The 56,795-nt window shown below is 64.3% G+C and carries 55 protein-coding genes (2 of these 55 cut by a window edge); 41 read left to right on the top strand and 14 right to left on the bottom strand.

The features are described from left to right. The 19 genes from Q4543_RS06400 to phnE (Q4543_RS06310) all read left to right on the top strand — a co-directional run. Window positions 1-755: the 3' portion of a LysR family transcriptional regulator gene (locus tag Q4543_RS06400; RefSeq protein ID WP_303436964.1), read on the top strand. 139 nt of this gene lie to the left of the window's left edge; the window shows 755 of its 894 coding nt (coding positions 140-894); the start codon falls outside the window, past its left edge; it ends in the stop codon at window positions 753-755. 104 nt (window positions 756-859) lie between these two features. Continuing rightward, a complete protein-coding gene (locus Q4543_RS06395; protein WP_303436963.1) occupies window positions 860-2,521 on the top strand; it encodes a Mu transposase C-terminal domain-containing protein in 1,662 nt (553 codons plus the stop codon). Between the two features lie 5 nt (window positions 2,522-2,526). Beyond that, a complete protein-coding gene (locus Q4543_RS06390; RefSeq protein WP_303436962.1) occupies window positions 2,527-3,423 on the top strand; it encodes a TniB family NTP-binding protein in 897 nt (298 codons plus the stop codon). Continuing rightward, window positions 3,420-3,767 carry a hypothetical protein gene (locus Q4543_RS06385; protein ID WP_303436959.1) on the top strand — a complete coding sequence of 116 codons (348 nt, stop codon included), beginning with the start codon at window positions 3,420-3,422 and terminating at the stop codon, window positions 3,765-3,767. Before Q4543_RS06390 ends, Q4543_RS06385 begins: the two co-directional genes overlap by 4 nt. 119 nt (window positions 3,768-3,886) lie before the next feature. Beyond that, window positions 3,887-4,459, top strand: a complete 573-nt coding sequence (locus tag Q4543_RS06380) for a recombinase family protein (protein ID WP_303436958.1) — start codon at window positions 3,887-3,889, stop codon at window positions 4,457-4,459. Between the two features lie 314 nt (window positions 4,460-4,773). Further along, complete coding sequence (locus Q4543_RS06375; protein ID WP_303436957.1) at window positions 4,774-5,439, top strand: GntR family transcriptional regulator; 666 nt, start codon at window positions 4,774-4,776, stop codon at window positions 5,437-5,439. 189 nt (window positions 5,440-5,628) lie between these two features. Then, on the top strand, window positions 5,629-6,339 hold the full coding sequence (locus Q4543_RS06370; RefSeq protein ID WP_303436956.1) for an HAD family hydrolase: 711 nt from the start codon (window positions 5,629-5,631) through the stop codon (window positions 6,337-6,339). 25 nt (window positions 6,340-6,364) lie between these two features. Continuing rightward, window positions 6,365-7,237, top strand: coding sequence for an amino acid ABC transporter substrate-binding protein (locus tag Q4543_RS06365; protein ID WP_303436955.1), 873 nt, complete (start codon window positions 6,365-6,367; stop codon window positions 7,235-7,237). A 22-nt stretch (window positions 7,238-7,259) separates the two neighbouring features. Beyond that, window positions 7,260-7,976 (top strand): amino acid ABC transporter permease, encoded by a 717-nt coding sequence (locus Q4543_RS06360; protein WP_303436954.1) that lies wholly within the window; start codon window positions 7,260-7,262, stop codon window positions 7,974-7,976. Window positions 7,977-7,978: 2 nt separating this feature from the next. Next, window positions 7,979-8,638, top strand: coding sequence for an amino acid ABC transporter permease (locus tag Q4543_RS06355; protein WP_303436953.1), 660 nt, complete (start codon window positions 7,979-7,981; stop codon window positions 8,636-8,638). 62 nt (window positions 8,639-8,700) lie between these two features. After that, the gene (locus Q4543_RS06350) at window positions 8,701-9,429 is read left to right on the top strand and encodes an amino acid ABC transporter ATP-binding protein (protein ID WP_303436970.1); all 729 of its coding nucleotides are present in this window, start codon (window positions 8,701-8,703) and stop codon (window positions 9,427-9,429) included. A gap of 7 nt (window positions 9,430-9,436) precedes the next feature. Continuing rightward, window positions 9,437-10,453 (top strand): threonine/serine dehydratase, encoded by a 1,017-nt coding sequence (locus tag Q4543_RS06345; RefSeq protein WP_303436952.1) that lies wholly within the window; start codon window positions 9,437-9,439, stop codon window positions 10,451-10,453. A 7-nt stretch (window positions 10,454-10,460) separates the two neighbouring features. Then, window positions 10,461-11,672, top strand: a complete 1,212-nt coding sequence (locus Q4543_RS06340; protein ID WP_303436951.1) for a pyridoxal phosphate-dependent aminotransferase — start codon at window positions 10,461-10,463, stop codon at window positions 11,670-11,672. Beyond that, window positions 11,662-12,102, top strand: a complete 441-nt coding sequence (locus tag Q4543_RS06335; protein ID WP_303436949.1) for a RidA family protein — start codon at window positions 11,662-11,664, stop codon at window positions 12,100-12,102. Before Q4543_RS06340 ends, Q4543_RS06335 begins: the two co-directional genes overlap by 11 nt. Further along, on the top strand, window positions 12,099-12,449 hold the full coding sequence (locus Q4543_RS06330) for a LysE family translocator (RefSeq protein ID WP_368502153.1): 351 nt from the start codon (window positions 12,099-12,101) through the stop codon (window positions 12,447-12,449). The genes Q4543_RS06335 and Q4543_RS06330 overlap by 4 nt, the downstream gene beginning before the upstream one ends. 890 nt (window positions 12,450-13,339) lie before the next feature. After that, window positions 13,340-14,248 (top strand): phosphate/phosphite/phosphonate ABC transporter substrate-binding protein, encoded by a 909-nt coding sequence (gene phnD / locus Q4543_RS06325; RefSeq protein WP_252737545.1) that lies wholly within the window; start codon window positions 13,340-13,342, stop codon window positions 14,246-14,248. Between the two features lie 65 nt (window positions 14,249-14,313). After that, the gene (gene phnC / locus Q4543_RS06320) at window positions 14,314-15,135 is read left to right on the top strand and encodes a phosphonate ABC transporter ATP-binding protein (RefSeq protein WP_303436948.1); all 822 of its coding nucleotides are present in this window, start codon (window positions 14,314-14,316) and stop codon (window positions 15,133-15,135) included. Continuing rightward, window positions 15,132-15,938, top strand: a complete 807-nt coding sequence (phnE, locus tag Q4543_RS06315) for a phosphonate ABC transporter, permease protein PhnE (protein ID WP_303436947.1) — start codon at window positions 15,132-15,134, stop codon at window positions 15,936-15,938. The genes phnC and phnE (Q4543_RS06315) overlap by 4 nt, the downstream gene beginning before the upstream one ends. Further along, window positions 15,935-16,747, top strand: a complete 813-nt coding sequence (phnE, locus tag Q4543_RS06310; RefSeq protein ID WP_303436946.1) for a phosphonate ABC transporter, permease protein PhnE — start codon at window positions 15,935-15,937, stop codon at window positions 16,745-16,747. The genes phnE (Q4543_RS06315) and phnE (Q4543_RS06310) overlap by 4 nt, the downstream gene beginning before the upstream one ends. Before the next feature lie 31 nt (window positions 16,748-16,778). On the opposite strand, the gene Q4543_RS06305 is transcribed toward phnE (Q4543_RS06310), so the two are convergent. Next, window positions 16,779-17,660 carry a LysR substrate-binding domain-containing protein gene (locus Q4543_RS06305; protein ID WP_303436945.1) on the bottom strand — a complete coding sequence of 294 codons (882 nt, stop codon included), beginning with the start codon at window positions 17,658-17,660 and terminating at the stop codon, window positions 16,779-16,781. 144 nt (window positions 17,661-17,804) lie between these two features. Between Q4543_RS06305 and Q4543_RS06300 the strand changes: the two genes are divergently transcribed. From Q4543_RS06300 to Q4543_RS06290, 3 genes are read left to right on the top strand one after another with little or no spacing between them, the layout of a single operon-like run. Next, a complete protein-coding gene (locus Q4543_RS06300; protein WP_303436944.1) occupies window positions 17,805-19,427 on the top strand; it encodes a GMC family oxidoreductase in 1,623 nt (540 codons plus the stop codon). A gap of 24 nt (window positions 19,428-19,451) precedes the next feature. Then, entirely contained in the window at window positions 19,452-20,660 is a 1,209-nt protein-coding gene (locus Q4543_RS06295; RefSeq protein ID WP_303436942.1) for a mandelate racemase/muconate lactonizing enzyme family protein, read from the top strand. A 12-nt stretch (window positions 20,661-20,672) separates the two neighbouring features. Beyond that, a complete protein-coding gene (locus Q4543_RS06290) occupies window positions 20,673-22,115 on the top strand; it encodes an aldehyde dehydrogenase family protein (RefSeq protein WP_303436941.1) in 1,443 nt (480 codons plus the stop codon). A 91-nt stretch (window positions 22,116-22,206) separates the two neighbouring features. Here Q4543_RS06290 and Q4543_RS06285 read toward each other — a convergent pair whose 3' ends face one another. From Q4543_RS06285 to Q4543_RS06260, 6 genes are all read right to left on the bottom strand, one after another. Further along, window positions 22,207-23,199 (bottom strand): NAD(P)-dependent oxidoreductase, encoded by a 993-nt coding sequence (locus Q4543_RS06285; RefSeq protein ID WP_303436940.1) that lies wholly within the window; start codon window positions 23,197-23,199, stop codon window positions 22,207-22,209. A 192-nt stretch (window positions 23,200-23,391) separates the two neighbouring features. After that, window positions 23,392-25,023 carry an ABC transporter ATP-binding protein gene (locus Q4543_RS06280; RefSeq protein ID WP_303436939.1) on the bottom strand — a complete coding sequence of 544 codons (1,632 nt, stop codon included), beginning with the start codon at window positions 25,021-25,023 and terminating at the stop codon, window positions 23,392-23,394. Beyond that, window positions 25,016-25,834 (bottom strand): ABC transporter permease, encoded by an 819-nt coding sequence (locus tag Q4543_RS06275; protein WP_216003780.1) that lies wholly within the window; start codon window positions 25,832-25,834, stop codon window positions 25,016-25,018. Before Q4543_RS06275 ends, Q4543_RS06280 begins: the two co-directional genes overlap by 8 nt. Further along, window positions 25,831-26,790, bottom strand: a complete 960-nt coding sequence (locus tag Q4543_RS06270; protein ID WP_303436967.1) for an ABC transporter permease — start codon at window positions 26,788-26,790, stop codon at window positions 25,831-25,833. The genes Q4543_RS06275 and Q4543_RS06270 overlap by 4 nt, the downstream gene beginning before the upstream one ends. Window positions 26,791-26,794: 4 nt before the next feature. Next, entirely contained in the window at window positions 26,795-28,384 is a 1,590-nt protein-coding gene (locus Q4543_RS06265; RefSeq protein ID WP_303436937.1) for an ABC transporter substrate-binding protein, read from the bottom strand. Between the two features lie 728 nt (window positions 28,385-29,112). Continuing rightward, window positions 29,113-30,003, bottom strand: a complete 891-nt coding sequence (locus tag Q4543_RS06260) for a LysR substrate-binding domain-containing protein (protein WP_303436936.1) — start codon at window positions 30,001-30,003, stop codon at window positions 29,113-29,115. A gap of 132 nt (window positions 30,004-30,135) precedes the next feature. On the opposite strand from Q4543_RS06260, the gene Q4543_RS06255 reads away from it, so the two are divergent. Beyond that, window positions 30,136-31,284: a TauD/TfdA family dioxygenase gene (locus tag Q4543_RS06255; protein ID WP_303436934.1), complete on the top strand. Its 1,149-nt coding sequence runs from the start codon at window positions 30,136-30,138 to the stop codon at window positions 31,282-31,284. Continuing rightward, the gene (locus Q4543_RS06250) at window positions 31,281-32,006 is read left to right on the top strand and encodes a class II aldolase/adducin family protein (RefSeq protein ID WP_303436932.1); all 726 of its coding nucleotides are present in this window, start codon (window positions 31,281-31,283) and stop codon (window positions 32,004-32,006) included. Before Q4543_RS06255 ends, Q4543_RS06250 begins: the two co-directional genes overlap by 4 nt. 40 nt (window positions 32,007-32,046) lie before the next feature. Here the strand turns inward: Q4543_RS06250 and Q4543_RS06245 are convergent, their stop codons facing one another. Both Q4543_RS06245 and Q4543_RS06240 read right to left on the bottom strand, forming a co-directional pair. Further along, entirely contained in the window at window positions 32,047-32,742 is a 696-nt protein-coding gene (locus tag Q4543_RS06245; protein ID WP_303436931.1) for a FadR/GntR family transcriptional regulator, read from the bottom strand. Window positions 32,743-32,764: 22 nt separating this feature from the next. Then, window positions 32,765-33,766, bottom strand: a complete 1,002-nt coding sequence (locus tag Q4543_RS06240; RefSeq protein ID WP_303436930.1) for a Gfo/Idh/MocA family protein — start codon at window positions 33,764-33,766, stop codon at window positions 32,765-32,767. 248 nt (window positions 33,767-34,014) lie between these two features. Between Q4543_RS06240 and Q4543_RS06235 the strand changes: the two genes are divergently transcribed. The 6 genes from Q4543_RS06235 to Q4543_RS06210 all read left to right on the top strand — a co-directional run bounded on the left by Q4543_RS06235 (window position 34,015) and on the right by Q4543_RS06210 (window position 40,287). Then, window positions 34,015-35,019, top strand: coding sequence for a tripartite tricarboxylate transporter substrate binding protein (locus Q4543_RS06235; protein ID WP_303436928.1), 1,005 nt, complete (start codon window positions 34,015-34,017; stop codon window positions 35,017-35,019). Between the two features lie 71 nt (window positions 35,020-35,090). After that, window positions 35,091-35,573, top strand: coding sequence for a tripartite tricarboxylate transporter TctB family protein (locus Q4543_RS06230; RefSeq protein ID WP_303436927.1), 483 nt, complete (start codon window positions 35,091-35,093; stop codon window positions 35,571-35,573). Beyond that, window positions 35,574-37,100, top strand: coding sequence for a tripartite tricarboxylate transporter permease (locus Q4543_RS06225; protein WP_303436925.1), 1,527 nt, complete (start codon window positions 35,574-35,576; stop codon window positions 37,098-37,100). It begins immediately after the preceding gene. 40 nt (window positions 37,101-37,140) lie between these two features. Further along, a complete protein-coding gene (locus tag Q4543_RS06220; protein ID WP_216003769.1) occupies window positions 37,141-37,875 on the top strand; it encodes a ribonuclease activity regulator RraA in 735 nt (244 codons plus the stop codon). Between the two features lie 2 nt (window positions 37,876-37,877). After that, on the top strand, window positions 37,878-39,392 hold the full coding sequence (locus Q4543_RS06215) for an aldehyde dehydrogenase (NADP(+)) (RefSeq protein ID WP_303436923.1): 1,515 nt from the start codon (window positions 37,878-37,880) through the stop codon (window positions 39,390-39,392). A gap of 178 nt (window positions 39,393-39,570) precedes the next feature. Next, window positions 39,571-40,287 (top strand): GntR family transcriptional regulator, encoded by a 717-nt coding sequence (locus Q4543_RS06210; protein ID WP_216003767.1) that lies wholly within the window; start codon window positions 39,571-39,573, stop codon window positions 40,285-40,287. Window positions 40,288-40,484: 197 nt separating this feature from the next. Here the strand turns inward: Q4543_RS06210 and Q4543_RS06205 are convergent, their stop codons facing one another. The 3 genes from Q4543_RS06205 to Q4543_RS06195 form a co-directional block, all read right to left on the bottom strand. Further along, window positions 40,485-40,808 (bottom strand): hypothetical protein, encoded by a 324-nt coding sequence (locus Q4543_RS06205; RefSeq protein ID WP_303436921.1) that lies wholly within the window; start codon window positions 40,806-40,808, stop codon window positions 40,485-40,487. 140 nt (window positions 40,809-40,948) lie between these two features. After that, a complete protein-coding gene (locus Q4543_RS06200; protein ID WP_303436920.1) occupies window positions 40,949-42,166 on the bottom strand; it encodes an AGE family epimerase/isomerase in 1,218 nt (405 codons plus the stop codon). Beyond that, on the bottom strand, window positions 42,163-42,870 hold the full coding sequence (locus tag Q4543_RS06195) for a GntR family transcriptional regulator (protein WP_303436919.1): 708 nt from the start codon (window positions 42,868-42,870) through the stop codon (window positions 42,163-42,165). The genes Q4543_RS06200 and Q4543_RS06195 overlap by 4 nt, the downstream gene beginning before the upstream one ends. Before the next feature lie 112 nt (window positions 42,871-42,982). On the opposite strand from Q4543_RS06195, the gene uxuA reads away from it, so the two are divergent. The 5 genes from uxuA (at window position 42,983) to Q4543_RS06170 (ending at window position 48,726) form a co-directional block, all read left to right on the top strand. Beyond that, on the top strand, window positions 42,983-44,200 hold the full coding sequence (gene uxuA, locus Q4543_RS06190) for a mannonate dehydratase (protein ID WP_303436918.1): 1,218 nt from the start codon (window positions 42,983-42,985) through the stop codon (window positions 44,198-44,200). After that, window positions 44,197-45,687 carry a mannitol dehydrogenase family protein gene (locus Q4543_RS06185; RefSeq protein WP_303436917.1) on the top strand — a complete coding sequence of 497 codons (1,491 nt, stop codon included), beginning with the start codon at window positions 44,197-44,199 and terminating at the stop codon, window positions 45,685-45,687. The genes uxuA and Q4543_RS06185 overlap by 4 nt, the downstream gene beginning before the upstream one ends. Window positions 45,688-45,843: 156 nt before the next feature. Continuing rightward, the gene (locus tag Q4543_RS06180) at window positions 45,844-46,839 is read left to right on the top strand and encodes a TRAP transporter substrate-binding protein (protein WP_303436916.1); all 996 of its coding nucleotides are present in this window, start codon (window positions 45,844-45,846) and stop codon (window positions 46,837-46,839) included. Window positions 46,840-46,927: 88 nt separating this feature from the next. Further along, complete coding sequence (locus tag Q4543_RS06175; protein ID WP_303436915.1) at window positions 46,928-47,422, top strand: TRAP transporter small permease; 495 nt, start codon at window positions 46,928-46,930, stop codon at window positions 47,420-47,422. Further along, complete coding sequence (locus tag Q4543_RS06170) at window positions 47,419-48,726, top strand: TRAP transporter large permease (protein WP_303436914.1); 1,308 nt, start codon at window positions 47,419-47,421, stop codon at window positions 48,724-48,726. The genes Q4543_RS06175 and Q4543_RS06170 overlap by 4 nt, the downstream gene beginning before the upstream one ends. A gap of 111 nt (window positions 48,727-48,837) precedes the next feature. Here Q4543_RS06170 and Q4543_RS06165 read toward each other — a convergent pair whose 3' ends face one another. Continuing rightward, window positions 48,838-49,161, bottom strand: a complete 324-nt coding sequence (locus Q4543_RS06165) for a PRC-barrel domain-containing protein (RefSeq protein ID WP_216003759.1) — start codon at window positions 49,159-49,161, stop codon at window positions 48,838-48,840. A 185-nt stretch (window positions 49,162-49,346) separates the two neighbouring features. On the opposite strand from Q4543_RS06165, the gene Q4543_RS06160 reads away from it, so the two are divergent. The 6 genes from Q4543_RS06160 to Q4543_RS06135 are packed head-to-tail and all read left to right on the top strand — an operon-like array spanning window position 49,347 to window position 55,783. Beyond that, window positions 49,347-50,417, top strand: a complete 1,071-nt coding sequence (locus Q4543_RS06160) for an ABC transporter ATP-binding protein (RefSeq protein WP_303436912.1) — start codon at window positions 49,347-49,349, stop codon at window positions 50,415-50,417. A gap of 30 nt (window positions 50,418-50,447) precedes the next feature. Continuing rightward, on the top strand, window positions 50,448-51,413 hold the full coding sequence (locus Q4543_RS06155; protein WP_303436911.1) for an ABC transporter substrate-binding protein: 966 nt from the start codon (window positions 50,448-50,450) through the stop codon (window positions 51,411-51,413). Window positions 51,414-51,417: 4 nt separating this feature from the next. Next, window positions 51,418-53,154 (top strand): iron ABC transporter permease, encoded by a 1,737-nt coding sequence (locus Q4543_RS06150; RefSeq protein ID WP_303436909.1) that lies wholly within the window; start codon window positions 51,418-51,420, stop codon window positions 53,152-53,154. Then, a complete protein-coding gene (locus Q4543_RS06145) occupies window positions 53,142-54,209 on the top strand; it encodes an MBL fold metallo-hydrolase (RefSeq protein WP_303436907.1) in 1,068 nt (355 codons plus the stop codon). The genes Q4543_RS06150 and Q4543_RS06145 overlap by 13 nt, the downstream gene beginning before the upstream one ends. Window positions 54,210-54,212: 3 nt before the next feature. Continuing rightward, complete coding sequence (locus Q4543_RS06140) at window positions 54,213-54,785, top strand: protein phosphatase (RefSeq protein ID WP_303436906.1); 573 nt, start codon at window positions 54,213-54,215, stop codon at window positions 54,783-54,785. Next, window positions 54,782-55,783, top strand: coding sequence for a LacI family DNA-binding transcriptional regulator (locus Q4543_RS06135; protein WP_303436905.1), 1,002 nt, complete (start codon window positions 54,782-54,784; stop codon window positions 55,781-55,783). The genes Q4543_RS06140 and Q4543_RS06135 overlap by 4 nt, the downstream gene beginning before the upstream one ends. Before the next feature lie 7 nt (window positions 55,784-55,790). On the opposite strand, the gene Q4543_RS06130 is transcribed toward Q4543_RS06135, so the two are convergent. Beyond that, window positions 55,791-56,795 carry the 3' portion of a formimidoylglutamate deiminase gene (locus Q4543_RS06130; RefSeq protein WP_303436904.1) on the bottom strand. Its footprint extends 312 nt past the window's final position, so only the last 1,005 of its 1,317 coding nucleotides appear in the window; its start codon lies beyond the right edge, outside the window; its stop codon occupies window positions 55,791-55,793.

Raw genomic sequence — 56,795 nt, 5'->3', positions numbered from 1 at the left:
TGCGCCGCCTCGAAGAGCGGCTGGATCTGCGGCTGGTCGAACGGGGCAGCGGGCAGAACTTCGTGATCACCCGCTCGGGCGAATTCGTCTACCGCGAGGCGCTGGAGATCTACGGCGGCGTCGTGCGGCTGAACGATCTGACCGCCAACGAGGGCCAGTCGTTGTCGGGCAACGTGGTGATCTATCGCTCCTCGCATCTCGAGATGGATTCCATCACCCCCGCCCTCGAGGAGTTTCGCCAGCAGCACCCAAGGGTCACCCTGTCGATCCGCTCCGCCTCTTGCCGCGAGGTGTCGCAGGCGCTGCAACAGCGGGTGGCCTCGGTGGGTTTTTGCACGCAGATCGACCCGACCATCCTGCGGTTGCGGGCACAAGCCTTGCAGGCGCAGGAATTCGGCGTCTATTGCGGGCCGCGCCACCCCTTGTACCGGCGATCGCCGGTCGATCCGGAGATCCTCGCCGCCTCTGATGTGGTCGGCTACGAAGAAGACCGCATGGCCGGCGCCCTCTCGGCGCTGGCGCTGTGGCGGGTGCGTCACGGGGTCGGCGAGCGGGTCATCGCTGCGGCAACCGGGATCGACGATCTGTCAGAGCTGGTGGAAAGCGGCACCGCCATCGGCTGCATGGCGCGGGGCCACGCGCTGCGCTACGGCGCGCGGTTGTGGCAGATACCCGTGCCGGCGCAGGCGCCGCTGATCGATGTCTTCTTGTCATTTTTCACAAATAAGTTCAGCGCGGGTTGTTGTTTTCATTGACACGCGCCTGTCACAAAAAACTTCAATACTGATCGCCAAGCAGTTCATTGCGCTGCGCGACCGTCAGCGAACGATTCAGCGCGTTGCAGGAGGCAGGATCGGTCATGGACTTGGAATCCGTTCCGAAAGACGTATGGCAGCAGGCCGAAGAACGGGCGGCTTTTCTTCGGCCGCTTGCCGCCCTCGATGCGGCACCAGCGCATCTCGTCCGCGTTGCTGCCGTTGATCTGCGAATTTCTGAACGTTGGGCTTATGGGCTGATCCGCCGGCTGCGTGAAGAGGGCGGTGCAGTCACCGCGCTTTTGCCGCGCGACGGCCGTGGTGCTCCGCGCAAATCCCGGATTGCGGGGAATCGCGAAGCGATCGTCAGTCAGGTCATCGAGGGCCGCTATCTCAAACCACAGAAGGCGCGACCGTCGGAAATCATAAAGACGGTTCGGGCTGAGTGCCGGAAGGCGGGCGTTTCACCTCCGAGCGAAGCCACGATCAGGCGACGGATCAACCGGATCGACAAGGGTGTCGCATCTCGGCTGCGCGAGGAAGATCCGGAGACGAAGCCTGTCTTCGGCGCGACCCCAATTCCGAAATATCCGCTCGACATTGTGCAGATCGACCACACGCCGGTCGACGTGATCCTGGTCGATCCGTTTGAGCGACTGCCAATCGGGCGGCCATATCTGACGGTTGCAATCGACGTGATGAGCCGGACAATAGCGGGTTTCCATCTTAGTCTCGACCCGCCTTCCGCCGCGAGCGTCGGCCTGTGCCTCGTCCATGTCGCCGCCAATAAGAAGTCGTGGATGACTGCGCGCGGCATCACTGATGTGGACTGGCCGATTGCGGGAAAGCCAAAGCAGATCGGTGTCGACAATGCCGGTGAGTTCCACTCGCAGGCTTTCGGGCGCGGTTGTGCGCAACATGGCATCGAGATCGACTGGCGGCCGCCGGGGCAACCTCAGTTCGGTGGTATCGTGGAGCGTGTGATCGGAACCCTTATGCAGCGCATCCACAAGTTGCCTGGGACGACCTTTTCAAACACAGTGCAGCGAGGCGCATACGACAGCGAAGGGCAGGCCTGCCTGACCCTTGAAGAGCTGGAGCGCTGGCTGACTGTTGCGATCTGCAAGGATTATCACCGATCCGGGCATCGCGGTCTGGACGGAACCGCGCCGCTTGCGCGGCTGGAAGAGGGTCTTGTGGCCCTCGCCCGATCCGGCGGCAGCATTGCCATCCCGCGTGACATGCGCAGCTATCTGATCGACTTCCTTCCGGTCCTGCGCCGCACGTTGCAGCGTGACGGGTTTACCGTCGATCATATCCGCTATTTCTCGAACGCCCTGAAGCCGTGGATCGTGTCGCGCGACGTCCGGACAGAGGGGCCTCTGATCCTGCGCCGCGATCCACGAGACATCTCGCGTATTTATGTTCTCGACCCTTTCGACGGCTCCTGGCTCGAAGTGCCGTATCGCACGCTCTCCCGACCGTCGATGACACTCTGGGAACATCGGGCGGCGCGGCGACGGGCGCAGGAACGCAATGCGGCTACCGTGGACGAGGACGCCATTTTCGCCGCCTTTGAGGAAATGCAACAGATCGAGCGCAACGCAGTCCGGCTCTCCAGGAGTGCCCGCCGCCGTCGGTCACGGCCGGAACTGGACCGGCAGATACCATCGGCAGCCGGATCGCGGGCGGCGGTGCAGACCGGGCTTTCGCAAGACGAACCCGATGGTCCGCCGCGACCATTTACAGACATAGAAGAGTGGTAGCGACGATGGACCACCTTCGACCCGAAGCCCGACGCATCGCGGAAATGTCAGCTGTCGAGCGGCTTGATTTTCTCGCGACCGACCGCTGGATCGGCTATTCTCGGGCACAGGACGCCCTGAAACGCATGGGCATGCTGTTGGCGACGCAACCCGGCCGTGTCCGGCCACAGAACATGCTGATCGTAGGGCCGAGCAATAACGGCAAATCGACCATTGCCGAGAAATTCCTGCGCCAACACCCCCGACGAAGTTCGGAAGAAAGGGACCGGCACATTTTTCCGGTCCTCTCGGTTCAGATGATACCTGACGTCACAGCACCCCGGTTCTATGCACAGTTGCTCGATGCATTGGGATCACCTTTCGGGAAGATGCGGCAGACGGATCGGCGGAACGCTGTGACGCTGAACCTTATGCAGGCCTGCGGTGTCCGACTGCTTCTCATAGATGAGTTGCACAACCTGCTCTGCGGCCCGTCATCACGGCAACGCGAAATTCTGGGGCTTATCCGGTATCTGGGCAATGAACTGCGTATTCCGATCGTCGCGCTTGGGACCAGGGATGCTTGGTTGGCCCTACGGTTGGACGACCAGCTCGAAAACCGCTTTCAGCCATTCCTGCTGTCGAGATGGGATGATGGTTCCGAGACCGGGCGGCTGCTGGCCAGCTTCGAGACGGTGATCCCTCTGCGCGAGACCTCCGGTCTGGGCCTGCCCGCATTGCGCGCGGTGATCGTTGAGCGGTCGGAGGGCCTGATCGGGGAAATGCACCAGCTTCTTTCGAGCGCGACTGCACATGCGCTCATGGAGGGGCGGGAACGTATCGTGGAAGACGATCTGGTTAACTGCATTTTTCAGGCACCCTCCTTCCGGCGGCAGATGATGGAACGGGAGCTTCGGGCATGAAGCCGGAACCGACCTGGCCGCTGCACCCGCCACCGGGGGATGTCGATACGCTGCGTCATTACGTCCAAAGCCTTGCCCGCCATTATGGTGTTCCGTTCAAGATTTTCTGTTTTTACGCCCTGAACATTGCGCATGACGACGAAGAGGCGCGTTCATTCATTCAGCCGCCAGAGGCCGTGCTGGAGCGCCTGTCCGGCGGCCTCGGACTGGCGATGAAAGATTTGCGCATGTTCGAAGAACGCCGTCGAAGAAATCTCGCGCGGCTATCGGCGGAGTTCGAGGAATGGATATCTACGCCGGAAGGTCGGCAGAGGTATGAGTGGGCCATTCCACAACGACCGTAACATTTGGGCACACCCGGAGGTGACAGGTCATTGTGACAGGCTGAAATGTCACAAATGAGTGGCGCAAAAGCATTTGTGACAGTATCAGGGTATCAGCCACCCTAACGTGACAGATTGCCATGCCCCGGATCGGATACGCCCGCGTCAGCACATCGAGCCAGGATCTCGATATCCAGAAGGCCAAGCTGAAGGAGGCAGGCTGCGAAATCATCCGTGCTGAGACCGGCTCCGGGGCATCCCGCGACAACCGGGCCGAGCTGGCCACAGTTCTGGAGTTTCTGCGCGCAGGCGACGAATTGGTAGTGCATCGCCTCGACCGTTTGGGCCGGTCAACGCGCGACGTGCTGAATCTGGTGCATGAACTGGACGCGAAGGGGGCCGCGTTGCGCGTTCTGGAACCCGAAGTGACCACGGCAGGTGACATGGGGCGCATGCTCATCACCGTCCTCGGCATGGTGGCCGACATGGAACTGAAGTTCATCCGTGATCGCCAACGCGCGGGCATTGAGGCGGCGAAGGGCACGGGCGTCTACAAGGGGCGCCAGAAGCGGGTGGACGACCTGAAGATCCGCAGGTTGGCATCGCATGGCATAGCCAAGGCGCAGATCGCCCGCGATCTCGGCGTATCCCGCATGACTGTTTATCGTGCGCTGGAGGCCAGAGACACCGAAGCGGACTTAGAAACGGAATAAGGCCACCGGCAGCTGTGCGGGACGTTCCTGACGATTTCCGCGCTTGCTCGATCTCGTGCTGCGTCTGCAAGAGGCGACCGGTCGTCGTCAGGAAGCTGAAGTTTAGCAGTCAGGTCGAACCTTTCGGATAATGCTCCAGAACGTGGTATAGCATTCGATGGCCATCAGTATTCTCGGTAGAGCCGGGTTGCTGAGCAAGAGGGGGCATAAACTATCGAAGAGTTTTTGCGTTGCTGACGACAAAGTTAGCGTTTATCGCTAGACTGAACGTGGAGCCGCCGGGGCACCGCTAGCACAAATCGGACGGCACAGGAATGGTAGACAAACAATCGGCGGCGGGCATTGTTTCAGACGCACTGCGGACGGCAATCATCAATAATGAGCTGCCCGCAGGCGAACGATTGCGTCAAGATGCGATTGCCACGCGCTTCGGAGTCAGCCAAATGATTGTCCGCGAAGCCTTCAAGCAACTCGTCGTCGAAGGGCTCTTGCGGAATGAGCCCAGGCGCGGCGTGAGCGTCTCGAGGCTTAACGCGGACGAAGCTTGGGAGATTTCGCAGTTGCGCGCACTGATCGAAGCGCAGGCTCTGCAATGGGCAATTCCCAACATGACGCAGCGCGATTTTGACGCCTATCAAAAGATCCTTGCAGATCTTGACGTGGCGCCCACCGTCGACGACAAGATTGTCTTGAACGCTCGTTTCCACGAGGCACTCTATACGCCGTCCGAGAAGCCCCGGACTCTTGAGATGATCGAGAACCTGCGCAAGAACTTCGAGCGCTATTTACGCTTTACCTGGGAAGAGACGCACCATTTGAAGCAGTCACAGGCTGAGCACTGGGCCATTCTGGAACGTTGCAAAAAACAAGATTGCGAAGGAGCGTGCTCATTGCTTCGGCAACACATCCTGTCAACAGGCGAGCTTCTAGTCGCCAGCCTAAACAATATCGAAGCGCAGTCCATCCAGATACGCACCTGATCCTAGGAAGGTGGATCAGCCGTCTTCAATTTCGTGGCGATCTCCTCCTCCCTTGTAATCATTGCACTTCATGCGACCGCCGCAGGCCCGCTACGCGTGCGGCCATGCACTTCTCCATCTAAATGCTGTTGACATATTTCGTATTAGCGATTATCGCTAATCGCTAGAGAAGCAATTTGGGATGAAACAATGCTACGCCTTTCCGACTTCGACGCCGTCACCTTTGACGTCTATGGAACCCTGATCGACTGGGAACCGTCGCTTATCCGCTTCCTCAAAGACTGGGCCGGGACCCACGGCATCAAGGCCGATGGCGAAGAACTGCTAATGGCGTTCGATCAGGCTCGGGCCGAGATCCAGAAGGAGCGGCCTGCGCATCTTTACCCCGAGATCCTACGCCGCTGCTTTGGCCGGATCTGTGCATCCTATGATGTCCCCGTCGATGCCAAAACTTGCGAGGCATTTGCGGCAACGCCTCACGACTGGCCCGCTTATGCGGACAGCCATGCCGGACTCACGGTTTTGCAATCGTCGGCCAAGGTAGGAGCGCTCAGCAACATCGACGATGCGTCTCTGAAAAGCTCCTGCACCAAGCTGGATTTCAGCTTCGATGTGGTTGTGACCGCCCAGAAGGTCGGGGCCTACAAACCCGACTGGCCTCATTTCGATACGGCCATCGCCGAACTCGAAGCCGCGGGTATTGCGCGAAACCGCATTCTTCATGTCGGCCAGAGCCTGCGCGCGGACGTCACGCCAGCCAACACGCTCGGCCTGAAATGCGCCTGGGTTAACCGTCCTGGCCGACTGCTTGGCCTTTACGGCGAAGGCGCCGCCGAAGCCCGCCCGGATATCACAGTCTCCAGCTTGGAGGAACTCGTCAAGGCCATCACCGAAAATTAATGCGCACAACAAGGGAGAACGCACTATGAGAAAGAAAATTACTTTTACTTCAGCCCTGCTCGGGCTCGCGTGTTTGGTCGCGACTGGCGCCCAAGCCGAGATGACCGATCCGGTCATCGACAGGATCAAGGCGAACAACGTCCTGTCGATTGGCTATCGTGAAACCTCCATTCCCTTTTCCTATCTCGATGCCGATCAAAAGCCGGTCGGATATTCGACCGACATCTGCCTCGAGCTGGCCGAAACGGTAAGGAGGCAGCTTGACCTACCGGATCTGGACATCAATTGGGTGCCTGTAAACCTCCAGAACAGGATACCGCTTGTCGCCAATGGCACTGTCGACATTTCATGCGAATCCGCCGTCAACACGATCGGGCGGCAGTCCCAGGTTGATTTCTCAAACCCGTTCTTCGTTTCGCATACCCGGCTGTTAGTCAAAAGCGACTCGGGGGTGACGGAACTTGAGGACCTCGTGGGTGAGCGGATCGCGCTGCCGATGAACTCCACCCCGGAAAAGCTGATCAAGTCCATCATCGAAAGAGACCAGCTCGATATCGATATCGTCAGCGTCAAGGATAACGCCGAGGGCTTCCTGATGCTCTCGACCGGCCGGGCGGATGCTTATGCCACAGACGACATCTTGCTTTTCGGGCTTCAGGGTAAGGCGCCGGATCCGTCTGAATATGCTGTCGTCGGGCAAGCGCTTTCGCATGATTCCTACGGACTGCTTGTGCAGAAGAACAGCACCGTTTTCCTGACATTGGTGAATGCCACGCTGGCGCGACTGTCCCGTGAGGGCAAGCTCGAGACGCTCTATGACAAGTGGTTCACGCCTATGGGCATTCCGCTGGCCGACGACCTCAGGACCAGTTTCGCCCTTCAGGCGATACCTGAATAACGATAGAAAGGCGGCGTCGACAATGAATTATTCATGGAACTGGGGCGTCCTGTTCGCAGAGCCTTACCTATCGTGGATCATCGCCGGCGTCGGGATGACATTCGTGATCTCGATCTGCGCCTTTGTCATCGCCTTGGCGATTGGCGCATCCATCGGAACCCTGCATAGCACCGCGCATGTTGCGGGACGCACCTTGGCCGGGATCTACATCAGCGTCTTCCGAAACATCCCGCTGCTGCTTCAAATGTTCATCTGGTATTTTGTGATCCCCGAACTGCTGCCCGCTGACCTGGGGCACTGGGTCAAACGCGACATGCCCTGTCCCGAGGTTGTAACCGGCATAGTTGCGTTGGCACTGTTCACGTCGGCCCGGGTTGCCGTGCAAGTCAGTGCCGGAATCGCGGCCGTGCCGCGAGGCCAAGGGCTGGCGGCGATGGCGGCCGGCATGAGTTCAGCGCAGGCCTATCGTCTTGTGCTGCTGCCACAGGCCTTCCGCATCATCATGCCGCCGTTAACCTCGGAATGCCTCACCATATTCAAGAACTCCTCGATAGCCCTGACCATTGGTGTCTATGAGCTAACCGCGCAGACGCAACGCATCCAGAGCCAAACCTACCAGGGATTTGAGGCTTTCACCGCCGCGACGGTGATCTACCTGACAATCGCGCTGACCGTCACCTTCACAATGCGCACGATCGAACGCCGCGTGGCGATCCCCGGCACTTCGGCGGGAGCCTGAAAATGAGTGGATTTGATCTTTCTGTCATCATCGACTCGCTGCCGTTCCTACTCAGGGGACTAGGGTTCAGCTTTATGCTGACGGGTGTTGCCATGGTCGGGGGGCTGGTTCTCGGGCTGGTGCTGGCCGTCATCAGGCTTTCGCGCTTTCGGCTCGCGGCCTGGCTCGCCGCTGCCTATGTTAACGGATTCCGCGCCGTTCCTCTGATCCTTGTGATATTCTGGTTCTACTTTCTCATCCCGCTGCTGCTGAATCGACCGATCGGGGCGCTAACCTCGGTCCTGATCGCTTTCGTCATGTTCGAAGCAGCCTATTATTCCGAGATCATCCGCGCCGGGCTAAAAGGTGTGCGCGCCGGTCAATGGCAGGCCGCTTACGCTTCGGGGTTCAGCTATCTGCAGGCGCTCAGGCTCGTGATCTTGCCACAGGCGCTGCGCAAGATGGCACCCCTCATGGTCACGCAGGGCATCATTCTCTTTCAGGATACGGCGCTGGTCTATGTGGTGTCACTGCGGGATTTTATGACGAGCACAAGCATTGTGGCCAATAACGAGAACCGTCTGGTCGAGTTCTACCTGTTCGCAGCACTGGTCTACTACCTGATCTGTACGCTCGGTGGGGCTTTCGCAACCCGGCTCAAGAAGGCGGAGACTTCGCAATGACGACCCGCCCCTGCTTTGAACCTTTCAACCCAAGGAAGATACAACCGATGAAAAAAGAGGAGATGATCTCTGTCCAAGAGGTGTCCAAGAGTTATGGCACCCTCAAAGTGCTGCATGAATGCAGTCTCAGCGTCGCTCGGGGCGAGGTTGTGGTGGTTTGCGGCCCCTCGGGCTCGGGGAAGAGTACTTTGATCAAATGCGTTAACGGGTTGGAGACCATCGACAACGGTCGCATCGTCGCTGACAGCGTCGTCGTAGGACAGGGCCGGGCCGAAACGGCGGGTCTGAGGGCGCGGATGGGGATGGTTTTCCAGCATTTCGAGCTCTATCCTCATCTCTCAGTCATCGAAAATCTATGCTTGGCACCAGTTCACGTTTTGCAGCGCACGCAGGAGGCCGCCCGGGCCAAGGCGCATGAGTTGCTCGATCGCGTCGGTCTTGCGGATAAGGCCGGATCCTATCCCGGGCAACTTTCCGGTGGACAGCAGCAGCGCATCGCGATTGCCCGGGCGCTGGCAATGGATCCGGTGGCCATGCTGTTCGACGAGCCGACCTCGGCGCTCGATCCCGAAATGATAGGCGAGGTTCTCTCGGTCATGCTCGAACTGGCCAGCGAAGGCATGACCATGGTGGTGGTCACCCACGAAATGGGCTTTGCCAAGGCCGCCGCCGACCGGATCGTCTTCATGGACCAGGGCCGGATCGTCGAAACCGCCCCGACTAAACAGTTTTTCTCGAACCCGGAGTCCGATAGAGCGCAAGCCTTTCTCTCCCGCGTCCTGTCGCATTGAGGCCAACATGACCCTGAACCTTCCAGACGTCCAAGACGTGGCCGAAGCACGCCGCGTACTCGGCCCGGTGGCCATTCGCACACCTGTACTTACCTCCGAGGCACTCGACCGGGCGACCGGTGGCCGCATCTTCCTGAAATGCGAGACCCTTCAACATACGGGGGCGTTCAAGTTCCGCGGGGCCTACAACTGCCTCTCCCGGCTTGATTCCGCGACCTATCCCGATGGCGTGGTGGCCTATTCCACCGGCAATCACGGCCTAGCCGTCTCACGGGTTGGGCAGATGCTGGACATCGCGGTTCGCATCGTTATGCCCCGGGATGCTCCGGCCGTGAAGATCGCCCGGGCGCGTGCCTTCGGGGCCGAGGTGATCCTGTACGACCGGCATAGCCAGACCCGGGAGGCGATCGCGGCACGAATCTCCGCACGCGCCCGGGTCGCGGTCGTGCCGCCAGGTGACAATCCGCATATCATCGCCGGGCAGGCAACTGTGGTCACCGAAGCGCTTGAGGACATTGGCGCGAAGCGCGTTGAGGCTGTCTGGGTGCCCTGCGGTGGCGGCGGGCTTGCCGCCGGGAGCTGTCTCGCAGTTCAGGCTGCCGGATCGTCCGCCGCAGTCTGGGGTGTCGAGCCCGAAGGGTTCGACGACACCCGGCGCTCGCTGGCTTCGGGCCGACGCGAGACAAATCTCGCCCTGAACGGATCTATCTGCGACGCCCTTCTGGCCCCCACGCCCGCTGAGCTACCCTTCGCGATCAATGGCCCGCACCTTGCGGGGGCCGTTAGTGTCAGCGATGCGCAGGTGCTGGCGGCCATCCGATTTGCCTTTGAAGAACTGCGGCTGGTGGTGGAGCCCGGCGGCGCGGTCGCACTTGCCAGGGCGCTGGCCCGTCCCGAAGATTTCCGTGACCGCACAAGCCTGATTGTTCTCTCCGGGGGGAATATCGACAAAGCTCTATTCGAGGCCGCGATGCGCACCGACCCGGACGGCGAAGGCGCAATTTCGCAGCCCATTTTTCTTTGAGGTTCAAATGACAACGATAGCTGAAAAATTCAAAGCCCTGGCGACAGACAACGCACCGGGCCAGGAAGCGCGACAAGGCGCCGGTGATACCGAAGGACTGATGCGGGGCGAAAGACTTTCAGGAGAGCCGGTTGATTTCTCGCATGGTGATGTCGATGCTTTTACGCCCCCGCCCGACGCGCTTGGAGCTTTCCTCGAAGGCGTCGGACAGGGCGGGCAGCAGGCTTATACCGAATATCGCGGCACACTCGACATTCGGCAGCGTGTCGCTGGCCATCTGGCACGCTTCACCGGCGCGCCGGTCGATGCCGAGGCCGGAATGATCCTCACGCCAGGCACACAGGGGGCGCTCTTTCTGGCGATGGCCGCGACGGTCGCAGCCGGGGACAAGGTCGCGATCGTGCAACCGGACTACTTTGCCAACCGCAAGCTCGCCGCGTTCCTCGGCGGGACGATCTGTCCCGTACGGCTTGACTACATGGCGGGCCAGAGCGCGGGGCTCGATCTGAACGATCTGCGCGCGGTGTTCGAGGCAGGGGCGCGGGTGCTGGTGTTCTCGAACCCCAATAACCCGACCGGTGCCGTCTATTCGCGCGAGGAGATTGCTGCCATTGCAGGGCTGGCCTCCGAGTTCGGGGCAGCGGTCATTGTCGACCAGCTTTATTCTCGCCTGTCATACGAGGGGACAGAGTATACCCATCTGCGGGCCGGGCAAATCGGCGCGGACCAAGTGATCACGATCATCGGTCCTTCGAAGACTGAGTCCCTCAGCGGTTACCGGCTGGGCGTGGCGTTTGGCGCACCCGCGGTCATCGCACGCATGGAGAAATTGCAGGCGATCGTTTCGCTGCGCGCCGCCGGCTATAATCAGGCGGTGTTCAACACCTGGTTCGAAGAACCGCAGGGCTGGATGAGCGAACGCATTCGGGTTCATCAGGCGATCCGGGATGATTTGCTTTCGGTGTTCAAGCAGGCCGGTATGTCGGTGCGGACTCCTCAGGCCGGAAGCTACCTGTTCCCCGAATTACCATCTTTGAGTGTGGAGCCGCAGGACTTCGTGCGTCTCCTGCGGCTTCAGGCGCATGTGATTGTGACACCGGGGTCTGAGTTCGGGCCGGATACCGCATCAAGCATCCGGCTGAATTTTTCTCAAGATCACGCCGCTGCGGTGGGGGCTGCGCATCGGATCGTCGAGATGGTACGTCGTTATGCGGACTGAGCACCCAAACGTCGGTCCTATCGCTCAGGGTAATTACACCCCTGCCCACCGCGACGGAGGAATGATCTATGTTTCAGGCATGACGCCGAGGCTAAACGGAGCCCTAATCCGGCAGGGGCCGTTCTTGCCCGACGCCGATCCTCAAGACTACCGGGAAGCCGTGCATCTGGCGGCGGAAAACGCGCTGCTGGCGGCGCACGCGCAACTTCTGGAGGGCGAGAGAATCGCTGCCATCGTCAATATGACGGTCTATGTCTTCTGTTCGGCAGATTTCACCACGCATTCCGCGATTGCCGATTTGGCATCGGAGTATTTCTACGAAATGCTCGGCACCGCAGGAATTTCCAGCCGTGCTGCCGTCGGTGTCAGCTCGCTCCCGGGTGGGGCACCTGTCGAAATCCAGATCATAGTGCGCGCTGTAACGGTATAAGCAATCAAGCGGCTTCCTCGTGTTCGCTGCCAACGGCAGCAGGCGATCTTTCCGCGAGTGCTCTGCAAATACTGGCAGTCGGTTGGGGTTTGACAGCACTTATCGCGGCTTCGGGTGCTGCGCTTGCAGTCATCAAATGGGCTGTGATGGCTTACTTGATCTGGCTCACTATACGCGTGATCAGAAAAGCAAAACCCGATGATCCCAAAACCAGAGGTGCGAAACGCAACATATCGCTCGGCAATCTCTGGATGCAAAGATTTCTCACGTCGGCCGCCAACCCAAAAGCCGTTGTCTTCTTTGCAACTCTTTTTCCGCAGTTCACATCTGCTGAGCAACCTTTCTGACCCCAATTTCTAATTTTGTCCGCGACCTATATCTTCATGGACGGGCTGTTGCTTTCAACCTACGGGGCCGGGGCAAGCTGGATCGCGGCGCGTTACAAAAAGGGCCGACAAAAGTCTGAATCGAACGCATCGGTAGCAGCTTCATGATTACTGTGGCATCGTTGAACGGCTGCTTTGATGCTGCGGGCACCCACTGAACCGCTAATGAAAATCTGCTGAACTTATTTGTGAAAAACGACACTTCTCGCTGGTCGATGTCGAACGCCACATGATCCCGGTGGAAGCCGCGCTGCTCGACCACCTCAAGGCCGCCGGGCTGGCGGCTAGACCGGTGCCGCGCTCGGAAAGCTGAGCGGCCCTGACCAAGCGCTCCGGGCCGGGCATCGGCGGGCGGATATCTGCGCCCGCGCGATGCGATCGCGGCGGATACTGGCGCGGCGGTGTCAGCGAGGCGGGCAAAAGACCCTCAGCGCCGGAATCTGAACCTGTTGACCCCCTCTCGTGCCATCACGTCGTGATGCACTGCCCGGCAAGGGCCAAACCGCCGGAATCCCCCCCGCATCGACCTCATGACCCGCTTCAACTGCCTCGGCCAAGCCGAGATCAAGCGCGGCACCCAAAGCGCGTTTCGACGACGACGCCTGCACCATGGCGGCTCTGTGAAGTTTTTGTAAAATAAGGATTTCCACGGATTTTGCGGCCCCTGCCCGATTGAAGTGTCAATATTTTATGAATTATTGAATTAACAAGAAATCGCGCCGGACACCTGCAGACACCCGGTGCAATCACCCAGAGCCCGCGCGTCACCGCTTCGCAAATTTTCTGATTTTCTCGGAGACACCATGACTTACCTGACCAATGCTGCTTCGGCGGCCGCCATTCTTGCGGCCATGGCAGCGCCTGCCTTTGCGGATTTCCAGCTCAGCGATCGCTACAGCGACGCCGATGGCGACCTGATCGCCGATATCCCCACCGATGCCGCCGATCTGCTCGATCCCTCGACGCTGATCTTTGCCTATACCCCGGTCGAAGACCCCGCCGTTTACGCCGAGGTCTGGCAGGGGTTCCTTGATCACATGAGCGAAGTGACCGGCAAGAAGGTCCAGTTCTTCCCGGTTCAGTCCAACGCCGCCCAGATCGAAGCCATGCGCGCCGGTCGCCTGCATGTCGCCGGGTTCAACACCGGATCGAACCCGCTGGCCGTGGCCTGCGCCGGTCTGCGCCCGTTTGCGATGATGGCCGCCGAAGACGGCTCTTTCGGGTATGAGATGGAAATCATCACCTACCCCGGTTCGGGCATCGAAGAGGTCAAGGATATCGCCGGGGGCGATCTGGCCTTTACCACCGAAACCTCCAATTCCGGGTTCAAGGCCCCCTCCGCGATCCTCAAGGCCGATTTCGGCATGGAAGCGGGCCGCGATTTCACCCCGGTCTTTTCCGGCAAGCATGACAATTCGATCCTGGGCGTTGCCAACAAGGATTACCCCGCCGCCGCCGTCGCCAATTCGGTCAAGGGCCGGATGATCGAACGCGATGTGGTCAGCGAAGATCAGTTCAACGTCATCTACACCTCGCAGACCTTCCCGACGACCGGCTACGGCGTGGCGCATAACCTCACGCCCGAGCTTCAGGACAAGATCAAGGACGCCTTCTTCAGCTTCGACTGGGAAGGTTCCGCGCTGGCCGAAGAATTCGGCAAGAGCGGCGAAGCGCAGTTCATCGAGATCTCGTTCCAGAAAGACTGGGATGTGATCCGCAAGATCGACGATGCCAATGGCGTCGCCTACGACTGCCAATAAGCGCGTTCACATCACACCGGCAGGCGGGCCCCATGCCCGCCTGTTTTCAATTCGGGAAAACCGCCATGCTTCGATTGACCAACCTGTCGAAAACCTATCGGACAGGGGACAAGGCGCTGAACGATGTCAGTTTCGAGGTCCACAAGGGCCAGATCATCGGTCTGATCGGCCCCTCGGGCGCCGGGAAATCCACCCTGATCCGCTGCATCAACCGTCTGGTCGAACCCACGGGCGGCGAGGTGCGGCTGGGCGAGGTCAATCTCGTGAGGCTTGGCAAATCCGATCTGCGTCGGCAGCGGCGGCGCATCGGCATGATCTTTCAGGAATATGCGCTGGTCGAGCGGCTGTCGGTGATGGAAAACGTGCTCTCCGGTCGCCTTGGCTATGTGCCGTTCTGGCGCAGCTGGCTGCGCCGCTTTGAAGGCCATGACATCCAGCGCGCTTATGAATTGCTCGACCGGGTCGGTCTGCTGCAACATGCCGACAAGCGCGCCGATGCGCTGTCGGGCGGGCAGCGCCAGCGGGTCGGTATTGCCCGCGCCCTGATGCAGGACCCCGACCTGCTGCTGGTCGATGAACCCACCGCCAGCCTCGACCCCAAGACCAGCCGCCAGATCATGCGGCTGCTGACGGAAATCTGCTCTGAACGCGGGCTGCCGGCCATCGTCAACATCCATGACGTGCCGCTGGCGCAGCACTTCATGCAGCGCATCATCGGGCTGCGCGCCGGGACGGTGGTGTTTGACGGCGTCGCCGAGGCGCTGGATGAAACCGTGCTGACCGAGATCTACGGCGCCGAAGACTGGAACGCCCTGCGCCCCGAAACCCCCGCCGAACCCGCTGAACCCGCTGAACCCGCCAGAGCGCCGGTCGAGGTTCCCGCATGACCGCCCCCGCCTACCCCAAGACCTGGCGCCGCCCGCCGCAGATCCTTGCGAACCGGCGCATCCGCATCGCCATCCAGATTGGCGTGCTGATCTATCTCGTGCTGGCGGTCGGGTCGATCGAGGTCAACTGGCTGCGGGTCTTCGAGGGCCTCGAGCGCGGCCAGCGCTTCGTCATGGGCTTCCTGTCGCCGGATTTCACCAGCCGCTGGCGCGACATTCAGCAAGGTCTGGTGGAAAGCCTGACCATGACGCTGACCTCGACGGTGATCGGGGTGGCGCTGTCGATCCCCATCGGCATCGGCGGGGCGCGCAACATGGTACCACGCCCGGTCTATCTGGTCTGCCGCTCGGTCATCGCGGTCAGCCGCGCGCTGCAGGAAATCATCGTGGCGATCTTTCTGGTGGCGATGTTCGGCTTTGGCCCGTTTGCCGGGTTCCTGACCCTGACCTTTGCCACCATCGGCTTTATCGGCAAGCTGCTTGCGGATGAGATCGAGGAGATCGACGCCTCTCAGGTCGAGGCGATCCGCGCCACCGGTGCCACATGGCCGCAACTGCTGGTCTATGCGGTGCAACCGCAGGTGATGCCCCGGATCATCGGCCTGTCGCTGTACCGGCTCGACATCAATTTCCGCGAAAGCGCGGTGATCGGCATCGTCGGCGCGGGCGGCATTGGCGCCACGCTGAACACCGCCATCGACCGCTATGAATACGACAGCGCGGGCGCGATCCTGCTGATCATCATCGCCATCGTCATGGTGGCGGAATACAGCTCCAGCTATCTGCGAAAGTTCCTGCAATGAGCACGCCTGCGCATATTTCCCCCGTCTGGATGCGCCGCACATCGCGCCAGTCCCTGTTGCTCTGGCTCGGCTGGCTGGCGCTGGTGGCGCTGTTCGTCTGGTGCTGGCAGGTGATGACACAAAGCACCATCTGGGCCTTTGTGCTGGATGCCCCCGATCAGGCGGCGGACATCGGATCGCGGATGCTGCCGCCCGAATGGGGCTACCTGCCCGAGCTGATTCTGCCACTGTGGGACACGCTGAACATCGCCACGCTGGGCACGGTGGGCGGCGTGATCATGGCGGTGCCGGTGGCGTTTCTGGCCGCGCGCAACACCACGCCATCGGCCACCTTCCTGCGCCCCGTCGCGCTGTTCATCATCGTGGCGTCGCGGTCGATCAACGCGCTGATCTGGGCGCTGTTGCTGGTGGCGATCATCGGCCCCGGCCTGCTGGCCGGGATCATCGCCATCGCGCTGCGCTCCATCGGCTTTGTGGGCAAGCTGCTTTACGAGGCGATCGAGGAAACCGACGCCCGCCAGATCGAGGCGATCACCACCACCGGCGCTGGCCCGGCGCAGGTGCTGACCTATGGCATCGTGCCGCAGATCATGCCGTCGTTCTGGGGCATCTCGGTGTTTCGCTGGGATATCAACATCCGCGAAAGCACCATCCTCGGGCTGGTTGGCGCCGGGGGGCTGGGGCTCAAGATGAATGCCTCACTGGCGGTTCTGGCATGGGATCAGATCACCGTGATCCTGCTGCTGATCCTTGGCACCGTCGTGCTGAGCGAAGCGCTGTCGGCCAAGCTGCGCAAGGCGATCATCTGATCCTCAAGGGGGCGGGCGTGACGTGCGCCCCCTACAGCGATTGCGCCAGCATCCAGTCGACAAAGGTGGTGATGTCCTTGCGGCCCCGGATGTCATCGCGTTCCACCAGCGTGAAGTTCGACGACATCGACAGATCAAGGTCAAACGGCGCCACGAGGCGGCCCGCGTCAAGATCGCTCTGGGCAAAGCTGCGGCTGATGATGGCGCAGCCGCGCCCGGCCGAAAGAATCTGCAAGGCGATCAGCGAGGAATCCGCCTTGATCCAATGATCATGGCGCGGCCCGTCGAGGCCATATTTCAGGAACAACCGGTCCCAATCGGTTTCAGAGCCGACGATGGTGACGATGGCCGCATCCTGCAGCGCCTCATGGCTCAGCGTCGTGCCAAGGCTGCCCGCGTAATCGGGATGGCAGACGATGGTGGCATCGCGCACCGGGATCGGATGCACGTTCTGCTCGCTCCAGCCGTCTTCCCCGAAGCGGATATCAAGATCGACCCCCGCGCCGGTGATCCGGTCGGACCAGACGGCGGTCGACAGTTCGACGTCGATCTCCGGGTGCAGGCGGGAAAACTCGTGCAGGCGCGGCGCGAGGATCAGCGCGGCAAAGGAAATCGAACAGCGCACCCGCACCACCGATTTGCTTTGAATGCGAAACAGCCCATCCGTCGCCGATTGCATTTCCACAAAGGATTTGCGGATCGGAATCGCATAGGCCAGCCCGACATCGGTCAGCTGCACCCCCTTGGCGAGCCGTTTGAACAGCTGAATCCCCAGATGCTGTTCCAGCAGCCGGATCTGCTGGCTGACCGCCGCCGGGGTCAGGCTAAGCTCATCCGCGGCCGAGCTGAACGAGCTGTGACGGGCCGCCGCCTCGAAGGAGCGAAGCCAAGTGACGTGGGGCAACCTGCGCATGAAGGATCCGCTGTAATTCGGCGCGATCATGGGGCGCGCGCCCCGGATTGGCAACGCGATCTGCTCAAAAACCTATGGGGCCTCAGCGGTCAAAGCCGTTGTTTGTACTTATTCCGGGCAGCTGTCTTGTTGCAGGGGCGGCGAATGCGCCATGCGGAAGGCGATGCGATGAAGACCAGTGACTATGACTATGTGATCGTCGGGGCGGGATCGGCTGGCTGCGTGCTGGCCAACCGGCTTTCGGAAAACCCGGCGCTGCGGGTGCTGGTGCTGGAAGCGGGCGGCAGCGACCGGCGTTTCTGGGTCAAGGTCCCGGTCGGATACGCCATCAACTACGCCAACCCGGCGCTGAACTGGGGCTATCACAGCGATGCCGAAGACGCGCTGAACGGGCGCGCCAGCTATTGGCCGCGCGGACGGGTCATCGGCGGGTCAAGCTCGATCAACGCCATGGCCTATATGCGCGGTCAGGCGCGGGATTTCGATGACTGGGCCGCCGCCGGGGCCTCGGGCTGGGATTGGGCAGCGGTGCGCGCCGCCTATGCCCGGATCGAGACACAGTCGGATCGCCCCAAGACTGGTGGCCCGGTCTGGGTGCAGAACCTGACGGACCAGATGAACCCGTTCTCGCATCATTTCCTCGCCGCCGCGCGCGAGGCCGGTTACCGCACGCTCGATGATCTCAATCAGGACAATTCCGAAGGGCTGGGGTTTTACCGCAGCAATGTGCGCAACGGCATGCGCTGGTCGGCGGCGGATGCCTTCCTGCGCCCGGCGTTGAAACGGGCGAACCTGACGCTGGAACAGCGCGCCCATGTGCTGCGGCTGGAATTCGACGGCGCGCGCGTCAACGGCTTGAGCTATGAGCAAGGCGGCAAGACCCATCGCGTCACGGCCCATAAAGAGGTGATCCTGAGCGCCGGGGCGATCAATTCGCCGCAGCTCATGCAGCTGTCTGGGCTTGGCCCGGCGGCTTTGCTGAAGGCGCATGGCATCAAGGTACACCGCGATCTGCCGCAGGTCGGCGAAGGCTTGCAGGATCATCTGGCGGTGTCCTACCAGTTCCGCGCCGCGCAAGACACGCTCAACGCCATCCTCGGGCGGCGCAGCGGGCGCCTGCTGGCGGGCATGCGCTATGTCCTGACGCGGCGCGGCCCGCTGACGGTGCCGGTCAATCAGGTCGGGGGCTTCGTGCGCTCGGCTGGGGCGGCGGCCCCGGATGTGCAATTGTTCTGCAACCCGGCCTCTTACGAGGTCACGCCCGACGGCAAGGTGGTTCTGGACCGCGATCCGGGCTACCTGCTGTCGGCGCAGCCCTGCCGCCCGACCAGCCGCGGCTCGGTGCGGATCCGCTCTGCCGATCACCGCGAGGCCCCGGCGATCCGCCCCAACTCGCTGGCCACACAGGCGGATCGCGACGCGGCGGTGCGCGCCAGCCGGGTGCTTCATGCGCTGTCGCAAACCGATGCGCTGCGCTCGGTGACATCTGCGGCCAAGCTGCCATCGCTTGAGACCATGGATGATGCCGCCATGCTGGACGAATTCCGCAACCGGGCCTCGACGGTCTTTCATCCCAGCTGCACCTGCCGGATGGGGCAGGATGCGCAGGATTCGGTGATCGACGCGCGGCTCCGGGTGCATGGCGTGCCCGGCCTGCGCATCGCCGACGCCTCGGCGTTTCCCAACATCACCTCGGGCAACACCAACGCCCCGACGATGATGCTTGCGCTGCGGGCGGCGGACATAATTCTACAGGACGCGGGCTGAGCCGCGCCAAAGACAGGAGGGCACATGCGCCTCGACAAACTTGAAACCTTCGTGGTCGGCAACGCGCCGCCCCGCCATGGCGGGCGCTATTTCATCTTCGTGCGTCTGACCACGGCCTGCGGCATCACCGGCGTGGGCGAGATCTACAACGCCACCTTTGGCCCGGATGTCTGCTGCGCCATGGCCCGCGACATGTTCACGCGCCATTTCGAAGGCGCCGATCCGCAGCAGATCGAACTGCTGTTCCGCAAGGCCTATGGCGCGGGATTCACCCATCGCCCGGATGTCAGCGTGATGGGCACGTTCAGCGGGCTGGAAATGGCCTGCTGGGACATTCTGGGCAAGGCCGCCGACAAGCCGGTTTACGATCTGCTGGGCGGGCGGGTGCACGACCGGCTGCGCAGCTATTCCTACATCTATCCGCAAAGCGGCGACGTCTACCCAGACCCCAACACCCCCAACAGCTACAATGATGCGTCGATTGCGGCGCAGATCGCATCGGATATGTGCGATCAGGGCTTCACCGCGCTGAAATTCGACCCCGCCGGCCCCTATACCATCTTCGATGGCCACCAGCCGCGGCTGGAAGACATCAGCCTCAGCGTTGCCTTCTGCCGCGAAATCCGCGCCGCCGTGGGCGAGCGGGCCGATCTGCTGTTCGGCACCCACGGCCAGTTCACCGTGTCGGGGGCCAAGCGCATGGCGCGGGCTCTCGAACCCTTCGATCCGCTGTGGTTCGAAGAACCCCTGCCCCCCGAAAGCCCCGCTGACATGGCGCAGGTCGCCGCCTTTACCTCGATCCCGGTGGCGGCGGGCGAGCGGCTGTGCACCAAATATGAATTTGCCCGCCTGCTGGAAACCGGCGCCGCGTCGATCCTGCAGATGAACCTTGGCCGCGTCGGTGGCCTGCTTGAAGCCAAGAAGATCGCCGGCATGGCGGAAACCCGGCAGGCGCAGATCGCGCCGCATCTCTACTGCGGGCCGATCGTTGCCGCCGCCAATATCCAGATTGCCACCTGTTCGCCGAATTTCCTGATCCTTGAAAGCATCGGCACCTTTGATGGCCCCTACATGCAGGCGGTCAAGGGCGGGATCGACTGGGAAGACGGCTATGTCATCCCGTCGCGCAAGCCGGGCCTCGGGCTGGAACTCGATGACGAGGCCATCGCACGCATGCCCTACACCGAAGCCGATCTCCATCTGAACATGGACCAATCGCACGTCACCCCCTGACGGAGGAAGAATATGATTACCCTCGATAAATTCTACATCAACGGCGAATGGGTCAGCCCGGACGCGCCGCAGGACATGCCGATCCTGACGCCCTCGACCAATGCGCAGGTCGGGGTGGTGTCGCTTGGCAATGCGCTCGATGTCGACCGCGCCGTCGCCGCCGCCAAGGCCGCCTTTGAGACGTTTTCCCTGACCTCCAAGGACGAACGCCTGACGCTGCTGCGCCGTCTGGCCGACGTCACGCGGGCGCGGCTTGATGATCTGGGCCGGGCGATCTCGATGGAGATGGGCGCGCCCGCCACCATGGCGCGCGCGGTGCAGGCGGAATCCGGTCTGGGCCATCTTGAGGCGTTCATCGCCGCGCTCGAAGCGCATGACGAGGAAGAGACCCTGCCCAATGGCGATATCGTCAGCTACGAGCCGATCGGTGTCTGCGGGTTGATCACGCCGTGGAACTGGCCGATCAACCAGATCGCGCTCAAGGTCATTCCGGCGCTGGCCACCGGGGCGACCTGCGTGCTCAAACCGTCTGAGCACACGCCGCTGTCAGCGCAGATCTATGCCGAGATCATCCACGAGGCGGGCTACCCCGCCGGTGTGTTCAATCTGGTCTTTGGCGAAGGCCCCACCGTCGGCGCCGCCCTGTCGCAGCATCCCGACGTGGCGATGATGTCCTTCACCGGCTCGACCCGCGCGGGCAGCGCGGTGTCGCGCGACGCCGCCGCCACCATCAAGCGCGTGACGCTGGAACTTGGCGGAAAATCCCCCAATATCATCTTTGCCGATGCCGATGTGGATGCCATGGTGGCCCAAGGCGTGGCGGAATGTTTCGACAACACCGGCCAGTCCTGCAACGCCCCCACCCGGATGCTGGTGGAACGCAGCGCCTATGCGCGCGCGCTAGAGGTCGCCCGCAGCGTGGCAGAACATCAGGCGGTGGACGATCCGGCGCTCGAGGGCGATCACATCGGCCCGCTGTTCGATCAGATCCAGTATGACCGGGTGCAGGCGATGATCCAGACCGGCATCGACGAGGGCACACGCCTGCTCGCGGGCGGTCTCGGGCGCCCTGACGGGCTGGCGCAGGGGCTTGAAACCGGCTGGTTCGTGCGTCCGACCATCTTTGCCGATGTCACCCCCGAGATGACGCTCTGGCGCGAAGAGGTGTTCGGCCCGGTGCTGGTGATGGCGCCGTTCGACACCGAGGAAGAGGCCATCGCGCTGGCCAATGACACCGATTACGGCCTTGATGCCTATCTGTCGACTGGCGATGAGGCCCGCGCCCTGCGCGTGGCGCGCCGCCTGCGGGCCGGAGGCATCCATATCAACGGGCGCGGCTCGGATTACGGCTCGCCCTTCGGCGGCTTCAAGCAATCGGGCAACGGGCGCGAAGGCGGCCGCTTCGGGCTCGAAGACTACCTTGAAGTCAAGGTGCGCCCGCCCTTCGCGGTGTAACCTCCGGCCAAAAACAAAAACGGGCGCAAGAGTGATCTTGCGCGCGTTTCCTGTTGCGCGCCCCCGGCATCGCAGCCGGGGGGCACAGGGATCATTCCGCAGCGGTTTTCGCGCCCACCAGCGTGGCCAGCGGCGCGGACAGGCCGGTCGGGATCACCTCGTAGCCCTGCTCTTCGGGTTCGTCATCGGTCATTTCGGCCGGGAAGCCCGGCGCGGTGATCGACAGGCCGGTGGCCTCTTCGAGGCGGCGGATGATGTTGGGCGACAGTTCGCGCTCGCCAAAACGGGCGATGCCGTCGTTGAAGATTTCAACCATCAGCGGGCTGATTTCCAGCGGCACACCGGCCTGATCGGCGATCTTCTGGAACAGGCCGATGTCCTTCTTCACCAGATCCATGGTGAAGGAGATGTCGCGCGAGCCGTTCAGGATGACCTGGCTTTCGGTCTCGTGCACGAAAGAGGTGCCCGACGAGATCTTCATCGCCTCGTAGGTGGTGTTGAGATCCATGCCCGCCGCCTTCATCGTCACCAGCGCTTCGCAGCAGGTCAGCAGGTTGGCGGTGGCAAGGTAGTTGGTCATCACCTTGAGGATCGACGCGGTGCCGATATCGCCAGTGTGCAGCACCCGGCGGCCAAGCGTGGTCAGCGTCGGCAGCATACGCTCGAACGTGGCGCGATCGCAGCCCGCGAAGATCGAGATATTGCCGGTGTCGGCCCGGTGGCAGCCGCCCGAAACCGGGCATTCCATCGCCGATCCGCCCTGCGCCTTGACCAGATCCGACAGGCGCTTGACCTCGCCAGCGTCGGTGGTCGACATTTCCATCCAGATCTTGTCCGCCGTCACCGCCGGCAGCATCGCCTCGACCACCGCCGCAGAGGCCGCGGGCGAGGGCAGGCAGGTGATCACCGCGTCGCAATCCTGCATCAGCGCCAGCGGCGTGGTGCCGGGTTTTGCGCCACGCGCGACGAATTTCGCCACCAGCGTCTCGTCAAGATCATGCACGGTAAGGTCGAAACCGTTTCTCAGCAAACTGCCCGCAAGTTTGCCGCCAACATTGCCGAGACCGACGAAGCCGATTTTCATCTGTGGAGAGTCCTTTTGTAAGGTTTGGTATGTTCTTCGCCCCGCAGCCTGAGGCAGTTCGAAACATCCGTAAAGCAACGGCATTTGGCCCAATGGGGCCAGTTCTGTTGCGGGCAGGGGCGCGCCCTGAAAACACCAACGCCCGCCACCGGGATGCGGGGCGGGCGTTGGCCGATGTGTCAGGGCGCGGGCCTAGTCCTGTGCGCCGGCGCGATGCTCGATGACCGATTCCAGCCAGCCCAGCTTCATCTCGGGGACCGAGGCGAGCAGAAGGTCGGTGTAATCGTCGAAGGGCGGGCTCAGCACCTGCGCCTTGGGCCCGTAGCGCACCACCTTGCCGCGATGCATCACCGCGATGCCATCGGCAATCGCCCGCACCGTGGCCAGATCGTGGGTGATGAACATGTAGGCCACGTCTTCCTGCGCCTGCAGATCCAGCAACAGCTTCAGAATGCCGTCGGCCACCAGCGGATCAAGCGCCGAGGTGACCTCGTCGCAGATGATCAGCTTGGGCTTGGCGGCCAGCGCGCGGGCGATGCACACGCGCTGTTTCTGCCCGCCCGACAGTTCGGCGGGGTAGCGGTCGATGAAATTCTTGCCCATCTCGATCTGGTCGAGAAGCTCCTGCACGCGCTTGCGCTTTTGCGCCCCGCGCAGACCAAAGTAGAATTCCAGCGGCCGTCCGATGATGGTGCCGACGGTATGGCGCGGGTTCATCGCGACATCGGCCATCTGGTAGATCATCTGCAATTCGCGCAGATCATCCCGCGTGCGGGTTTCCAGCTTGTCCGAAAGCCTGCGGCCCGCAAAGGTGATCGCCCCCTTGCTTGGGGGCAGCAGCCCGGTGATGGCGCGGGCGAGGGTCGATTTCCCCGATCCGCTTTCCCCGACGATGGCCAGCGTCTGTCCCTGCGCGATCTCGACCGACACGTTCTTGAGCACATCCTGAGACAGGCCGGGATAGCGCGCCGTCAGATTCTTGATCTGCAACAACGGCTCGGCCGCAGGCGGCTTGGCCTCGTGGTCGATGGATCTCACCGAAACCAGCGCGCGGGTATAATCCTCGCGCGGGGCCTCGATGATCTGCTGCACATCGCCGTGTTCAACCGTCCGCCCGCTCTTGAGAACCATGATCTCGTCAGCGACCTGGGCCACCACCGCAAGGTCATGGGTGATGTACAGCGCCGCCACCCCGGTGTCGTGGATCGCCTTCTTGATCGCGGCAAGCACGTCGATCTGGGTGGTCACATCCAGCGCCGTCGTCGGCTCGTCGAAGATCACCAGCGAGGGGCGCGGGCACAGGGCCATCGCCGTCATCACCCGCTGCAACTGGCCGCCAGAGACCTGATGCGGATAGCGCTTGCCGATGGTTTCGGGGCTCGGCAGGCCGAGCTGACGAAACAGGTCGATCGCCCGGTTTTCCGCCTCTTCCCGGTTGGCAAGGCCACGGCGCAGGGTGGTTTCGATGACCTGATCGATCAGCCGCATCGCCGGGTTGAAGGCCGCAGCGGCGGATTGCGCCACATAGGTCACCTCGCCGCCGCGCAGCTCGCGCAGGCCGCTTGGCCCTTCGCTCAGGATGTCGCGGCCATTGAGGAACATCTGCCCCCCGGTGATCCGCACGCCGCCGCGCCCGTAGGCCATGGCCGACAGGCCGATGGTGGATTTGCCAGCGCCGGATTCACCGATCAGCCCCAGCACCTTGCCCTTTTCGAGGGTGAAGGACACGCCATGCACGATGGTGATGTCCTTTGGCGGCTCGCCAGCCGGATAGACCGTTGCGCCGATTTTCAGGTCTCGGGCATCAAGCAGGATCTCATCCATCGCGGCCTCCTTTCAGGCTGGTCGTCTTGTTCAGGATCCAGTCGGCCACGAGGTTGACCGAAATGGCCAGCGTCGCGATGGCAAAGGCGGGGATCAGCGCGGCGGGAATGCCGTAGATGATGCCATCCTTGTTTTCCTTCACGATGCCGCCCCAGTCGGCTAGCGGCGGTTGCACGCCAAGGCCCAGGAACGACAGGGTCGAGATGAACAGCACCATGAAGATGAAGCGCAGGCCCATTTCGGCCACCAGCGGCGACAGGGCATTGGGCAGGATCTCGTGGAAGATCACCCAGCGGCGGCCTTCGCCGCGCAGCTTGGCCGCCTCGACGTAATCCATCACGTTGATATCGACCGCCACGGCGCGGCTGAGGCGAAACACCCGGGTGGAATCCAGCAGCCCCATGACGAGGATCAGCACGAGGAGCGTCACCGGCATCACCGACAGCACCACCAGCGCAAAGATCAGCGTCGGGATCGACATCATCAGGTCGATGAAGCGCGACAGCACCTGATCGGCCCAGCCACCCATCACCGCAGCCGTCAGGCCAAGCGTGGCCCCGACGGCAAAGCTGAGCAGGGTCGCGGCGGTCGCGACCAGAATCGTGGTCTGCCCGCCATAGATCAGCCGGCTGAGCAGGTCGCGCCCGATGCTGTCAGTGCCGAGCCAATGCTCTGCCGAGGACGGCTCCCACACATCGCCGACGACTTCGGCCATGCCATAAGGGGCGATGAGATCAGCAAAGATCGCCCCGATGAAATACAGGGCCACGAACAGCAGCCCGACCAGAGCGGATAAGGGGATGCTCCTCATTTGCGATGCCTCAAACGGGGGTTGGAAAGGATGGACACAATGTCGGCCAGCATGTTCAGGCCGATATAGACGGCGGCGAACACCAGACCGCAGGCCTGCACCACCGGCACATCACGCTTGGTGACATGGTCGACCAGATATTGCCCCATGCCGGGAAACACGAAGACGACCTCGACCACGACAACCCCGACCACAAGATAGGCAAGGTTGATCATCACCACGTTGACCACCGGCGCGATGGCATTGGGAAAGGCATGGCGGGCGATCACCGTGATCGGGCGCAGGCCCTTGAGCTCGGCGGTTTCGATATAGGCCGATTGCATGACGTTCAGGATGGCGGCGCGCGTCATCCGCATCATGTGGCCCAGCACCACCAGCACCAGCACCAGCACCGGAATGGCGATGGCCTGAAACTTGTCGAGCAGGCTCATGCCCTCGTGGATCGTCGAGACCGAGGGGAAGATCTGAAATTTCACCGTCAGGAAATACATGGCGATGTAACCGAGCATGAATTCCGGGATCGACACCGAGGTCAGCGTGACGCCAGAGATCAGCTTGTCGGGCCATTGCCCGCGATAGCGCACCGCGATCACGCCAAGGATGATGGCCAGAGGCACGGCGATCACCGCGGCGGAACAGGCAAGGAACAGCGTGTTGGACAGGCGGCCAGCCATGGCGGTGGCGATATCCTGACCATTGGTCAGCGCGGTTCCAAGGTCTCCGCGCAAAACCCCGAACAGCCAGTCGAAATAGCGCGTCATCGCCGGTTCGTTCACGCCCAGCTGTTCACGAAGATTGGCCAGCGCCTGAGGAGTGGCGCTTTGCCCTAGGATCGATTGCGCCACATCGCCCGGCAGGATCTCGGTGCCCATGAAGATGAGCACCGAGGCGGCAAGCAGCAGCAGCAGGCCCAGCGTAAGACGCTGGGCCAGAAGTTTCAGGATAGGATGTCGCAACACGTCAGCCGACCAGCCAGGTCTTGTGCGGGGCGAGGCCGTTCATGGTGTCCTGGCCGCCGTCGGCGACCCAGCCCTGAACCTTGGTGCTCATGCCTTCGACGAAATCGTTGAACATCGGGCAGATCACGCCGCCTTCGTCATGCAGGATTTCCGCCATCTGATCGTAAAGCCCGATGCGCTTTTCCTCGTCAAGCTCGGCCCGTGCCTCGAGCAGCAGCGCATCGAACGCCTCGTTGGAAAAGCGGGTATCGTTCCAGTCGGCGGTCGACAGATAGGCGGTCGAATACATCTGGTCCTGAACCGGGCGCCCCCCCCAGTACGAGGCGCAGAACGGCTCTTTGTTCCAGACTTCCGACCAGTAGCCATCATTGGGCACGCGCTGGATTTCCAGCGGAATGCCCGCAGCGGCGGCGGATTGCTGGAACAGCGCGGCGGCATCGACAGCCCCCGGGAAGGCGCCATCGGCGACCTTGAGCACGATCGGGCTGCCATCATGGCCGGACGCCTTGTAATGCTCTGCGGCCTTTTCGATGTCGTAGTTGCGCTGCTCCAGCTTGCCCGAGAACAGCGGATAGGCGGCGTTTATCGGGGTGTCGTTGCCGATCGTGCCATATCCCTGAAGGATCTTGTCGACCATTTCCTGGCGGTTGATGGCGTATTTCAGCGCCAGCCGCAGGTCCTTGTTGTCGAAGGGCGCGGTGTCGCAATGCATGATGAACACGTAATGTCCGCGGCTCGCGACATTGGTGACATTGATGTTGGGCGCGCGCGACAGCAGGCTGGCGACCTTGGGCTCGACGAGGTTGGCGATATGCACCTGACCCGATTGCAGCGCCGCCATCCGGGCGGTGGAATCGTTGATGATCAGGAATTCAACACCATCGTAATGGCCCCGCGTGTCATCCCAGTAGTTTTCGTGCTTCTCGAAGGTATAGCGCACGCCGGCTTCGTGGCTGACGATCTTGTAGGCGCCAGCGCCGATGCCGTCCGCCGGATTGTCACGCCCGCCGCCGGGCTGGATCTGCAGGTGGTAATCCGAGAACAGGTAGGGCAGGTCGGCGTTGGCGGTGTCAAGGTTCACCACCAGCCAGTCGCCATCGATGCTCATCGACTCGATGCCCTGCATGATGCCAAGCGCACCCGATTGCGACTCTTCGTCGGAATGGCGCTCGAGCGTGGCCAGCACGTCCTCGGGGGTCACCATCTCGCCATTGTGGAATTCAACGCCCTGACGGATCTTGAAGCGCCATGTCTTGGCGTCGGGCGAGCTTTCGATCTCTTCGGCAATGCGCATGTCGAGCGAACCGTCGGGGCTGACATCGACAAGGGTTTCCCCGAAGGTGCGCAGCACGTGGAAGGTAACCGAGTTGGCCGCCAGCGCCGGATCAAGGCTGTCGCTGCTCTGCCCGCCGCCAAGGCCCATCTTGAGCGTGCCGCCCTTGACCGGTTCCTGCGCGTTGGCCTTGCCGGCGAACATCAGGTTGGCACCGGCCACCGTCATCGCGGCGGCAGACGCGGTTCCAAGAAATCCACGGCGGCTGATGCCGGGCAGCGCAATTGTGTCCCGAAGGTTTTTCAGTTTGTCAGTCATGGTTTTTTCCCTGTTTTTGTTGGATTGTTGATCTGTTTGCGCATCGCCCCGTCGCGGTTTCCCGGGGGCATGTGGACCTGTCCACAAAGACGTGGAATGGCGTCATCATAAAGACGCGGGGGATGTCGTGGTCATGTTCAAAGCCGCGCAGCCGGGCTTTCAAGGCGAGGGTATCGCCGAGGGGCTGCAACTGTGCCCTGATCCGCTGCGGCGTGTGATCGATGCGCAGTCTTTGGGCGGTTTGGCGCGGGCCGCACAGGCCTCGCCCCGGGGCGCTCGCACATGCCGTTGGCAGGGCACCGCGCAGAAAGGGTGTTTCAGTATAAGCCAGAGGAGGATCTGCCGTTGCGCTCACCGGGTGCCCCCCTGCGCGCAAGGCATGGCAGCCGGGCACCGCGCAGCGCCGCCAAAGAGGACACCGCAGGCGATCAAAGCTGGCACCGTTTGATGGACCCGGTGCCCGTGTCGGCCCGCCGTATCCGGCGGGGCAGAACCGTGCTTTTCCAAAGATCGTGCCGCAAGGCGCCAATGGCGAAGAATTTGAATTTCGTCAGGCGCACGGGCTTTCGTTCTCTTTGTTGTCGGGTTGGCGATGAACCTGAGACAGATCCAAAACCCAGTAAAGCAATGTCATTTGACCCAATGGGGTCGCTCTGATTGGGCCAGCCCCCTTGTCGCAGCCCGTGCCATGCGCAGACCACGCAGCCCGGTGACGGTCTGCGTCGGGATCATTGCGTATCCGTTTCCTCACAGACCCAGTCGACGAAAACGCGCGCATCTTGCGATGGCACGGCCGCGGTCGTTACATAATAGGCGGTGCCAAGATCGACCGTTCCCTCCGGCCAGTGCCTTAGCGCGCCTTCTTGTACGGCCCGCCCGGTGATCGAGCGCCAGCCCAGCATCAACCCACGCCCATCATAGACCGCCTGTGCGGCCTGAACGTAGTTGTTGAAACTCTGCCCGCCACCACGAGGGCGCGAGGTGCCAGTTGCTTGAAAATAATCCTCCCAACCGGCCCAATGCTGATTATACGGACTGCGCACATGAATCAAGGGTGCCGTCGAAAGACCGACCCCCTCGGCCAGCAGGCGCTCCACCAATGCGGGCGCCCCGACCGGGCAGATCAGCTCGTCGAACAGCTTGCGCGTCTTCCCTTCGCGCCACCCGCCGGTGCCGTAGCGCAGGGCAACGTCGATCCCCGGCGTCAGCACCGGCAGATCCGTCGCGGGCGCCTGCACGTTCACGGTGATGTCCGGATGGGCTGCGTAAAAAGACGGCAGACGCGGCATCAGCCAGTAGGTTGCCATGCCCAGAGTGCAGGAAACGGTGACCTGCCGCTCCCCCGATGTGTTGAGCGCCCGGATGTCTTCCAGCGTTGACGAGATCCGCGCCAGCCCCTCGCGCACCCCCCGCGCCAGCATCTCGCCAGCTTCGGTCAGCCGCGCGGGTCGCACCGAGCGATCGATCAGCCCCACCCCCACATGATCCTCAAGCGCCCGCAACGCCTGACTGACAGCCGGTTGCGTCACGTTCAGACGGGCCGCGGCATCGCGCATCGAGCCATGGCGCGACAGCGCCTCGAAAGTCACCAGAAGACGAAGGGGGGGCAGGCGTTCCATGCGGTCCAGTTTAAGCTGTGGCTTATATTATCTTCAGACTAACCGATCTGTTGGCGAACGGGAATTGATGGAATGCTCCACCCTGTCAAAACCGCCTCCCTCCTCCCTCATGAAACGCAGAGAGATCCGCAGATGAACGACCTCAGCTCTCCGATCACCGCTTCCCATGCCATCACGCTTGGCGAAAAGGGGCTCGACATCACCCTGCCCGACGGCAAGGCGCATTACTTCAACTACTACTGGCTGCGCGACAACTGCCCCAGCTCGTTCAGCCCGGTGACGCGCGAGCGCAGCTTCGACATCTTCCACCTCGAGACGGCACCGCGCGCCGCCTCCGCCGTGGTCGAGGGCGAGGCACTGGTGATCGCATGGGACGGCGAAGATCACGTCACCCGGATGCCGCTCTGCTGGCTGGAAACCTATGCCAATGGCGGCACCCGCAAGGACCCGGCCGACCTGTCGCGCACCCCGTGGTTCGGCGATCATTACCCGTCGGTGCCGCGCTTCTCGCAGCCCGAGCTGGTCGCCAGCAACGAGACCCGCGCCAAGTGGATAGAGGCAATGCTGGTGCACGGGTTCACCATCGTCACCGACATGCCCGACAGCGACGAAGGCCTGACCCAGACCGCCGAGCTGATGGGCTTTGTGCGCCCGACCTTCTTTGGCACCTATTTCGATGTGAAGACCCACATCAACCCGACCAACACCGCCTATACCGCTGGCGCGCTGGAGCTGCACACCGACACCCCCGCCGAGGAATTCGCGCCGGGCATCCAGTTCCTGCATTGCCGCGCCAACACCGTGCAGGGCGGCGAGAGCCTCTATGCCGATGGCGTCGCCGTGGCCAATGATTTCCGCAAGCGCGACCCCGAAGGCTTCAAGCTGCTGTCCGAGATCGCCATCCCCTTCTTTTGCGAGCATGACACCTATGATGCGCGCTCGCGCCAATATGTGATCGAACTTGACCAGTATGGCGAAGTGTCCGGCCTGACCATCAGCCAGCACATGGCGGATATCTTCGATCTCGACCAGAAGCTGCTGGATGATTACTACCCCGCCTTCTGCCGCTTTGGCCGGATGCTGCAGGAAGACAAGTACATGATGCGCTTCCTGATGAAGGGCGGCGAATGCATGGTGTTCGACAACCACCGCATCGTGCATGGCCGCGCCGCCTATACCGCGACCAGCGGCGATCGCTACCTGCGCGGCTGCTATGTCGACCGTTCGGAAATGCGCTCGACCTATCGCGCGCTGGTCAGCGAAGGGCGGTTCAAGGCATGAACGCCCCGGTAACCCCTACCAACACCGAGGCGCAGCTGCGCGCCGAGCTGGCAGATGCGTTTCGCATCTGCCACATGCTCGGCTGGTCCGAGAGCGTCGGCAACCATTTCAGCGCCGCGGTGTCGGCGGATGGGCAGCAATTCCTGCTGAACGCGAAATGGCAGCATTTCGACACCATCGCGCCCGCGGATCTGCTGCTGCTCGACAGCCGCAACGAAGCCACCCCCGAGGGCGTCGATGCCTCGGCCTGGTGCGTGCATGGCACCTTGCACCGCCGCCTGCCCGAGGCGCGCGTGGCGCTGCACGCCCATTCTCCCTATGCCACGGCGCTGGCCTGCCTTGCCGATCCCACCATCGTGCCGATCGACAACAACACCGCGCGCTTTTACGGGCGCACCGCCTATGACCTGTCCTTCGGCGGCATTGCCGATGCCACCGAAGAGGGCGAGCGGATTGCCGATGCCATCGGCGACAAATCCGTGCTGGTGATGGGCAACCACGGCGTCACCATCGTGGGTGAGACCGTAGCCGATGCGTTCGAGGATCTGTATTTCTTCGAAAAGGCGGCGCAGACGCTGATCCTTGCCCGCTCCACCGGGGCGCCGCTGGCGGTGCTGTCCGATGCGGTGGCGCAGAACACCGCCGATGGCTGGCGCCCCTACCGGGGCATGGCGGCAAAGCATTTCGCCTATCTGCGCAGCAAGCTGCCAGCACTGGCCTGAGCTTCGCGGCGGCCCCTTTCGGGGGGCCGCTGGCTTGCGCCTATTCCTGCCCGATGAACATGCGATTCTTGGCTGCGGTGATATGGGCGCGCATTGCCGCCTCGGCCTGCTCTGGCTGCTCTGCCCGGATCGCCTCGATCACCGCGCGATGCTCTGCCAGAACCCGTTCCTGCCGCTGCGGCGCATCCAGCATGGTCAGCGAGCGCGACAGCTCTACCCCGAAGGCGATCTGCTGGCGCAGCGATTCCAGCGTTGAGACAAAGAACAGGTTGTGCGACGCCCGCGCCACCGCAAGGTGAAAGCGCTGGTCGGCGTCGATGCCGGGCTGCTTGTCGTTGTAGGTGGTTTCCAGCGCCTGAAACGCCTGCTCGATCTGAACGAGGTCGTCGTCGGTGCGCCGCCGCGCCGCCCATCCGGCAGCTGCCCCCTCGACGTCGATGCGAAATTCATAGCAGCGCTGGATGTCGGTGATCGAGCCAAGCGGCACGAAGCTGACCACCTTGCTGTCGGGGCGGCGGATGACATAGCTGCCAGAGCCGCGCCGCGACTGGATCATGCCATCGCTGCGCAGCCTTGCCAGCGCCGCCCGCACCACCGGGCGCGAGACGCCGAATTCGTGGCGCAGGGCCTCTTCGTTGGGCAGGCGGCTGTGCAGCTCGTAGGTTTCGTCGGTGATCCGCGCCAAGAGCTGATCGTAGACTTGGTCGGCCAGCGATGGTTTCCCGGCGTCGGTCACCGTTTCCTCCTGTTTGGCGGGGTCAGATCGCGACACCCGCCGCGCGATAGATGTCTTCCATAAGCCGCAACGTCTTCAGATTGTCCAGCCGATCGGTCTGGAACGCCCGTCCGCTGCGCAGCCCTTCGGTGAAATCCGTCACAGCGCCGGTGAAACAGGCCTGATAATTCGCAGCAAGGTCATGCAGCGACACGTCATCGGGGCTCGACAGCAGCGTGATGCGGTCGCGATCATAGATCAGCGTATCGGTTTCGCCCAGCAATTCCAGCCGGTCCGCCGGCAGCGGCGGATGACCGGGCGCGGCAATATCGGCATCGATGACCACCAGCGCCCCGTCGTCCGAGCGCAGCTGGATCAGCGCCACGTCCTCGCCCTTGAGCGCCGGGTTCATCCGGTCCAGCGTGGCGCTTTCGACGCGCATCTCTCCGAGAATGGCGCGCAGCGCATCCAGATGGTGGATCAGCACCTCGAACACCAGCAGGCGGCGGAAATCGGCAAGATAGGGCTGGCGGCCCAGCAGGAACGGCTGCTTGCCCGGGTAATCCAGCACCGCCGAGGCCCGCACCGTCAGGCGGGCGTGGCGCAACCGGCCCACCTGCCCCGCGGCCATGCGCTGCGCCAGCTCGGCGTAATGCGGGCGGAAGCGGTAGTTCTCGTGGATCATAAATCGCACCCGCTCGCCGACATCGCCGATCAGCGCCTCGGCCTCGGCCACCGTCGGGGTCATCGGCTTCTGGCACATCACATGCACGCCGCGATCCGCCGCCAGCCGCACCAGCGGCGCGTGACTGCCGACCGGGGTGATGATGTCGACCGCATCGGGGCGCGTGGCGTCCAGCATCTGCACCATGTCGGTGAACACCTCGGGGATGCCGAAGGCCTCCGCCTGCTGCTCTGCCTTGCTCTGGTCGGGATCGCAGATCGCCACGATCTCGACGCCTTGCTGCGCCTGCCACCCCTTGAGGTGAAACTGGCTGATCGCCCCCGCACCCGTGATTGCAACCTTGAGCCTGTCGTAGCCCATTGCCGGACCTCCCCTGAACCGTTCTTTCAGCGAGTACTAGAATACTAGTCTTGACATATCAAGGCGACATGTGACACATCCTTACAAATATCGCCGAACGGAGAGTCTCCAGCCGGCGGTGTGCGACGCCTGTCGCAGCCGAGGGGGAGCTTTGGCTGCGGCGGTATGAAACTGGCCGGACCGCGCGAGGACACAGAGCGGACCGTCCAATTTGCCCAAGCCGGGCACGTGATCCATGGGAGGATGACATGACAGATTCTTATAATACCTCGCGCCGGGGCTTTCTGGCTGGTGCCGCATCGGTTTCGGCGCTTGGCCTGATGGCCGGTCCGGCCTTGGCCGCGGATTACCCGACGCGCCCGGTCACGATGATCGTGCCATGGGGCGCGGGCGGCGGCACCGATGCCACCGGCCGGATGATCTCGGCGCTGCTCGAGCGGCGCCTTGGCCAGCCGATCACCGTGGTCAACCGCACCGGCGGCGCTGGCGTCATCGGTCACTCGGCCATCGCCACCGCTCCGGCGGATGGCTACAACCTTGGCGTTGTCACGGTCGAGATCGCGATGATGCATCACCTCGGCCTGACCCAGCTCACCCACGAAGATTACACACCGCTTGGCCTGATGAACGCCGACAGCCCGGCGATCACCGTATCGTCGAACAGCGACTATCAGGACATCGACAGCCTGACCGAAGCCGTGGTGAATTCCGAGCCGGGCACGTTCAAGGCATCGGGCACCTCGCAGGGCGGCATCTGGCACCTTGCGCTGGTGGGCTGGCTGCAATCGCTCGGGCTTGACGGCAACCACGTGATCTGGGTGCCCTCCGAAGGCTCGGCCCCGGCGATGCAGGATCTGATCGCGGGCGGCATCGACCTCGTGACCGTGTCTCTGGGCGAGACCAAGGCGATGGTCGACGCTGGCCGCGCCGTCAATATCGCGCTGATGGGCTCCGAGCGCGCCTCGAGCCACCCGGATGTGCCGACGCTGATCGAAACCGGCGCCGCCGATTTCGCCCTTGCCACATGGCGCGGCATCTGCGGCCCCAAGGACATGCCGCAAGAGGCCGCCGACGCGGTGTCCGCCGCGCTGGCCGAGATCGTGGTCGACCCCGAGTTCGTCGAGTTCATGAACGGGCGTGGCTTCAACATCTCGTATCTCGACCCGGCGGCACACGCCCAGATGATGGCCGACGCCGACGCGCAGATGGGCGAGACCATGGCCGCCGCCGGCCTGATCAAGCAGCCCGGCTGATCGCCATCCAATGCAGCGCGATCGGGCCTCGTGGCCCGGTCGCCCGTTCTGAATGACCCCGGGGGGACTCCATGAAACTTTCCGACGCTCTGCTGGGCGGCTTTTTCGTCCTGCTCGGGATCGCGGTGCTGTGGCTGGCGTCGCAGTTTCCGTCCTTCCAGGGCCAGCCTTACGGCGCGGCGCTTTTGCCGTCGATCCTTGCGGTGGGCTTCATCCTTTGCGGCGCCATCATGATGCTGCGCGAGCTGCGGCTGCGGCGCAGCGCGGCTGGCGGCTCGGGGCCGGTGTTTGCCTTGGTTCCCGACCTGCGCGAGGGCGGTGCCCCGGCGCTGTTTGCCGTGCTCGGCAACATTCTGGCACAGATCTGGCTGTCGCCGATGCTGGGCTTCCTGCCGGTGTCGGTGATCGGGCTGAGCGTGTTGTTTCTGGTGCTGCGCCTGTCCGCCATCAAGGCGCTGTTGCTCGCTCTGGCGACGACGGTGGTCTGCTGGTGGCTGTTTGTCGACCTTCTGCGTGTGCCCTTGCCGCGCGGCTTTCTGGACGGGGTGCTGTAAATGCCCGGACTCGATATTCTTTCGCAAGCCTTCCTTCTGGTGATGTCACCCGAAGTTCTGCTGACCGCGCTGCTCGCCGGAGCCTTCGGCATGTTCGTCGGCGCCATGCCCGGGCTGACCGCCACCATGGCCACGGCGCTGCTGGTGCCGCTGACCTTCTTCATGGATCCGATCCCGGCGCTGGCGGCCATCGTCTCGGCCAGCAGCATGGCGATCTTTGCCGGTGACATCCCCGGCGCGCTGCTGCGCATTCCCGGCACACCGGCCTCTGCCGCCTATGTCGAGGACAGCTACCGGCTGACCATGCGCGGCAAGATGAACGAGGCGCTTGGGACCAACCTCATAGTGTCCTGCATCGGCGGGCTGATCGGCATCGCGGTGCTGGTGGTCGCGGCGCCGATGCTGGCCGAATTCGCCCTGCGCTTCACCTCTTACGAATATTTCTGGCTGGCGACGCTGGGCCTGTCCTGCGCCATCTTCGTCGCCTCGAGCGATCCGCTGAAGGCGGCCGTCGCGCTGCTGCTGGGGCTGACGCTGGCGACGGTTGGGCTTGACCCGACCACCGGCGTGCCGCGCTTTACCTTCGGGATGACCGACCTGCTGGCCGGGATCGAGTTCATCCCCGCGATGATCGGCCTGTTTGCGCTGGCCGAGGTCATGCGCGGCGTCATCCGCCTGCATGGCCGCGCAGCACCGACCGAGATGCGCGTCACGCCCGGCCCGCTGTTCAAGGGCGTCGGCGGCATCATCCGCCGCCATCCCACCAATGTGGTGCGCGGCTCGCTGATGGGCGTGCTGATCGGGGCGCTTCCGGGCGCTGGCGCCGATATCGCCGCATGGATGTCCTATGCGGTGTCGAAGAAATTCTCCAAGACCCCCGAGAAATACGGCACCGGCCATGTCGAGGGGCTGGTCGATGCCTCTGCCGGCAACAATGCCGCCATCGGTGGCTCGTGGATCCCGGCGCTGGTGTTCGGCATCCCCGGCGACAGCGTCACCGCCATCGTCATCGGCGTGCTCTACATGAAGGGCATGAACCCCGGCCCGACGGTGTTCCTGCAAAACCCGCAGCTGATCTACGCGGTGTTCATGATCTTCGTGCTGACCACGCTGATGATGGTGCCGCTGGGCTGGGGCGCGGTCAAAGTGGCCAAGCAGACCTTGCGCGTGCCTTCGCGCGTGCTGCTGCCCATCGTCATGAGCCTGTGCATCGTCGGTGCCTTTGCAATGACCAACTCGGTGTTCGGCATCGTCATCATGCTGGGCATGGGCATCACCGGCTGGATCCTCGAGGAAAACGGCGTGCCGGTCGCCCCGATCATCCTCGGGCTGGTGCTTGGGCCGATGTTCGAGCGCATGTTCATGACCTCGATGATCAAGTCCAACGGCGATCTGCTCGCCTTCTTCGAGCGGCCCATCGCGGCCACCCTCGGGGTCTGCGTGCTGCTGCTCTGGGCGGTCTCGATCTACAAGGCGGTGCGCCAGCGCCGCAAACCCGCCACGCCGCCCGTCAATCAGACGCACTGACCCCGTAACCCTTACCCCCTATCGAAGGATGGACCCCAAAATGAAAGACCAGGCAGACTACATCCTGTCCGATGAAACGCGGGACAAGCTGATGAAGGTCTCGACCGCCTCGGTTGCGACCGCCCTTTACAAGCGCGGCCTGCGCAACCAGTTCGTGCAAGGCGTGGTGCCGGTAGAGCGCAAGCCGGTCACCATGGTGGGGCAGGCCTTCACCCTGCGCTACATCCCGGCGCGCGAAGACCGCAACCCGATCACCGCCTTCCGCAGCCGCGAGCACAAGCAGCGCGTGGCCATCGAAACCTGCCCGCCGGGGCATGTACTGGTGATGGATGCGCGCAAGGACAGCCGCGCCGCCACTGCCGGGTCGATCCTGATCACCCGCCTTGCCAAGCGCGGCGCTGCTGGCGTGGTGTCCGATGGCGGGGTGCGTGATGCCGCTGGCATCGGCGCGCTGGACATGCCGGCCTATTTCGCCTGCCCGTCTGCGCCCACCAACCTGACGCTGCACGAGGCGATCGACATCAACGTGCCGATCTCCTGCGGCGATGCGCCGGTGTTTCCGGGCGATGTGATGCTTGGCGATGGCGACGGCGTGATGGTGATCCCGGCGGATCTTGCCGACGAGATCGCCGAGGAATGCACCGGCATGGAATCCTTCGAGGATTTCGTGCTCGAACAAGTCGAGGGCGGGGCCGGGATCATCGGCCTTTACCCTGCGACCGACGAAGAAAACCTGACCAAATACGCCGAATGGCGTGAGCGAACGGGACGCTGAACATGACCTATCACTTCCACGGATCCCACCTGATTGCCGGCGAGCGCGTGACCTCGGACACGACCTTCTCCTCGTCGCCGGCCACCGGCATGGGCGCGGCCTTCTCCTCTGGCAGCCCCGATCTGGTCGCGCGCGCCTGCGCCGCTGCCCATGCCGCCTTTGAAGGCTTTGCCGCCACCAGCCGCGAGCGGCGCGCCGTGCTGCTCGAAACCATCGCCGATCAGATCGATGCGCGCGGCGATGCCATCACCGCCGTCGGCAGTTCGGAAACCGGGCTGCCCGAGGCCCGCCTTGTGGGCGAGCGTGGCCGCACCACCGGCCAGCTGCGCCTGTTTGCGGCGCATATCCGCGACGGCGCCTATCTGGATCGCCGCTTCGATGCGGCGCTGCCCGACCGTGCACCGCTGCCGCGCCCTGACCTGCGCATGATGCAGCGCCCGATCGGCCCGGTCGCGGTGTTTGGCGCGTCGAACTTCCCGCTGGCCTTCTCGGTGGCCGGGGGCGACACCGCCGCCGCGCTGGCCGCAGGCTGCCCGGTGGTGGTCAAGGGCCATGGCGCACATCCCGGCACCGGCGAGATCGTTGCCGATGCCGTCACCGCCGCCATTGCCGAGCTTGGCATGGATGCGGGCATCTTCAGCCTCGTGCAGGGCGGCAACCGCGCTGTCGGCGAAGCGCTGGTGCAGGACCCGCGCATCAAGGCGGTTGGCTTCACCGGCAGCCTCGGCGGTGGTCGCGCGCTTTTCAATCTGTGCGCAGCGCGCCCCGAGCCGATCCCGTTCTACGGCGAGCTTGGCAGCGTCAACCCGATGTTCGTGCTGCCGCAGGCGGCCAGCGCCCGCGGCGCCGACATCGGCAAGGCATGGGCCGGATCGCTGACCATGGGCGCGGGGCAGTTCTGCACCAACCCCGGCATCGCGATCATCATCGACGGCCCCGAGGCCGATGCGTTCCGCGACGCAGCCACTGCCGCGCTCGAGGCCACCGCGCCGCAGACCATGCTCACCGACAACATGGCGTCGTTCTTTGACGATGGCGCGGCCCGCGTTGCGGCCAGCGCCGGGGTGACCACGCTGCTCAGCAAGCCCTGCGAAGGCCGGGCCGCGCTGCCGCAGCTGTTCGAGGTCTCGGCCGAGGCCTGGCTGGCGGATCATGCGCTCGCCGAAGAGGTCTTCGGCCCGCTCGGGCTGATCGTGCGCGTCAAGGATGCGGCGCAGATGGACGAGATCGCCCGCAGCTTCACCGGCCAGCTGACCGCAACGCTGCAGCTTGACGATGGCGACACCGAGCTTGGCCGCACCCTGCTGCCGGTGCTTGAAAAGATGGCGGGACGGGTGCTGGCCAATGGCTACCCCACCGGCGTCGAGGTCTCCGATACCATGGTGCATGGCGGCCCCTACCCGGCGTCGACCAACTTTGGCGCCACATCGGTCGGCACCCTCTCGATCCGGCGCTTCCTGCGCCCGGTGTGCTACCAGAACATCCCCGCGGCGCTGCTGCCCGAGGATCTGCGCTAAGGGCCGCGCCCCGGCATCGCTCTGATCTCAGGCCCGGCGTCCCCCAAAGGAGGCGCCGGGCCTTTTTGCAAGCCCTGTGCCAAAAGCGCCTTCGCCTTGGCGCTGGCGCACCACCGAGCCTTCTGACGTCTGGATTTCATCAGACCTTGTGGCTATGAGACGCTATCAGGAGAGCTAAATGGCAGATATGACCAAGACTTGGGACCGGCGCACCGGCGTCGATATCGTCACCAGCCATCTATATGAAGAGATTGTCTCCCTGCGGTTGCTGCCCGGCAGCAAGATCTCCGAAGCCGAGATCGCGACCCGTTTCGGTGTGTCGCGCCAGCCGGTGCGCGACGCCTTCACCCGCCTTGCCAACATGGATCTTCTGCTGATCCGGCCGCAAAAGGCGACCGAGGTCAAACGCTTTTCGAACCGCACCATCGAAAAAGCCCGTTTCGTGCGGGCCACGATCGAGGCCGAGGTGCTGCGCCGCGCCGCAACCCATTGCGACAGCGCCGGAGCCGCAGCGCTTGACGCGGCGATCACGGCGCAAAAGGCGCTGATGGAGAACGCGGATTTCGACGCATTCGGACAGATGGATTACGACTTTCACAGGCTGCTATGCGAAATTGCCGGTACGGAATACGCCTTCGACGTGATCCGGAGCGAGAAATCGAAACTCGACCGGCTGTGCATGCTGGCATTGTCCAAAGAGCGCGGCATGCCGCTTCTGATCGAGGATCACGCGGCGATCGCCCGTCACGTCATCGCCCATGACCCCGATGCGGCGGTCGCGGCCGGCAAGCTGCACCTGTCGCGGCTCGATTCGACCATCGCGGCGATCCGCGAGAAGAACAGCGCCTATTTCGATCCGGATGAAGAGCCACAGGCACCGGCCCGGCCCCTGTAACATCGCCGGAGCGCTGAGCCCCCTTCCGGAGGGGGCATCGCGGCCTGCCTGTGCAGGTTTGCTCTGATTGCAATCGGCGCCCGCGAATCCCGGCGCGCCGGCCTGCGGACCAGCCTCGTGGCGGCGCGCGAAACCAGCCGGTCAAGCGGCCCTCTCCTCTGGCGAAGAGGGCCACAAGGACGTTCGTTGTCGGCGGATCAGCCTTTGCTGGGGGCGCCTCCCGCCGGGGCCCCTGCCGGGGCGCAGGCTGCCGGAGTCTTGGAATCCGGCGCCTTGCAGGTGCCGCTCATGGACGTGCCATCCTTGCCGGCAAAGCTGCAGGATGCGCCGTTGCTCTTGCCCGAACAGGCGTCGATGGCCTCTTTTGGCGGGCGGGCTGGCTTCTCGCCCGACTGGGCGAGCTGCACCCGGCTGTCAGAGGCATCGGCCCGGGCCTCGCTCACCGGCAGCGCCGTCAGGCTGGCCGCCGCAAGGGCAATGATTGCAAAGAGGCGCGCGGGGCGGACAGGGTTCTGACTCATCGGATGGGACTCCACGTTATGATGCGGCACCAGAGGGTGCCCTGCCCGCCAGTCGCACCATCCGGTGCAGCCGGTTTGCAGGAAATGTGAAGACAGGATGCAGGTCAGATGTCAGCCCCGGCGCGCAGCGATGCCCCGGCTCAGGCCGGGCCGCGCCACAGCCCCGCCCGCGCGCCTTCGGTCAGCGCCAGCACCGTGTGATATTGCAGCCGCGACAGCGCCTCGGACCAGATCACCCCGCCCTGCTGGTCGAGCTGGTTCACGTAATGACAGCGCCCGGCAAAGAAGCTGCGGAACATCCGCCCCGCCAGCGCCCGCGCCCGATCCGCCTGCACCGGGTCCTGCGCCCGCACGGCGCAGGACTTGATCGCCTCGGTCTGCGGCCAGAGCAGGAAGCGATCTTCGCGCCACGTCTCATCCGCCGACACCGCGTCAAAGATGGCACCGGCCATCGGCCCGCTGCTTTCATATCCGACACGATCGGCAAAACTCAGCAGCCGCGCCGCGATCTGCCGCGAGGCCGGATCGCCGCCAAGATCGGCCTCGCGCAGCAGCAGCCACGCCCATTCGCATTGATGGCCGATCTCGCGCCGCTCCGCCTCGGGCGAGGGCAGCGGCGACAGGTCGGGTGCGATGAATTCGGCAATCGTGCCGGTCTCATCGTCGAAGAAATACTCCAGCCCCTTGGCGCGCATCCGCCCCGCGCGGCGCAGCCAGTCCGGCGCGCCGGTCATCTCGTAGGCCTGAAGGCAGGCCTCGAACAGGTGCATATGCGGGTTCTGCGCGCGCGGCGGCGCATCTGGCGCCGCCGGATCGCTCAGCGCATCATGTTCCAGCATCAGCCCCGTGGCCGGATCGGTGAGCACGGTTTCAACCGCGCGCCAGCAGGCTTCGATCTCGCCCGACACATCCTCATCCGACAGCCGCCCCCATGTGGCCAGCCCAAGGATCACGAAGCTCAGATCGTAGCTGCGCATCACCTCGTCGGCGGGATCGCCGGTGGGCGCCCCGGTTTCGCTGCGGGCAAGGCAGTAAAGACCGGGCGCCTTGCGCAAGGCCGCCACGGCGTCGCGGGCGATCTGCGCCGCGCCGTGCCAGCGCGGTGCTCCGGATTGCAGGGCAATGTGGGAAAAGGCGAACAACAGCCGGGCCTGCGCCAGAATGGTGCGCCGCCGCGGGTTGGTCGGCGCGCCGCTCTCGTCCAGCACATCGTGAAAGCCGATGGCCCCCGGCGCGCGAGCGGCTTCGACCCAAGCCGGAAGCGCCTCGCACCAGTACCAGTCGACCCATGCGGCCGGGTCTGCATCGGCGGGCAGGGTCTGGGGCGCAACGGCCCCGAGAGTCAGATCATGTGTCATTCGGTCTTCAATGCCTCGATATCGTCGAAACTGTCGGGATAGCTCTGCACGATGGTCGGCAGATCCTGATTGAATTGGCGCAGATGGCGCCGCATCGCCGCATCGGCGGCGTCGGCGTCGCCTGCCGCGATGGCATCGACAATGGCGCTGTGCTGCGCCACCAGAATATCCGGCGCGAATTCGCGGGCGGTCATGTGGCGCACCCGGTTCAGCTGCACGTTCAGCGCCTCGAGATAGGTCGAGACATCCGGCGCCCCGGCGGCCTGCGCCAGCGCCCGGTGAAACGCCTCGTCCAGCATCATGAATTCCGCCGGCCTGCCGGTTGCCGCGATGTCTTGCTGGCGGGCGATGTGATCGCGCAGCTCAGCCTCGATCTCGGGGGTGCGGCGCGCCACGACGGCGCGCACGAGGTCTGCCTCGACCGCCTCGCGGATCAGCCGCGAGGTCAGCGCCGCCGCCACCGAGATCTTGCGCACGAACGTGCCGCGCTGGGGGCGAATCTCCAGCAGCCCCTCGGCGGCGAGACGGATGAAGGCTTCGCGCACGGGTTGGCGCGACACGTCGTAGATTGCCGCAACCTCGGTTTCAGACAGCCGCTGCCCCGGCGCCAGCGCCCCGCGCACGATCCGCTCGCGCAGTCGCCCGTAAACCTGCGGGGAAACGGCACCTTCGGCGGTTTGGATCATCGGAATGCCGGGCATCATGCCGCGTCCTTTCAAGATCGGGTTTGACAGCTTGCATACTTCCATACTAGAAATCTTTGTGCAAGGCTGACCGACAATTCGACGCCGCCTGCACGAGGGAAGGAAAGACGCAATGCAACAAACATGGCGCTGGTTCGGGCCAAATGACCCGGTTTCCATCGATGACATCCGGCAGGCCGGGGTCGAGGGAATCGTGTCGGCATTGCATCAGATCGCGCCCGGCGCGCTCTGGCAGCCCGAGGACATTGCGCAGCGTCAGGCCGACGTGGCGCAGTTGCACGACGGCAGCCCGTCGGGGTTGCGCTGGGATGTGGTCGAAAGCCTGCCCGTCTCCGAGGACATCAAGCGCCAGACCGGCGACTGGCGCGCCCATCTGGACACCTACAAGCAAAGCCTGCGCAATCTGGCACAGGCCGGGATCGAGGTGGTCTGCTACAATTTCATGCCCTTGATCGACTGGACGCGCACCGACCTTGCGCATCGGCTTCCGGGCGGCGCGACCTGCATGCGCTTTGATCTGGTGGATTTCGCCTGTTTCGACATCCACATCCTGCAGCGCCCCGGCGCCGCCGAGAGCTTTGCCGAAGACGTGGTCGCCGAGGCCGAACGCCGCCATGCGGGCATGACCGATGCCGACAAGGTCGCGCTGACCGGCAATATCGTCAGCGGCCTGCCCGGCGCCGCCGAACACCTGACACTGGACGATCTGCGCGCCCGGCTTGCGGTCTATGCCAATATCGCGCCAGAGCGGCTGCGCGCCCATATGGCGGATTTCATTGCCGAAATCGCCCCCGTTGCGCAGGATCTGAACCTGCGGCTGTGCTGCCACCCCGACGATCCGCCCTTCCCGCTGCTTGGGCTGCCGCGCATCATGTCGACCGAAGCGGATTATCGCGCCCTGCGCGACATGGCGGATCTGCCCGCAAACGGCATCACGCTGTGCTCTGGCTCGCTTGGCGCGCGCCATGACAACGATCTGCCCGGCATGATGGACCGGCTTGGCGATCACGTGCATTTCCTGCACCTGCGCAACGTGCGCATCGAAGGCGACGCCGCGGTGAATTCCTTTCACGAGGCCGAACATCTGGGCGGCGGCACCGACATGGTGGCGCTGGTCGCCGCCGTGCTGCGCCAGGAACGCAAGCGCCGCGAGGCAGGCCGGGCCGACTGGTCGATCCCGTTCCGCCCCGATCACGGGCAGAACATCCTCGACGATCTCACCCGGCGCACCCAGCCGGGCTATCCGGCGATCGGGCGGCTCAAGGGGCTGGCAGAGCTGCGCGGCATCATCACCGCGCTGAGCCACCCGCAAGAAGGAACCATCCAATGAGCGCCGCAAGACTTGGCGCCAAGGCCGCGCTTGGGCCGCTGGTGCAGGCGCCGGCCTATGATCCCGAGCAGCGCGGCGAGGGCATCGTGCATCTTGGCTTCGGGGCGTTTCACCGGGCGCATCAGGCGGTTTACACCGATGATGCCTTGGCCGCAGAGCCCGCAGACTGGCGCATTGTCGGCGTCAGCCTGCGCTCTGCCGATATTGCGCGCGAGATCAACGCGCAGGATGGGCGCTACACAGTGATCGAACGCGATGCCTCGGGCAGCCGCGCCCGGGTCATTGGCGCCGTAAGCCGGGTGATCGCCGCCGACCCCGCCGCCACGCTGGCCGCGCTTTGCGCCCCGCAAATCCGCATCGTGACGATCACCGTCACCGAAAAAGGCTACGGCATCGATCTGGCCAGCCATGCGCCCGACCGCGCTGACCCGGCAGTGGCCGCCGATCTGGAAACGCCGGAGGCGCCGCGCGGCGTGCTTGGCCTGCTGGTCGAGGCAAGCCGCCTGCGCCGCGAGGCCGGGCATCTGCCGCTGACCATCCTGTCCTGCGACAATCTTCCGGCCAATGGCGTGGTGTTGCGCGACGGCGTGATCGGCTTTGCCGGCGCGGCGCGCGGCGATGCCCTTGCCGAGTGGATCGCGCAGACCATCGCCTTTCCCTGCTCGATGGTCGACCGGATCACCCCGGCCCCCTCTGCCGACACCGCAAGCGAGGCGCTGCGGCTGACCGGCTGCGAGGATCGCGCCGCCATCGAGACCGAGCCGTTCGTGCAATGGGTGATCGAGGACAGCTTTCCAACCGGTCGCCCGCAGTGGGACGCTGGCGGCGCGCTGTTCGTCAAGGATGTGGCGGGCTACGAGCGCATGAAGCTGACCATGCTCAACGGCAGCCATTCGATGCTGGCCTATGCCGGGCATCTGACCGGCTGCACCTACGTGCGCGATGTCATGCAGACCCCGGCGCTTGCGGCGCTGGTCCGGCGTCATATGGCGGCCGCGGCGGCCTTGCTCGACCCGCTGCCCGGCGCCCCCTTCGACGCCTATGCCGAGGCGCTGGCGCAGCGTTTTGCCAACCCGTCGATCGCGCATCAGACCTTTCAGATCGCCACCGATGGCACGCAGAAACTGCCGCAGCGGATCTTTGAACCGGCGCTGCTGGCCATTGCGCAAGGCCGCCCGCTGCGCCCCTTTGCCTTTGCGGCGGCGATGTGGATGCGCTTTTGCCTTGGGCGGCAGGATGACGGCACCCTTTACGAGCTGCGCGACCCGCGCGCGGCGCAGATCAAGGCGGCCCTGCCCGAGCAGCCCGACGCCACAAGCCTGTCCGCCGCGCTGCATGGCCTGCCCGGACTGATTCCCGAAACCCTAGGCAAGAACCCGGACTGGCGCGCCGCCATCGAAGAGATACTGACGGTTGCGCTTGAACAGGGTAGCCTTGCCTGTGTGGAACAGGAAACTGCGAGCGCAAACACTTACAGTCACGTCTGAAACAGGGGCAAAAACGATTGTGCGTCGCGTCAAAGACTGATCTGGTATACTAGAATGCTCACCACCGCCCGGCGCTGTATCCTGAGGAGGGACAGGCCAGACAGGGCACAACCGGCAGCCAACGGACTGCCAGACTTTTCCAAAGGGAGGAACTCCATGACCATCAAAGCAACGGGCCTTGCGAAGGCCATCGCGCTTGCCGCGACCGTAACCGCGAGCCTGACCGGCGCGGCCTCGGCAGAGATCACGCTGCGCGGCGCCAGCATGTTCGACGAACAGCACGCCTACACCAAGACCCTGCGCGCATTCGAAAAGCAGCTGTCCGAAAACTACGACGGCGAGCTGGAATTCGAGATGCACCTCAACGGTGAACTGGGCGACGAGAGCGATTTCGTCACCTTCCTGCAGCAGGGCGTCGCGATTGATTACGCGGTGATGGCCCCGGCGAACATGGCGGTGTTCGCACCGTCGATCCCGCTGATGGACATGCCGTTCCTGTTCCGCGATCTCGATCACTGGAACGCCGTGCTGTCTTCGGACGTGCTCAAGCCGCTCGAGGACGAGCTTTATGAAAAGGCCGACATCAAGGTCATCGGCTATGCCGGGGGCGGCACGCGCAATCTGGTGTCCGACGGTGAGATTTCCAACATGGACGAGCTGGCCGGTCACAAGATGCGGGTGATGGGCGCGCCGATTCAGGCCAAGATCTTTTCGGCGCTTGGCGCTGCGCCCTCGGCCATCGCCTATAACGAGGTCTATAACGCCATCCAGACCGGCGTGATCGGCGGTTTCGAAAACGAGGCCGCGTCGATCCAGAACCTCAAGTTCTACGAGGTCGCGCCGAACGTCACGCTGACCAAGCACACGATCACCGTGCGCCCCGTCGTGATGAGCGGCAAGACCTTCCGCAAGCTGCCCGAGGATCTGCAGCAGGCCGTGCTTGATGCCGGTGCCGCCGCCGGTGCCTATGGCCGCGAGCTGGAAAGCCGCGAGGATGGCGAGAAGCTGCAGCAGATGGTCGACGCGGGCCAGATCACCGTCACCGAATTCGAGGGCCGCGATGCGATGCTTGACCTCGTGGTTCCGGTGCAGGACGCCTATGCCGAAGAGCTCGGCGCCACCGAGCTGCTGAGCGCGATCCGCGCGAAGTAAGGCGCAAGACCGGTCGCGCCGGGCATTTCCCCGGCGCGATTGCCCCTGCCCCGGCGAGCTTCGCCGCTGAACACAAAGGCAATACGACATGATCGGCAAGATACTCGAGCGGTTCTGCCTTGGTCTGAGGGTGATCATCGGCATCCTCACCATGGCGCTGGCCATCCCCGTCGCGGCGCAGGTGCTGGCGCGCTACACCGGCATCATCCCCGTTTACCTGTGGACCGAAGAGCTGGCGACCTTCATCTTTGTCTGGGTCGTGATGATCGGCTCGATGATCGCGGTCTGGGACGGGACGCATTTCGCGGTGCTGGTGATCCCGGATGCGACCTCTCCGCTTGGCACGCTGATCCAGAACGGCTTTGTCTTTGTGCTGCTGATCATCTTCGGCGCGATCTTTGTAATCTACGGCATCGAGTACACCAAGTTCGGCGCGATCCAGCATTCGGTGATGATGAACGCCAACATGGCGCTGACCCATGTGTCCGTGCCCATCGCTGGCGCCGCATGGGCGATCTTTGCAACCTACCGGCTGGCGCAAGCCGTCGCCACCTATCGCGATGCAAGGAGCGCCGCACAATGATCGTCTCGACCGCACTGGCCTGTGCCCTGCTCGTGGGCGGTTTCCTCTTGCTTGTCATGCTGCGCGTGCCCGTCGCCTTTGCCCTCGGGCTGGCCACGGTGCCGGTGGTGCTGCTTGATCTGCGCCTGACCCCGTTCATCCTGCTGGACCGTATGTTCCAGTCCTACAATTCCTTCATCCTGCTGGCGGTGCCGTTCTTCCTGCTGGCGGCGAACCTGATGAATTCAGGCCAGATCACCGACAAGCTGATCAACCTCGCTAGGGTGCTGACCGGCTGGATGCCGGGCGGTCTGGGCCATGTGAACGTCATGGTCTCGATGCTGTTCGCGGGCATTTCCGGCTCTTCGACCGCCGATGCGGCGGGCTGCGGCAAGATCCTGATTCCGGCGATGAAGCGCGAAGGCTTCGATCTGCGCTTTGCCGTCGCCATCACCGCCTGTTCGTCGGTGATGGGGGTGATCATCCCGCCCAGTATCCTGATGGTGGTCTGGGGCGGGGTCATGCAGATCTCGGTCGGCGGGCTGTTCCTGGCCGGTGCCATTCCGGGGCTGCTGATCGGCGCCGCCCTGCTGGGTACCGTCTATGTCTACGCCCGGATTTACGGCTACCCGATCAGCGACCGCCCCACCCTGTCGAGCTTCTGGAGCGCGTTCAAAGGCGCGATCCTTGCGATGCTTACCCCGATCTTTGTGGTTGGCGGCATCATCGGCGGCATCGTGACCCCGACCGAAAGCGCCATCATCGCGGCGTTCTATTCGATGATCCTCGGGCTGTTCGTCTATCGCACCGTGAGCTTCAGCCAGCTTGGCGAGATCTTCTACGACACCGGGCGCTTTGCCTCGATCTCGCTGTTCGCCATCGGCACGGCGACGGCCTTTGGCTGGCTGCTGGCCTTTTACAAGGTGCCGGGCCTCATCGTCGGCTGGCTGACCATGTTCGAAGCCGGACCGTTCGAAACCGGCCTGCTGATCGCGCTGCTGTTCCTGCTGTTCGGCCTGTTCATCGACGCCATCCCGACGATCATCATCCTCGGCACCGTGCTGATGCCGGTGGCGGCCACCGCGGGCATCCACCCGGTGACCTTCGCGATCATCGGCATCATCTCGCTGGCCTTTGGCCTTGTGACACCGCCCTACGGGCTGTGCCTGCTGATCTCGGCGGCGATCGGGGAGATCAGCGTGATGAAGGTGATGCGGGACGTGGTCATCATCCTGATCCCGATGCTGATCATCCTGCTGCTGGTGATCCTGTTTCCCGAGCTTGCGCTGTGGCTCCCACGCAAGCTCATGCCGGGCGCGGTTTAACCTCCCCCACGCCCAGACGCGCCCCCGGTTCCGACCGGGGGCGCGTTTTTTGTTGGCAAGCATCGTCAGCGGGTCATCGACAGGCGATCATCGCCGGGCCGATGCAATCGCTCAGTCGTCCCACTTGGGCAGGGTCTCGAGCATGTCGCTGGTCATGGTGGTGGTGTAGGCGCCGTTCTGATAGGTCAGCTCGCTCAGCGAAATGACCACGTCCTCGTCGCCGATGTCGAGCCAGCCACCAACTTCGATAACAGCAGCCACCGGCGCGCCGTCGGCATCGATCAGGATATCTTCGACCTCGCCGACCTGATTGCCATCAGGGCCGATGATGTCGATATCATCCACCGAGCGCAGCAGATCGACGTTCAGGCCCTGGGCCGTGGCAGCGCCACCGGCAAGGATGAGGGCGAGCGCGGGAAGGATAGTGCGGGTCATGTGATCTCCGTTCTTCTGGATGTCTCTGCCCCTACAACCGATGCGCGGCGTCAAGGTTCCACCTGACACCGCAAAGCCGCCAACTGTCATGAAAGCTTCAGCAAACTGTCGCGCCGGTTTTAACTCGGCGGGGCATCTGTCGCCGCGACTGCACAGCTGTGCAGTGCCTTGGACAGGACCGGCAGATGAGCGACATTCGCATCGATACTCTTGGCAAACGTTTCGGCAACACACAGGTGCTGCACGACGTGTCACTGGCCATCAACGAGGGCGAATTCGTCGCCGTGCTTGGGCCGTCTGGCTGCGGCAAGACCACGCTGCTGCGCTGTCTCGCTGGGTTCGAACGCCTCTCCGCCGGGACCATCGCCGTTGGTGGGCGGACCGTTTCCAGCCCCAGCCGCCATACGCCCCCCGAAGATCGCGGCATCGGCGTGGTGTTCCAGAACTATGCGCTGTGGCCGCATATGACGGTGGCACAGAACGTCGCCTACGGGCTGAAGATCGCCGGGCTGGCCAAGGCCGAGCGCGCGGCGCGGGTCGCAAAGGTGCTCGACACGGTCGAACTTGGCCCGCTGGCCGATCGCCGCCCCGCCGATCTGTCGGGCGGTCAGCGCCAGCGCGTCGCCCTTGCGCGCTGCCTTGCGATGCAAAGCCGGGTGGTGCTGCTGGACGAGCCGCTGGCCAATCTCGACGTGCATCTGCGCGCCGCGCTGGAAGAGGAATTCGCCCGCTTCCATGCGCAATCGCGCGCAACGATGTTCTACATCACCCATGATCAATCCGAGGCGCTGGCCCTCGCCGATCGCATCGCGGTGATGGACAAGGGCCGCATCCTGCAATTCGCCGCGCCCCGCGCGCTGTATAGCGAACCGGCCGATGAGACCGTGGCGAATTTCATCGGCGAGGGCCGCGTCATCGACGTGCGCAGCCTAGAGCCGATGGGCGCCGGGCGCGCCCGCGCCGAGCTGCTCGGGCGCAACGCGCCGCTGCGCTGTCGACCCGATCAGCGCGCCCAGCCCCGCGCGCGGGTCAGCTTTCATCCCGGCGATCTGCACATGGTCCCCGAGGCCGAGGGCATCCCCGCGCATGTCATCCGCGCCAGCTATCGCGGTGCCTTCCTGCGCGCCGAGGTCATGGCCGGGCCGCGCGCCGACATTCCCTTCACGCTCAACATTCCTGCGCCCGCGTCGCTGACGCAGGGCCAGCGGATCACCATCGCCCTGCGCGACGGCTGGGTGCTTCCCGCCGCCGCCTGATACTTCCTCCCTCCCAAAAGGACGCCTGACATGATGCGCCTCTCCCTGACGCTTGCCGCCGCGCTGCTTTCCAGCGCCGCCTATGCCGACACCACCCTCACCCTTTATACCAGCCAGGCGCCTGAGATCGCCCAGCAGACCGTCGATGCCTTCGAGGCCGCCTATCCCGACATCACCGTCGAATGGACCCGCAACGGCACCTCGGCGCTGATGAACGTCATGCGCGCAGAAATCGAGGCCGGCCAGATCCAGCCCGACGTGCTGCTGGTGGCCGACGTGATCAACCTTGGCGAGCTGAAGGCCGGCGGCCACCTGATGGCCTATCCCGAGGCGCCGATCCAAGCCTATGCGCCCGAAACCTATGACCCCGACATGACCTTCTTTGGCACCAAGGCGCTGACCACCGGCATCGCCTATAACACCAACATCGCCGAGCCGGTCTCGACATGGGCCGAGCTGCTGAGCGAAGAGAACCGCGGCCAGATCGCCGTGCCCTCGCCGCTGTATTCGGGCGCCGCGCTGAACCACCTGCACGCGCTGATCAATTCCGATGTCGGCTGGGCGTTCTACGAAGGGCTGAACGATCTGGACATCGTGCCCGAGGGCGGCAACGGCCCAGCGACCAACGCCGTCGCCACCGGCATGGTCAAATACGCGCTGATCGTCGATGGCAACGCCCTGCGCGCCAAGGCCGACGGCTCGCCCGTCGATTACATCGTGCCTGACGATGGCGTCAGCTTCATCACCGAACCCGCCGCGATCATGGCCAGCACCGAGCACCCGGAAGAAGCCAAGCTGTTCATCGACTTCCTGCTCTCGGAAGAGGCCCAGAAGTTGGTCGCCGAACAAGGCAACCTGCCGCTGCTGCCCGGCGTCGCCGCGCCCGAAGGCTTTCCCGCCCTCGAGGACATGACCCTGCTTGGCTACGATGCCGACGCGGCAGTGACGGCCAATGAAGACGTGCGCGCCAAGTTCGCCGATATCTTCGGGCTCTGATCAGGTGCCCCTCGCACATAGCCTTGCGAAGCGCCCCCTGCGGGCGCTTCGTCTGCCGGCAGCCCTGCGCGGCGAGCGCGGCCTGCTGATCGCGCTGGCCTTGTTCGTGGGCGCGCTGTCGATCCTGCCGCTGGGCCGGCTGGCCTACGCGGCGCTGTTCCCCAAAGGCGTGTTTGACGCGACGCGCATCGTCGAGATCCTCGGCAATCGCCGGATCTTCGAAGCGACGCTCAACACCATATGGATTTCCATCGCCGCGACGCTGCTGGCCACCGTCGTCGGCACGCTGGCGGCGCTGCTGAGCGCACTCAGCGACATGCGGGCGCGCACGCTGTGGGTTTTCGGCTTCGTGCTGCCCTTGATGATCCCGCCGCAAGTCATTGCGCTGGCGTGGATTCAGGCGTTTTCGCCCGCCTCTCCGATCCTTGGCCCGCTTGGCCTTGCGCTGCCTGCGGGCACCCGCCATCCGCTGTATTCCATGGGCGGCATCATCCTGTTGCTCGGGCTGTATAACGCGCCTCTGGTGTTCCTGTCGGTGCGCGCGAGCCTCTACCGGGTGCCCTCGTCGATGCTCGAGGCGGCGCAGGCGCAAGGCGCGCGCGGCTTTCCACTGATCCGCGACATCGTATTGCCGCTGGCGCGGGGCGGGATCTTTGCCGGGGCGGCGCTGGCCTTTGTCTCGTCGATCGGCAATTTCGGCATTCAGGCGATGCTGGGCATCCCGGCCCGCGTGCCGACGCTGATCACGCTGATTTACCGGCAGCTCAATTCCTATGGCTCCTCGGCGCTCAATGACATGGCGCTGCTGGCGCTGTTGCTGGCCGGGCTGACAGTGCTTGGCATGGCGCTCACCGCATGGCTCGGGCGGCGCAGCGACCAGCGCGTCGATGCCACCCGCCGCCCGCCGCGCCGCGCGCTGGGGCGCTGGCGGCTGCCGATCGAGGCCACGGCCTGGGCCTATCTGCTGGCCTGCCTTGCGCTACCGCTGTCGGCGCTGCTGGGCACGGCGCTGGTGCGCGGCGTCGGCCAGCCGCTGACGCGCGACACCGTGACGCTGGAAAATTTCACCAACGCGCTGTTTCACCACGATGGCATCCGTCAGGCCTTTGGCACCTCGCTGCTGCTGACGCTGGGCACGGTGGCGGTGCTGATCCCGGTGGCGGTGGCGCTTGGCTATGTGCTGTGCTGGCGGCCCGGCTGGGTGGCGCGGGCGCTGGCCGTCGCCTCCGAGCTGGCCTATGCGCTGCCGGGCATCATCATCGGCGTGGCGATGATCCTGTTCTTCCTGCGCCCCCTGCCGTTCATCGGCACTGGGCTGTACGGCACGGTCTGGGTGATCTTTGCCGCCTACCTGTCGAATTTCCTCGCCCTCGCGCTGCGGCCGATCCTTGGCGGCTATGCCCAGATCGAACGCGGCCTTGACGAGGCGGCGCAGCTGGCCGGGGCAGGCATCTTTGCGCGGCTGCGCGACGTGGTGCTGCCCTCGCTGGCGCCCTCGGTGATGGCCGCCGCGATCCTCGTGTTCATGACCGCGATCAACGAGATCCAGACCTCGGTGCTGCTGGTGTCATCGCGCGCGCAGACCATCGGGCCGATGATCATCTTTCTCGACGAGGCGGGCTCTTCGACCCTTGCCGCCGCCGTGGGCTGCCTGATGGTGGCGCTGGTGCTGGCGCTGATGGGGCTGAGCCTGCTGCTGGGGCGACGCCTGCCCGAAGGAGTGTTGCCATGGCGGGACTGACCGCATTTTCAGCGCCCGCACCGCAGAGCGCGGCTGCAAACGCCCGCCTGACCGCGCTCAGCGGCATGGGCCGCAAAAGCGCCGCCGTCTTCTTGCTCGAACTGGAGGGCCGCCGCCTGCTGCTGGATCTGGGCGATGGGCTGGAGGCGGGCGAGCGCCCGGACCTGAGCGGCGCTGGCAGGATCGACGCGGTGATCCTGAGCCACGCCCATGAAGACCACGCAGGCGGGCTGGATCGCCTGCCCGAGATCGGCAGCCCCCCGGTGTTTGCCAGCGCCGAAACCCTGCGCCAGCTCGGCCAGCGCCTGCCCGCCGCCCACGCCCTGCCCGAACAGGGCGAGGCCGAGGTGCTGGGCCTGCCGCTGCTGCTTGGCCGATCCGGTCACGCGCCCGGCGGCATCTGGATGCGGCTGCCAACTCGTGGCGGGCTGCTCTATACCGGCGATTTCAGCGTCGAGGCGCCGCTGCTGCCCTGCGATCCCTTCCCGAGGGCCGAGGTGGTGATTGCCGATGCCTCTTACGGCGATCGCGACGAGGCCCTGCGCGGCCAGATCGACGCCTTGGCCAGCCTTTGCGCCGACGGGGCGATCCTGCCCTGCCCGCCGCATGGGCGCGGCGCCGACATGGTGACGGCGCTAAGCGCGCGCGGCCTCAGCATAAAAACCTGCGCCGAGGTGGCCGACGATTGCGCCCGTCTTACCGGCACCCGCCCCGACACCGTCTCGCCAGCCACGGCCAGCCCGCGCGACATCATCATCGCCACCGGCCCCAATGCTGAACGCGGGCTTCCGGCGGCGCTGCGCAACACCCCCGGCTTTCGCTTCGTGTTTTCCAGCCATGTGCCGCGCAGCAGCCCGGCATGGGCGATGATCGAAAGCGGGCGCGCGCAGTGGAGCGGCTGGAACGTTCACCCAAGGCTGCGCGACATCCTTTCCCTTGCCGAACAAACCGGTGCCCGCCGCATCCTGCCCGCCTTTGTCGATCTGGCGCAGGCCCCGCGCCTGTCGCAGGCGCTGGGGGCGCGCCTGTGCCAAGACAGCAGTCTAGAGGTCTGATCCATGCATTTCCTACCCAGCAACACCCCGGCCCTTGAGCGCGCCGAAGATGAAACCCCGCTGCTGTTCGCGGTTCCGGACACGCAGACCCCCGGCCTCAGCGCGCTGTGGCTGGGCAACCTGACCGCCGCCGAGGATGCCCCGGCGCTGGCGCAAGCTGACATCACCGGCTCGGTGAACCTTGCGATGAACATCTTTCCCGGTCCGCTGATCCTGCCCGATGGCACCCATATGCGGCGCTACCAGATCGGCATGATCGACGGGCCGGGCAATGCGCCGCAAACGCTTGCCGCCGCGGTGATGCTGATCGACGGGCTGGCCCAGTGCTACACCGCTGGCAAGCCGCATTACCCGGGGCATCGGCGCGGCGGGTTGCTGGTGCATTGCCGGGGCGGGCGGTCGCGCTCGGTCGGGGTGCTGGCGCTGTGGCTGCACTGGCGCCAGCGCGCACGCTATCCCTCGCTCGACAGCGCGTTGGACGCGATGCGTGCGCTGCGCGGGCAGGATGACAGCTACCCGCTGCCGCCGATGATCGCGCTGGCTCGCGAGGTGCTGGCGCAAGGCCTGCTGCGATGAGCCGCCGCTTTGTCTCGGCTGCCGATGTGGCGCGGCTGGCGGGGGTGTCGCGCTCGGCGGTGTCGCGCGCCTTTACCCCCGGCGCGCAGGTGTCGCAGACCGCCCGCGAGCGCATTCACGAGGCCGCCGATGCGCTTGGCTACCGCGTCAACCGGCTGGCGCGCACGCTGCACCAGACCCGCTCGGATCTGGTGGGCGTGGTCGGCGGCAATCTGGGCAACCCCTATATCTCGGCGCAGCTCGATGCGCTGAGCGCCGGGCTGCAACGGCGCGGGCTGCAATGCCTGCTGCTCAACAGCGGCGGCAACGGAGACCTTGCGGCGCTGCTCGATTATCGCGTGCGCTCGGTGGTGCTGCTGTCCGGTGCGGCGCCCGAAGAGCTGATCCGCCTGTGCGCCCGCAACGGCGCGCATATGGTGCTGATCGGCAGGCCCGCCCCGCCCGAGGGCCTGCCAGCCGATCTGATCCTTGCCGACAGCGCCAGCGGCGGGCGCATCGCGGCGCGTCGCCTGATCGCGGCGGGGTGCCGACGCGTCGCCGTGGTGATTTCCGCCTCGCGCACCAGCGCCAAGCAGGACCGCGCCGAGGCCTTCTGCGCCGAGATGGCGCAGGCGGGCCGCAGCGTCACCCGCTGGACCCAAGGCCCAAACAGCTACGAAACCGGCTGCGCCGCCGCTCGCGCGCTGCTGGCACAGCCGGGCATCGACGGCATCTTCGGCGTCACCGACGAGCTGGCCCTTGGGGTGCTGAACACCGCCCGCGCCGAAATGGGGCGCAAGGTGCCGGGCGATCTGTCGGTCATCGGCTTTGACGATGCGCCGGTGTCGGACTGGGCCAGCCATGGGCTGACCACCATCCGCCAATCGCTGGAAACCCTGACCGATGCCACGCTGACGGCCATCGAGCGCGGCGCAGGCAGCACGCCGCGCCGGGTGCTGTTGCCGGTGTCGCTGGTCGAACGCAGCAGCGTCGCCCCAGCGATCCGCGACCAGCTGTAAGAGCCATTCAGGCCTCGGACACCACCCGCCGCACGGTGCGGGCAAAGGCCTCGGCCACGCGCTCGCGGGCGATGTGGCGACCCTCTGTCACCACCTGCCGCCCGGCGACCCAGACGTCGCTGACCGCACCATCATTGCCGAACATCCAGCGTTCGATCAGCCCCTCGCCCAACCCAAGCGGATCGGACAGCGCCACCAGATCCGCCGGTGCGCCCGGCGCGATCTGCGCCGCTGGCGCGCCAAGCGCCTGCGTGCCGCCGCTCAGCGCCCGCGCATAAAGCCGCGTGCCGACGCCGCCGCCATCGGTCAGCAGGTTGCGCGCCCGGTGGGTCAGCCGCTGGCCATATTCCAGCAGGCGCAATTCCTCGTCCAGCCGGATGCGGATGTTGCTGTCGGTGCCGATGCCAAAGCGCCCTCCTTGCCCAAGGAATGCCTGCGCCGGAAAGATGCCATCGCCAAGGTTGGCCTCGGTCACCGGGCACAGCCCCGCCACCGCGCCCGAGCGGGCGATCAGCGCGATTTCCTCTGCCGCCAGATGCGTGGCATGGATCAGGCACCAGCGCGGGCCGACATCGGCGATTTCATAAAGCAATTCCACCGGGCGGCGGTTGAAGATGGCAAGGCAGTCCTCGACCTCGCGCATCTGCTCGGCGACGTGGATATGCACCGGGCGGCCGGGCAGCGCCTCGGCCAGTGCGGCCAGATCATCGGCATCGGCGGCGCGCAGCGAATGGGGCGCATAGCCCACCACATCGCCGGGCCGCGCCAGCCCGTCACAGCGCGCCACCAGCGCGGCAAACGCCTCCACCCCGTGCAGGAACCGCTTTTGCCCGCCCCCCGCTTGCGCCCGGCCAAAGCCGCCATGGGCATAGAACACCGGCAGATGGGTCAGCCGGATCCCGGCTTCCGACGCCGCCGCAAAGATCCGCGCCGACATCTCGGCAGGGTCGGCATAGGGCCGCCCGTCGGGGCCGTGATGCAGGTAGTGAAATTCACCGACGCGGGTGTAACC

Origin of the sequence: Salipiger sp. 1_MG-2023 (assembly GCF_030547555.1) — a bacterium.
Classification (GTDB): domain Bacteria; phylum Pseudomonadota; class Alphaproteobacteria; order Rhodobacterales; family Rhodobacteraceae; genus Salipiger.
This window is presented reverse-complemented; position numbering and strand designations above follow the sequence as displayed.

Coding starts and splice junctions, on each gene's coding strand:
- Q4543_RS06395 (WP_303436963.1), top strand. CDS start 860: ATGGACTTGGAATCCGTTCCGAAAGACGTATGGCAGCAGGCCGAAGAA.
- Q4543_RS06390 (WP_303436962.1), top strand. CDS start 2,527: ATGGACCACCTTCGACCCGAAGCCCGACGCATCGCGGAAATGTCAGCT.
- Q4543_RS06385 (WP_303436959.1), top strand. CDS start 3,420: ATGAAGCCGGAACCGACCTGGCCGCTGCACCCGCCACCGGGGGATGTC.
- Q4543_RS06380 (WP_303436958.1), top strand. CDS start 3,887: ATGCCCCGGATCGGATACGCCCGCGTCAGCACATCGAGCCAGGATCTC.
- Q4543_RS06375 (WP_303436957.1), top strand. CDS start 4,774: ATGGTAGACAAACAATCGGCGGCGGGCATTGTTTCAGACGCACTGCGG.
- Q4543_RS06370 (WP_303436956.1), top strand. CDS start 5,629: ATGCTACGCCTTTCCGACTTCGACGCCGTCACCTTTGACGTCTATGGA.
- Q4543_RS06365 (WP_303436955.1), top strand. CDS start 6,365: ATGAGAAAGAAAATTACTTTTACTTCAGCCCTGCTCGGGCTCGCGTGT.
- Q4543_RS06360 (WP_303436954.1), top strand. CDS start 7,260: ATGAATTATTCATGGAACTGGGGCGTCCTGTTCGCAGAGCCTTACCTA.
- Q4543_RS06355 (WP_303436953.1), top strand. CDS start 7,979: ATGAGTGGATTTGATCTTTCTGTCATCATCGACTCGCTGCCGTTCCTA.
- Q4543_RS06350 (WP_303436970.1), top strand. CDS start 8,701: ATGATCTCTGTCCAAGAGGTGTCCAAGAGTTATGGCACCCTCAAAGTG.
- Q4543_RS06345 (WP_303436952.1), top strand. CDS start 9,437: ATGACCCTGAACCTTCCAGACGTCCAAGACGTGGCCGAAGCACGCCGC.
- Q4543_RS06340 (WP_303436951.1), top strand. CDS start 10,461: ATGACAACGATAGCTGAAAAATTCAAAGCCCTGGCGACAGACAACGCA.
- Q4543_RS06335 (WP_303436949.1), top strand. CDS start 11,662: ATGCGGACTGAGCACCCAAACGTCGGTCCTATCGCTCAGGGTAATTAC.
- phnD (WP_252737545.1), top strand. CDS start 13,340: ATGGCAGCGCCTGCCTTTGCGGATTTCCAGCTCAGCGATCGCTACAGC.
- phnC (WP_303436948.1), top strand. CDS start 14,314: ATGCTTCGATTGACCAACCTGTCGAAAACCTATCGGACAGGGGACAAG.
- phnE (WP_303436947.1), top strand. CDS start 15,132: ATGACCGCCCCCGCCTACCCCAAGACCTGGCGCCGCCCGCCGCAGATC.
- phnE (WP_303436946.1), top strand. CDS start 15,935: ATGAGCACGCCTGCGCATATTTCCCCCGTCTGGATGCGCCGCACATCG.
- Q4543_RS06305 (WP_303436945.1), bottom strand. CDS start 17,660: ATGCGCAGGTTGCCCCACGTCACTTGGCTTCGCTCCTTCGAGGCGGCG.
- Q4543_RS06300 (WP_303436944.1), top strand. CDS start 17,805: ATGCGCCATGCGGAAGGCGATGCGATGAAGACCAGTGACTATGACTAT.
- Q4543_RS06295 (WP_303436942.1), top strand. CDS start 19,452: ATGCGCCTCGACAAACTTGAAACCTTCGTGGTCGGCAACGCGCCGCCC.
- Q4543_RS06290 (WP_303436941.1), top strand. CDS start 20,673: ATGATTACCCTCGATAAATTCTACATCAACGGCGAATGGGTCAGCCCG.
- Q4543_RS06285 (WP_303436940.1), bottom strand. CDS start 23,199: ATGAAAATCGGCTTCGTCGGTCTCGGCAATGTTGGCGGCAAACTTGCG.
- Q4543_RS06280 (WP_303436939.1), bottom strand. CDS start 25,023: ATGGATGAGATCCTGCTTGATGCCCGAGACCTGAAAATCGGCGCAACG.
- Q4543_RS06275 (WP_216003780.1), bottom strand. CDS start 25,834: ATGAGGAGCATCCCCTTATCCGCTCTGGTCGGGCTGCTGTTCGTGGCC.
- Q4543_RS06265 (WP_303436937.1), bottom strand. CDS start 28,384: ATGACTGACAAACTGAAAAACCTTCGGGACACAATTGCGCTGCCCGGC.
- Q4543_RS06260 (WP_303436936.1), bottom strand. CDS start 30,003: ATGGAACGCCTGCCCCCCCTTCGTCTTCTGGTGACTTTCGAGGCGCTG.
- Q4543_RS06255 (WP_303436934.1), top strand. CDS start 30,136: ATGAACGACCTCAGCTCTCCGATCACCGCTTCCCATGCCATCACGCTT.
- Q4543_RS06250 (WP_303436932.1), top strand. CDS start 31,281: ATGAACGCCCCGGTAACCCCTACCAACACCGAGGCGCAGCTGCGCGCC.
- Q4543_RS06240 (WP_303436930.1), bottom strand. CDS start 33,766: ATGGGCTACGACAGGCTCAAGGTTGCAATCACGGGTGCGGGGGCGATC.
- Q4543_RS06235 (WP_303436928.1), top strand. CDS start 34,015: ATGACAGATTCTTATAATACCTCGCGCCGGGGCTTTCTGGCTGGTGCC.
- Q4543_RS06230 (WP_303436927.1), top strand. CDS start 35,091: ATGAAACTTTCCGACGCTCTGCTGGGCGGCTTTTTCGTCCTGCTCGGG.
- Q4543_RS06225 (WP_303436925.1), top strand. CDS start 35,574: ATGCCCGGACTCGATATTCTTTCGCAAGCCTTCCTTCTGGTGATGTCA.
- Q4543_RS06220 (WP_216003769.1), top strand. CDS start 37,141: ATGAAAGACCAGGCAGACTACATCCTGTCCGATGAAACGCGGGACAAG.
- Q4543_RS06215 (WP_303436923.1), top strand. CDS start 37,878: ATGACCTATCACTTCCACGGATCCCACCTGATTGCCGGCGAGCGCGTG.
- Q4543_RS06210 (WP_216003767.1), top strand. CDS start 39,571: ATGGCAGATATGACCAAGACTTGGGACCGGCGCACCGGCGTCGATATC.
- Q4543_RS06205 (WP_303436921.1), bottom strand. CDS start 40,808: ATGAGTCAGAACCCTGTCCGCCCCGCGCGCCTCTTTGCAATCATTGCC.
- Q4543_RS06200 (WP_303436920.1), bottom strand. CDS start 42,166: ATGACACATGATCTGACTCTCGGGGCCGTTGCGCCCCAGACCCTGCCC.
- Q4543_RS06195 (WP_303436919.1), bottom strand. CDS start 42,870: ATGATGCCCGGCATTCCGATGATCCAAACCGCCGAAGGTGCCGTTTCC.
- uxuA (WP_303436918.1), top strand. CDS start 42,983: ATGCAACAAACATGGCGCTGGTTCGGGCCAAATGACCCGGTTTCCATC.
- Q4543_RS06185 (WP_303436917.1), top strand. CDS start 44,197: ATGAGCGCCGCAAGACTTGGCGCCAAGGCCGCGCTTGGGCCGCTGGTG.
- Q4543_RS06180 (WP_303436916.1), top strand. CDS start 45,844: ATGACCATCAAAGCAACGGGCCTTGCGAAGGCCATCGCGCTTGCCGCG.
- Q4543_RS06175 (WP_303436915.1), top strand. CDS start 46,928: ATGATCGGCAAGATACTCGAGCGGTTCTGCCTTGGTCTGAGGGTGATC.
- Q4543_RS06170 (WP_303436914.1), top strand. CDS start 47,419: ATGATCGTCTCGACCGCACTGGCCTGTGCCCTGCTCGTGGGCGGTTTC.
- Q4543_RS06165 (WP_216003759.1), bottom strand. CDS start 49,161: ATGACCCGCACTATCCTTCCCGCGCTCGCCCTCATCCTTGCCGGTGGC.
- Q4543_RS06160 (WP_303436912.1), top strand. CDS start 49,347: ATGAGCGACATTCGCATCGATACTCTTGGCAAACGTTTCGGCAACACA.
- Q4543_RS06155 (WP_303436911.1), top strand. CDS start 50,448: ATGATGCGCCTCTCCCTGACGCTTGCCGCCGCGCTGCTTTCCAGCGCC.
- Q4543_RS06145 (WP_303436907.1), top strand. CDS start 53,142: ATGGCGGGACTGACCGCATTTTCAGCGCCCGCACCGCAGAGCGCGGCT.
- Q4543_RS06140 (WP_303436906.1), top strand. CDS start 54,213: ATGCATTTCCTACCCAGCAACACCCCGGCCCTTGAGCGCGCCGAAGAT.
- Q4543_RS06135 (WP_303436905.1), top strand. CDS start 54,782: ATGAGCCGCCGCTTTGTCTCGGCTGCCGATGTGGCGCGGCTGGCGGGG.